40 protein-coding genes and 1 pseudogene (1 of these 41 running past the window's edge) are annotated in these 57,671 nt (G+C 43.6%); 35 read left to right on the top strand and 6 right to left on the bottom strand.

Features of this window, described 5'->3' with window-relative positions; genetic code table 11:
• From trpD to G596_RS0104640, 17 genes are all read left to right on the top strand, one after another.
• Positions 1 to 519, top strand: the 3' portion of a protein-coding gene (gene trpD / locus G596_RS0104720) for an anthranilate phosphoribosyltransferase (RefSeq protein ID WP_022760689.1). Its footprint begins 516 nt before the window's first position; 519 of the gene's 1,035 nt are visible here — the last part of the coding sequence; the start codon falls outside the window, past its left edge; it ends in the stop codon at positions 517 to 519.
• A 115-nt stretch (positions 520 to 634) separates the two neighbouring features.
• The gene (trpC, locus tag G596_RS0104715; RefSeq protein ID WP_022760688.1) at positions 635 to 1,411 is read left to right on the top strand and encodes an indole-3-glycerol phosphate synthase TrpC; all 777 of its coding nucleotides are present in this window, start codon (positions 635 to 637) and stop codon (positions 1,409 to 1,411) included.
• Positions 1,412 to 1,563: 152 nt separating this feature from the next.
• A complete protein-coding gene (locus tag G596_RS0104710; protein ID WP_026671198.1) occupies positions 1,564 to 2,187 on the top strand; it encodes a phosphoribosylanthranilate isomerase in 624 nt (207 codons plus the stop codon).
• A 70-nt stretch (positions 2,188 to 2,257) separates the two neighbouring features.
• Positions 2,258 to 3,448 (top strand): tryptophan synthase subunit beta, encoded by a 1,191-nt coding sequence (gene trpB, locus G596_RS0104705; RefSeq protein ID WP_026671197.1) that lies wholly within the window; start codon positions 2,258 to 2,260, stop codon positions 3,446 to 3,448.
• Positions 3,441 to 4,217: a tryptophan synthase subunit alpha gene (trpA, locus tag G596_RS0104700; protein ID WP_022760687.1), complete on the top strand. Its 777-nt coding sequence runs from the start codon at positions 3,441 to 3,443 to the stop codon at positions 4,215 to 4,217. The genes trpB and trpA overlap by 8 nt, the downstream gene beginning before the upstream one ends.
• Positions 4,218 to 4,276: 59 nt before the next feature.
• Entirely contained in the window at positions 4,277 to 5,749 is a 1,473-nt protein-coding gene (gene trpE / locus G596_RS0104695) for an anthranilate synthase component I (RefSeq protein WP_022760686.1), read from the top strand.
• A 2-nt stretch (positions 5,750 to 5,751) separates the two neighbouring features.
• Complete coding sequence (locus G596_RS0104690; RefSeq protein ID WP_022760685.1) at positions 5,752 to 6,315, top strand: anthranilate synthase component II; 564 nt, start codon at positions 5,752 to 5,754, stop codon at positions 6,313 to 6,315.
• 203 nt (positions 6,316 to 6,518) lie between these two features.
• The gene (locus G596_RS23510) at positions 6,519 to 11,276 is read left to right on the top strand and encodes a leucine-rich repeat protein (protein WP_022760684.1); all 4,758 of its coding nucleotides are present in this window, start codon (positions 6,519 to 6,521) and stop codon (positions 11,274 to 11,276) included.
• A gap of 113 nt (positions 11,277 to 11,389) precedes the next feature.
• A complete protein-coding gene (srtB, locus tag G596_RS23505; protein ID WP_022760683.1) occupies positions 11,390 to 12,454 on the top strand; it encodes a class B sortase in 1,065 nt (354 codons plus the stop codon).
• Between the two features lie 71 nt (positions 12,455 to 12,525).
• On the top strand, positions 12,526 to 13,707 hold the full coding sequence (locus G596_RS23500; RefSeq protein WP_022760682.1) for a flavodoxin family protein: 1,182 nt from the start codon (positions 12,526 to 12,528) through the stop codon (positions 13,705 to 13,707).
• 8 nt (positions 13,708 to 13,715) lie between these two features.
• Positions 13,716 to 14,708, top strand: coding sequence for an AEC family transporter (locus tag G596_RS0104670; protein WP_022760681.1), 993 nt, complete (start codon positions 13,716 to 13,718; stop codon positions 14,706 to 14,708).
• A 43-nt stretch (positions 14,709 to 14,751) separates the two neighbouring features.
• Positions 14,752 to 16,140: a TrkH family potassium uptake protein gene (locus G596_RS0104665; protein ID WP_022760680.1), complete on the top strand. Its 1,389-nt coding sequence runs from the start codon at positions 14,752 to 14,754 to the stop codon at positions 16,138 to 16,140.
• Between the two features lie 15 nt (positions 16,141 to 16,155).
• Positions 16,156 to 16,815 (top strand): potassium channel family protein, encoded by a 660-nt coding sequence (locus tag G596_RS0104660; protein ID WP_022760679.1) that lies wholly within the window; start codon positions 16,156 to 16,158, stop codon positions 16,813 to 16,815.
• Positions 16,816 to 16,825: 10 nt separating this feature from the next.
• A complete protein-coding gene (locus tag G596_RS0104655) occupies positions 16,826 to 17,584 on the top strand; it encodes an SDR family NAD(P)-dependent oxidoreductase (RefSeq protein ID WP_022760678.1) in 759 nt (252 codons plus the stop codon).
• A 5-nt stretch (positions 17,585 to 17,589) separates the two neighbouring features.
• Entirely contained in the window at positions 17,590 to 17,889 is a 300-nt protein-coding gene (locus G596_RS0104650) for an ATP-dependent Clp protease adaptor ClpS (protein WP_022760677.1), read from the top strand.
• Between the two features lies 1 nt (position 17,890).
• Positions 17,891 to 20,104 (top strand): AAA family ATPase, encoded by a 2,214-nt coding sequence (locus tag G596_RS0104645; RefSeq protein WP_022760676.1) that lies wholly within the window; start codon positions 17,891 to 17,893, stop codon positions 20,102 to 20,104.
• A gap of 72 nt (positions 20,105 to 20,176) precedes the next feature.
• Positions 20,177 to 20,914, top strand: a complete 738-nt coding sequence (locus G596_RS0104640; protein ID WP_022760675.1) for a nucleoside/nucleotide kinase family protein — start codon at positions 20,177 to 20,179, stop codon at positions 20,912 to 20,914.
• A gap of 11 nt (positions 20,915 to 20,925) precedes the next feature.
• Here the strand turns inward: G596_RS0104640 and G596_RS24690 are convergent, their stop codons facing one another.
• The gene (locus G596_RS24690; RefSeq protein WP_022760674.1) at positions 20,926 to 21,075 is read right to left on the bottom strand and encodes a hypothetical protein; all 150 of its coding nucleotides are present in this window, start codon (positions 21,073 to 21,075) and stop codon (positions 20,926 to 20,928) included.
• A 455-nt stretch (positions 21,076 to 21,530) separates the two neighbouring features.
• On the opposite strand from G596_RS24690, the gene G596_RS20935 reads away from it, so the two are divergent.
• The 5 genes and pseudogenes from G596_RS20935 to G596_RS0104610 all read left to right on the top strand — a co-directional run bounded on the left by G596_RS20935 (position 21,531) and on the right by G596_RS0104610 (position 25,049).
• A complete protein-coding gene (locus tag G596_RS20935; RefSeq protein ID WP_022760672.1) occupies positions 21,531 to 22,721 on the top strand; it encodes a Gfo/Idh/MocA family protein in 1,191 nt (396 codons plus the stop codon).
• A gap of 50 nt (positions 22,722 to 22,771) precedes the next feature.
• Complete coding sequence (locus G596_RS0104620; RefSeq protein WP_022760671.1) at positions 22,772 to 23,029, top strand: GIY-YIG nuclease family protein; 258 nt, start codon at positions 22,772 to 22,774, stop codon at positions 23,027 to 23,029.
• A 24-nt stretch (positions 23,030 to 23,053) separates the two neighbouring features.
• Positions 23,054 to 23,116 (top strand): annotated as a pseudogene (locus tag G596_RS26065) (zinc-ribbon domain-containing protein); the annotation flags it as partial.
• A gap of 126 nt (positions 23,117 to 23,242) precedes the next feature.
• Entirely contained in the window at positions 23,243 to 24,019 is a 777-nt protein-coding gene (locus tag G596_RS20930; protein WP_022760670.1) for a PrsW family intramembrane metalloprotease, read from the top strand.
• A 229-nt stretch (positions 24,020 to 24,248) separates the two neighbouring features.
• Positions 24,249 to 25,049: an Rpn family recombination-promoting nuclease/putative transposase gene (locus G596_RS0104610; protein WP_022760669.1), complete on the top strand. Its 801-nt coding sequence runs from the start codon at positions 24,249 to 24,251 to the stop codon at positions 25,047 to 25,049.
• A 106-nt stretch (positions 25,050 to 25,155) separates the two neighbouring features.
• On the opposite strand, the gene G596_RS0104605 is transcribed toward G596_RS0104610, so the two are convergent.
• Positions 25,156 to 25,701 carry a hypothetical protein gene (locus G596_RS0104605; protein ID WP_022760668.1) on the bottom strand — a complete coding sequence of 182 codons (546 nt, stop codon included), beginning with the start codon at positions 25,699 to 25,701 and terminating at the stop codon, positions 25,156 to 25,158.
• A 264-nt stretch (positions 25,702 to 25,965) separates the two neighbouring features.
• Between G596_RS0104605 and nagA the strand changes: the two genes are divergently transcribed.
• From nagA to G596_RS0104575, 6 genes are all read left to right on the top strand, one after another.
• A complete protein-coding gene (gene nagA / locus G596_RS0104600) occupies positions 25,966 to 27,162 on the top strand; it encodes an N-acetylglucosamine-6-phosphate deacetylase (protein ID WP_022760667.1) in 1,197 nt (398 codons plus the stop codon).
• 618 nt (positions 27,163 to 27,780) lie between these two features.
• Entirely contained in the window at positions 27,781 to 30,267 is a 2,487-nt protein-coding gene (locus G596_RS20925) for a response regulator (protein WP_155829136.1), read from the top strand.
• A gap of 20 nt (positions 30,268 to 30,287) precedes the next feature.
• The gene (locus G596_RS0104590; RefSeq protein ID WP_022760665.1) at positions 30,288 to 32,444 is read left to right on the top strand and encodes an HD domain-containing phosphohydrolase; all 2,157 of its coding nucleotides are present in this window, start codon (positions 30,288 to 30,290) and stop codon (positions 32,442 to 32,444) included.
• The gene (locus G596_RS20920) at positions 32,437 to 36,735 is read left to right on the top strand and encodes a hybrid sensor histidine kinase/response regulator (RefSeq protein WP_022760664.1); all 4,299 of its coding nucleotides are present in this window, start codon (positions 32,437 to 32,439) and stop codon (positions 36,733 to 36,735) included. The genes G596_RS0104590 and G596_RS20920 overlap by 8 nt, the downstream gene beginning before the upstream one ends.
• Before the next feature lie 15 nt (positions 36,736 to 36,750).
• Complete coding sequence (locus G596_RS20915) at positions 36,751 to 37,509, top strand: response regulator (protein WP_022760663.1); 759 nt, start codon at positions 36,751 to 36,753, stop codon at positions 37,507 to 37,509.
• A gap of 24 nt (positions 37,510 to 37,533) precedes the next feature.
• Complete coding sequence (locus tag G596_RS0104575) at positions 37,534 to 39,888, top strand: HD domain-containing phosphohydrolase (protein ID WP_022760662.1); 2,355 nt, start codon at positions 37,534 to 37,536, stop codon at positions 39,886 to 39,888.
• A 52-nt stretch (positions 39,889 to 39,940) separates the two neighbouring features.
• Here the strand turns inward: G596_RS0104575 and G596_RS0104570 are convergent, their stop codons facing one another.
• The 3 genes from G596_RS0104570 to G596_RS20910 are packed head-to-tail and all read right to left on the bottom strand — an operon-like array spanning position 39,941 to position 41,752.
• Positions 39,941 to 40,834, bottom strand: coding sequence for a DUF4097 family beta strand repeat-containing protein (locus tag G596_RS0104570; protein ID WP_022760661.1), 894 nt, complete (start codon positions 40,832 to 40,834; stop codon positions 39,941 to 39,943).
• Positions 40,827 to 41,405 carry a DUF1700 domain-containing protein gene (locus G596_RS0104565; RefSeq protein WP_022760660.1) on the bottom strand — a complete coding sequence of 193 codons (579 nt, stop codon included), beginning with the start codon at positions 41,403 to 41,405 and terminating at the stop codon, positions 40,827 to 40,829. Before G596_RS0104565 ends, G596_RS0104570 begins: the two co-directional genes overlap by 8 nt.
• Complete coding sequence (locus G596_RS20910; RefSeq protein ID WP_022760659.1) at positions 41,402 to 41,752, bottom strand: PadR family transcriptional regulator; 351 nt, start codon at positions 41,750 to 41,752, stop codon at positions 41,402 to 41,404. Before G596_RS20910 ends, G596_RS0104565 begins: the two co-directional genes overlap by 4 nt.
• Positions 41,753 to 41,983: 231 nt before the next feature.
• Between G596_RS20910 and G596_RS0104555 the strand changes: the two genes are divergently transcribed.
• From G596_RS0104555 to G596_RS24685, 4 genes are all read left to right on the top strand, one after another.
• The gene (locus G596_RS0104555; protein ID WP_022760658.1) at positions 41,984 to 44,551 is read left to right on the top strand and encodes a PEP/pyruvate-binding domain-containing protein; all 2,568 of its coding nucleotides are present in this window, start codon (positions 41,984 to 41,986) and stop codon (positions 44,549 to 44,551) included.
• Between the two features lie 87 nt (positions 44,552 to 44,638).
• Positions 44,639 to 46,000, top strand: a complete 1,362-nt coding sequence (locus G596_RS0104550) for a leucine-rich repeat protein (RefSeq protein WP_022760657.1) — start codon at positions 44,639 to 44,641, stop codon at positions 45,998 to 46,000.
• A gap of 5 nt (positions 46,001 to 46,005) precedes the next feature.
• Positions 46,006 to 47,175 (top strand): MFS transporter, encoded by a 1,170-nt coding sequence (locus G596_RS0104545; protein WP_022760656.1) that lies wholly within the window; start codon positions 46,006 to 46,008, stop codon positions 47,173 to 47,175.
• Between the two features lie 321 nt (positions 47,176 to 47,496).
• Positions 47,497 to 53,991 (top strand): leucine-rich repeat protein, encoded by a 6,495-nt coding sequence (locus G596_RS24685; RefSeq protein ID WP_155829133.1) that lies wholly within the window; start codon positions 47,497 to 47,499, stop codon positions 53,989 to 53,991.
• 106 nt (positions 53,992 to 54,097) lie between these two features.
• Here the strand turns inward: G596_RS24685 and G596_RS0104530 are convergent, their stop codons facing one another.
• The gene (locus G596_RS0104530; protein ID WP_022760653.1) at positions 54,098 to 54,373 is read right to left on the bottom strand and encodes a hypothetical protein; all 276 of its coding nucleotides are present in this window, start codon (positions 54,371 to 54,373) and stop codon (positions 54,098 to 54,100) included.
• Between the two features lie 177 nt (positions 54,374 to 54,550).
• Here G596_RS0104530 and G596_RS0104525 point away from each other — a divergent pair, with 177 nt between their 5' ends.
• The 3 genes from G596_RS0104525 to G596_RS0104515 are packed head-to-tail and all read left to right on the top strand — an operon-like array spanning position 54,551 to position 57,537.
• Entirely contained in the window at positions 54,551 to 55,021 is a 471-nt protein-coding gene (locus G596_RS0104525; RefSeq protein WP_022760652.1) for a methylglyoxal synthase, read from the top strand.
• A gap of 21 nt (positions 55,022 to 55,042) precedes the next feature.
• Complete coding sequence (locus G596_RS0104520) at positions 55,043 to 55,846, top strand: alpha/beta hydrolase (protein ID WP_022760651.1); 804 nt, start codon at positions 55,043 to 55,045, stop codon at positions 55,844 to 55,846.
• A gap of 26 nt (positions 55,847 to 55,872) precedes the next feature.
• Positions 55,873 to 57,537 (top strand): LytS/YhcK type 5TM receptor domain-containing protein, encoded by a 1,665-nt coding sequence (locus G596_RS0104515; RefSeq protein ID WP_022760650.1) that lies wholly within the window; start codon positions 55,873 to 55,875, stop codon positions 57,535 to 57,537.
• Positions 57,538 to 57,671: the final 134 nt, after the last annotated feature.

Genomic DNA, 57,671 nt, shown 5'->3' with positions numbered 1-57,671 from the left:
TTCAGAACTGTTTTCAACATCCTTGGGCCACTTACAAATCCCGGTTCACCTAAGATGCAGCTCCTTGGCGTATATGATGAATATCTTGTTGAGCCACTGGCACAGGTGCTTGTAAGCCTTGGTGTAAAGAGAGGCATGGTTGTATACGGAATGGATAAGCTTGATGAAATATCCTTAAGTGCACCCACCAAGGTTTGCGAAATCAAGGACGGATGGTTCAAGACTTACGTGATAAAACCTGAAGATTTCGGACTTACAAGCTGCACCAAAGAAGACCTTAAGGGCGGTACACCTGAAGAAAACGCCAAGATCACAAGAGATATTCTTGCAGGAGCCAAGGGCCCCAAGAGAGATGCGGTTCTCATGAACGCCGGCGCATCACTCTATATCGGTGGAAAAGCAGAAAGCTTTGCAGACGGAATTAAGCTTGCAGCAGAGATCATCGATTCCGGCAAGGCAACCGAGACACTTGAGAAACTAATTGAAGTAAGTAATAAATCGGTAGAAATGACTGCGTAAACCACCCTTCCCCTTGGGGGCGCTCGACGTCCGGTGGACGTCGGTTCAGCGCGGACCGAAGCGGAGCGAAGACAGGTGTCAGCGAAGCTGACGGATGAGGGTACAAGGAGCGAAAATGACAATACTCGACGAACTCGCAGAATACGCCCGCGTACGCTGCGATCAAAATAAAAAAACAATCTCTGCCTCTGATTTACGAAGAGAGGCAGAGAACCTCCCTAAAGGCGATTTCGCTTTTGAGAAGGCTCTGAAAAAAGAAGACATATCCTTTATATGCGAGTGTAAAAAAGCTTCCCCGTCTAAGGGACTTATAGCAGAGGATTTTCCTTATCTTGAGATTGCAAAGGATTATGAAAAAGCAGGAGCCGATTGTATTTCGGTCCTTACCGAACCCAAGTGGTTCCTGGGAGATGACAGATATCTTAAGGAGATAACACAGGCGGTCACTATCCCCTGCATAAGAAAAGATTTCACAGTGGATGAGTATATGATCTTCGAAGCAAAGATACTCGGAGCATCGGCAGTCCTTCTTATATGTTCAATCCTTGAGAAAGAGGAGATCAGAGAGTACATAAATATCTGCGATGAGCTTGGCTTATCCGCACTTGTTGAAACTCATGATGAAAAAGAGATTGAGAGTGCCATTGATGCCGGAGCAAGAATAATCGGGGTAAATAACAGAAATCTCAAGGACTTTTCGGTTGATACGACAAACAGCATGCGACTTAGAAAACTGATTCCGGAGGACGTGATCTATGTCTCAGAGAGCGGCATCAAAACCGCAGAGGATATAAAACGCCTTAGAGAAGCCGGAGTGGACGCGGTACTTGTCGGTGAAACACTTATGAGAGCGCCAGACAAAAAGGCAATGCTCGCCGAACTGAAATCCTAAAGAATAATGCCTTCCCCTAGGGGGCGCTCGACGTCCGGGGTTGCTACTCGTCCGGGGGACGAGTGCTTAGCAACGACCGGAGTGGAACGTAGACCGTCGGTTTAGCGCGGAGCGGAGCGAAGACAGGTGCCCGAAGGGCGGATGAGGGGCCTATGATAAAGACAAAATTTTGTGGTCTCACGAGACCCGAAGATATCCAAATTGTAAACAGGCTTAAACCGGATTACATCGGTTTCGTATTTTTCAAAAAGAGTAAGCGAAACGTGGAGCCGGAGGAAGCAAAAAAACTAAAGGAAAAGCTTGATTCTAACATAAAAGCGGTTGGCGTATTTGTTGATGAAAAACCGGAGTTCATTGCAGGACTTGCAAACGAAAACATCATCGACACAATACAGCTCCACGGAAATGAAGATGAGAAATATATTGGACAGCTAAAAGAACTGACAGCTGCAAAAATCATAAAAGCTTTTCAGATAAAAAATTATAACTGTACTAAAAACGGGACAGAAGATTTTTTGGAAGAAGTTCAAACATCCTCTGCTGACATGGTTCTTATTGACTCAGGACAGGGCACCGGCACAGCCTTCAACTGGGAAATACTAAAAAAGATCACAAGACCATACTTCCTCGCTGGTGGAATTAACACTGAAAACATCGAGGAAGCTGTAACAGACATAAAGCCTTACGCCATCGATGTCAGCTCAGGAATAGAGACTGACGGTGTCAAGGATGAGGAGAAGATGAGTTTTATTATATCAATTATAAGAAATGACTAACCTCTATCTTAAGCCTTCCCCCTGGGGGGAAGGTGCCCGAAGGGCAGATGAGGGGAATGGGAGAAGAACAATGACCAACACAAACGGAAGATTCGGAGTACATGGCGGACAGTACATCCCAGAGACACTCATGAATGCGGTAATAGAGCTTGAAAAAGCCTACAACCATTACAAAAACGATCCCGAGTTCAACAGGGAACTCACAGAACTTTTAAATGAATATGCGGGCAGACCTTCAAGGCTCTACTATGCTGAGAAGATGACAAAGGACCTTGGCGGAGCGAAGATCTATCTCAAGAGAGAGGACCTCAACCACACAGGTTCACACAAGATAAACAACGTTCTTGGTCAGGCGCTTCTTGCAAAGAAGATGGGAAAGACAAGACTTATCGCAGAGACAGGCGCAGGTCAGCATGGCGTAGCAACTGCAACAGCTGCGGCTCTCATGGGAATGGAATGCGTTGTATTTATGGGAGAAGAGGACACCAAGAGACAGGCCCTCAATGTATACAGAATGAGACTTCTCGGCGCAGAGGTAATCCCTGTAACTTCAGGTACAGCAACCCTTAAGGATGCGGTTTCAGAAGCAATGAGAGAGTGGACTTCCAGAATTGATGATACTCATTACTGTCTTGGATCTGTTATGGGACCGCATCCTTTCCCGACAATCGTAAGAGACTTCCAGGCAGTTATCTCAAAAGAGATAAAAGAACAGATTCTTGAAAAGGAAGGAAGACTTCCCGATGTGGTCATGGCCTGTGTAGGCGGCGGATCAAATGCCATCGGAACCTTCTACAATTTTATAGAAGATAAAGACGTTAAGCTGATTGGCTGCGAAGCAGCGGGAAGAGGCATTGATACCTTTGAGACAGCAGCTACCATCAATACCGGAAAACTCGGAATTTTCCATGGTATGAAGTCATATTTCTGCCAGGATGAGTACGGACAGATTGCTCCCGTTTACTCGATTTCCGCAGGACTTGATTATCCCGGAATCGGACCGGAGCACGCAAACCTTCACGACACAGGAAGAGCTCAGTATGTGCCTGTAACTGATGACGAAGCGGTTAACGCATTTGAGTATCTCTCCAAGACAGAGGGAATAATTCCTGCGATTGAGTCAGCGCATGCTGTGGCTCACGCAATAAAGATTGCTCCGACAATGAGCAAGGACGAGATAATAGTAATAACCATTTCAGGAAGAGGCGACAAGGACTGCGCCGCTATCGCAAGATACAGAGGGGAGGACATCCATGAGTAAAATAGCAGAGGCTTTCAATAATAAAAAAGCATTCATTCCATTTGTGACCTGCGGGGATCCCGACCTTGATACAACCAAGAACATCTTAAGAGAGCTTCAGAAAAACGGCGCTGACCTCATCGAACTTGGCATTCCATTTTCAGATCCCACAGCCGAGGGCCCGGTGATTCAGGGAGCCAACATAAGAGCACTGAAAAACGGCATAACCACCGATGACATCTTTGCCATGGTAGAAGAAATCCGCAGTGAGATAACGGTGCCTATGGTTTTCATGACCTACGCCAATGTGATCTTCTCCTATGGAATGGACAGATTTTTTGAAAAGTGCCAAAAGATCGGAATGGACGGAGTGATACTTCCCGATGTCCCTTTTGAGGAAAAGAGCGAGTTCGACAAATCGGCCGGCACCTATGGAGTCGATTTTATTTCAATGGTTGCTCCAACATCTGAGGACAGGATTGCGATGATTGCTAAGGAAGCCAAGGGCTTTATCTACATCGTATCAAGTCTTGGTGTTACAGGAACCAGAACCTCCATAACAACCAACGTTAAGGACCTCGTTGATCAGATAAGAAAGGTCACCGATGTTCCCTGCGCAGTCGGATTTGGAATCTCAACTCCCGAGCAGGCATCAAATATGGCAGAAATTTCAGACGGTGCAATCGTTGGATCCGCAATCGTCCGCATCATCGAACAGAACGGCAAGGATGCACCTGCCAAGGTCGGAGAATTTGTAAAGAACATGAAGAGCGCCTACAAGGCATCATAATAAATAATGCCTTCTCCTCAGGAGAAGGTGTCAGCGAAGCTGACGGATGAGGACATAAAATGAAAATTACACCTGACTTTACCGAAATTGAAAAGCTTGCCGCTACCGGAAAATACAACGTACTTCCTGTCAGCTGCGAAATCCTTTCAGATTTTATAACACCCATAGAGGCTATGAGAATCCTCAAGAAAGCATCAAAGCATGTCTATATGCTTGAGTCTGCGCAGGCTAATGAGACCTGGGGAAGATACTCATTTCTTGGCTATGATCCGACCATGAAGATAACCTGCATCGACGGGAAAATCGGCATCACGGATGAAAACGGAAATGAGACGACAGCAACAGGAGATCCTTCTGAGTGCCTTAGAAAAATCCTAAAGGACTACAATAGCCCCAGATTTTCAGATCTTCCGCCCTTTGCGGGAGGAATGGTGGGCTATTTTTCCTATGACTTCCTGGGCTATAGTGAGCCTACAGTCAGAATGAATGTAGAGGATTCCGAGGGATTCATGGACGTAGATCTCATGCTCTTCGACAAGGTTATTGCCTTCGATAATACTAAGCAGAAGATCGTACTTATAGCTAACATGAAACTTGATCCGTCCGCTTTACAGACGAATTATGATAAAGCAATAGCTGATCTTGAGAACATAATAAAGCTCCTTACCACAGGAGAAAAAGCGACTGAAGTTCGCGGCAGACTCCTAACTGAGATGACACCTCTTTTCAATAAAGAACAGTACTGTGAGATGGTGGAGAAGGCAAAGAGACACATATTTGAGGGCGATATTTTTCAGATAGTGCTCTCCAACAGATTTAGTGCACAGTATGAAGGAAGCCTTTTTGATACTTACAGACTCCTTCGAACAATCAACCCGTCACCTTACATGTTCTATTTTTCAGGAACCGATGTGGAGGTTGCCGGTGCTTCTCCCGAGACGCTGGTTAAATTGAAGGATGGCATTTTGCACACCTTCCCGCTTGCGGGAACCAGACCCAGAGGCGCTTCTGTGAAGGAGGACAAAGAGCTGGAAGAGGAACTTCTTGCTGATGAAAAAGAGCTTGCTGAGCACAACATGCTTGTGGATCTTGGAAGAAATGATCTAGGGAAAATCAGTAAATTCGGAACTGTAGAGGTTGAAAAGCTGCATTCGATAGAGCGCTATTCACATGTAATGCACATAGGATCTACAGTCCGCGGAGAAATAAGGGATGACAGGGATGCGCTTGATGCGATATCCTCCGTGCTTCCCGCAGGAACACTTTCCGGGGCACCCAAGATCAGAGCCTGCCAGATAATCGGTGAACTTGAAAATAACAAGAGAGGCATCTACGGCGGAGCTATCGGTTATATTGATTTCACCGGAAACATGGACACCTGCATTGCAATCCGAATTGCCTACAAGAAAAACGGAAAAGTCTTCGTAAGAAGCGGCGCCGGAATAGTAGCCGATTCCGTTCCGGAGAAGGAATTCGAGGAGTGCATGAACAAGGCGAAGGCTGTGATGAAGGCACTTGAGACGGAGGAATAATAATGATTTTATTAATAGATAACTACGACAGCTTTTCCTATAACCTTTACCAGCTTATCGGTGAGATAGAACCGGACATAAAAGTCATAAGAAACGACGAGATGACGATATCCGAAATTGAGGCTCTTAGTCCCGACAGGATAATCCTCTCCCCTGGCCCCGGAAGGCCTGAGGATGCCGGTATTTGCATGGAGGTGGCAAAAACAATTGCAAAGAAAATCCCGACCCTGGGTGTATGCCTGGGGCATCAGGCTATCTGCGCCACATATGGAGCTACGGTAACCTATGCCAAAAGGCTGATGCACGGAAAACAGTCCGATGTCAAATTTGACCTTGATTGTCCGATTTTCAAAGGACTTCCGGAAGAAGCACCTGTAGCAAGATACCATTCTCTGGCAGCGGATGATTCTACAATACCTCAGGAACTAATAGTTACCGCACGCACCACGGATGGTGAGGTTATGGCGGTAAAGCACAGGGATTATCCGATCTACGGAGTTCAGTTCCATCCCGAATCCATAATGACACCGGATGGAAAAGCGATGCTGAAGAATTTTGTTCTGTAAATATTTGCCGGACGGCTCTTACATTGACAAATTGTAAGCGGCCGGACGGCTTTTTGTTTATCTTCATAAACTAATTCTGAAACCTTTATTAAAAGAGTGAGATATAGGCCCTAATTCGTTGAAAACGCTCATTATAAAGAATATATTTGAAATAGGAGCCTAAAATCGTGATTTCGCAATGCTTTATAAAGGAGAGATGAACGATGTTAAAGAAGGTTTATAGGATAATTACAATTGCGCTCTCTGTCATGATGATATTGGGAGTGTTAGGTACGAACACTCTAAATTCAAAAGCAGCGTCACTTGTCATTTTTTTTAATATAAGATGGACGATTGGCAATATTTCCGGTGAAGGAAAAATCGAGAAAAACAATATAGATGTTTTTAATAAGTGGGATAGAAATGAGATAAAAAGTGCCAGGAATCTCACCATCTCCGAACAATACGGTGAGTATGTTTATGATTTTAATGAACAGATTAATACCGGAGAAATCGAGAATATTACAGTAAAGCTAAGTAATCAGAGTAAAGCGATTGCAATAAAACTATATAATTCCTGGTCTCAGGTATCTAATACTGATGCCAACGAGCATAGTCAGGTTGTGTGGAATCAATTCCGTGACGGAAACGGGGATATAGTTATAACACCGTCCTATAGCGGGAATTTCCGTTGCATAGGTTTTATGTCAGTCATGTCCGGTTCTACATCCCTGTCTATAGAATCAATTACGATTAATAAAAAGGCTGCATCAGGCGGGACTTCAGGCGGATCATCCGGTGCTTCTTCAGGTTCATCAGCTTCAACTGCTACGGATAATCAGAAACTTACGACGATTACTTATGATTGTACAAATAAAAATCTCAAAAGTAGTGGAAATAATGGAAATAAAGTAAAGTTTATAAACAGATGGTCTCAGGATGATGTTGGAAAAAATATAATTGAAGATGGAAAACTAACTTTTGTAAGAAACTGGCAGGAGACAGCTTTTGCACTGGGCAGAGAAATAGATGTAAGTAAGCTAAAGGCTTTGAATGTATATGTTGAAAATCAGGATCCGAATCTTAAGCTTGCATTTATGCTATACGATTCATCGGGTGATCATTCGTTTGTTCAGTACGATATGGATGAAAGCAGTGTCTATAGCATGGAACCAACTGGTGGAGCGGCATATTACTTCGGCGTAATGTCCAATACAGGTACCAGAACTGACGATTATTATTCACCCTACAGGAAGGTGAATATCACTAAGGTAGAGTTTGTGCTTGCGGATACGGTTAATCCGAACCTTGATTCGAGTGTTATTATACAGGTTGTTAAGGACGCAACCGCTGAGGCAAAAATAGAAGAAAAGAATGCTAAAAATGCAAAAAAAACAGTAAAGAATAATCCTTCGGCTGAAACTATAGCAGCGGCAAAGGAAGCAGCTCAGAAGGCTACAGATGCTGCAACTGTAGCAAGGAATGCGGCGCAGACAGCCACAGATCTTGCAGCAGGAACAAGCGACAGTACGGTTAAATCCAAGGCAACAGATGCTGCCACCGCAGCAACAGAGCAGGCAGCTAAAACGGAAAAGGCTGCTAATGATGCTTTGGATGCAGCCAATGCCGCACAGGAAAAGCTTGATAAGGCTGTAAAGGATGCAACAAAAAAAGCGGAGTCCGCAGCGACTTCAGCAAAAAAAGCAACAACAGCAGCCGGTAATGCAAAGACAGCTGTCTCAGGTACAGCCTCAACCACTACAATAGCAGCGGCCCAGAAGGCTGCAGATGCAGCGGAGTCCGCAGCAAAGACTGCTGAGGATGCGGCAAGTGCGGCAGAAAAGGCAAAGGCCGGGGTAAGTGATGAACTTGCAACAGCAGCTCAGAAGGCAGCGGATGCAGCGCGAGATGCGGCAGAAAAAGCTAAGGCTGCGGCTAAGGAAGCTGATGAAGCAGCCAAGACTGCTCAGGAAGAGCTTGATGCTGCGGCTGAGACAGCGATTCAAAATGCTAATACAGCAATAGATGCGGCAAATGCAGCAAAAGAAGCGGTTAATAGTGCAAAGGAAGCACTTGGAGAAAATGGAGAAAAAGCTACGGCAGGTTTAGTAGCAGATGCCAAGGCAAAGGCGGAAGTTGCTAAGACTGCGGCAGAGAATTCTATAGCAGCTGCTGAGGCTGCGGAAGCAGCGGCAAAATCCGCAAGTAGTAATGAAGCTGCAAATGCAAATAAAGCTGCGCAGGATGCGAAGGATGCCGCCAGTGAAGCAAGCAAAGCAGCACAGGAGGCAGAAACTTTAGCGAATACTGCACAGGAGAAACTGGACGAAGCAGCGGCAAAGGCAGCTGAAAATGCTACGGCAGCCGAGACGGCAGCAGCTAATGCAAACAGTGCGGCAGAGGTTGCGGAGGTTGCAGCTAATGCAGCAACTGCGGCAGCAAAAGCAGTAAGAACTAACCAGTCGGATGCGACAATAAAAGCAGCTGAAAATGCTGCTCAGACAGCAAGAGATGCAGCAAAAGCAGCGGCCGAAGCACAGAAGGCTGCGGAAGAGGCAGCCAAAAGTGCGGAAGGTCAGGCTAAGACAGATGCAGAGGCTGCGGCAGCTGCAGCGAAGGATACTGTAGAAAAAGCGGAAGCTGCAGCAGGAGATGCAGAACAAGCAGTAAGTGATGTAAGGAGTAAGCTTGCTGATGACGCAAAAGAGGCAGCTATTAGTGCGGCAGAGGTTGCAAAGGGAGCAGCAAATACAGCAAAAGAGGCGGCAGAAGCAGCAAAAAAGGCGGCAGAAGCAGCAGAGGATTCGGGAACAACCGGTGCTATAGAAGCAGCAGAAGCTGCAGCAGCGGCAGCCAGATCAGCAGCTGAAGTCGCTACAGAAGCTGCAGAATTAGCAGAAAAGGCAGCAGAGGCTACCAGTGATAGCACGGCAAAATCAGAAGCAAGCAGCGCAGCTTCGCTGGCAGCACAGGAAGCAGATAATGCTAAAACAGAAGCAGACAAAGCAGAACAAGCTGCAAGTAATGCCAGAGCTGATCTCGATGAAGCAGCAGGCACTGAGGCAGGAAATGCCAGAAATGCGGCAGGTGCTGCAATAAAAGCAGCAGAGGCTGCAATAGCAGCAGCTGAGAGTGCAGAAAGTGCAGCAGATGAAGCAGGAGCAGATCCATCTATAGCAAAACTTGCAAATGCTGAAAATGCTGCAAAGACAGCATCCGGTGCAGCATCTGATGCAAACTATTCAGCAGATGATGCAAAAGCAGCTGCAGAGAGTGCAGAAAAAGCAGCGACATCGGCAAATACCGCTACCGTAAAAGAAGATACAACAGCTGCAGCTAAGGATGCGCGGGCAGCAGCAAGCGCAGCAAAAGCAGCAGCAAAAGCTGCAGATGCAGCAGCGGCAGCGGCAAGGGCAATAGCTGCTACTGCAAGAGCAAAGGAAGCAGTTTGGGAAGTAAATAATAATAATAATCCGTCAGCATCAGCAATTAGTGCTGCAAAAGCAGCAGCAAAATCTGCTAAGACTGCAGGAGAAACAGCTTATGCAGCAGCTACTGCAGCAAAAGAAGCTGCAACTGCAGCAGAAAATGCTAAAGCCGGAGTAAGCTCTGATATTGCAAGCAGCATTCAGGATGCTGCAGATGCGGCAAGAAAAGCAGCAGAAGCAGCAGAAGCAGCAGCAGAGAAAGCAAAAAATACGGCATCATCAGTTGAAAGTGACGCAGATACAGCTGAAAAGGGTCTTTCTGACAAAGCAGCACAGGCAGCAAGGGATGCGGCGGAAGCAGCTAATAACGCGGCAGGCTTGGTGGATGCAGCGATTAAGGCTGCTGAGGAAGCAGCAAAAGCAGTTTCGGATAATCCTAATGAGGATACTATAGCAGCAGCTGAGGAGGCAGCGAGGGTTGCAGAAAGTGCAGCAAAAACTGCTTCAGATAAGTCGAAGGCAGCTACTATTGCTGCAGGTGCTACCGAAGATAGTACAGCTAAGGGCGATGCTCTTGATGCAGCCAAGACAGCTAAGGATGCGGCTAGTAAGGCCAATACAGCAGCTCAGAAGGCCAGGGATGCAGCACAGGCAGCCAGAGATAAACTGGACAAAGAAGCAAAAACTGCTGAAGAGGCTGCTGAGAAAGCCGAGGAAGAGGCTCGGATAGCTGCAGAAGAGGAAGCAAAGAGACTAGAAGAGGAGAAGAAGGCCGAAGAGAAAGCTAAAGAGGCTGAGGTAACTCCCAAGAGTAATTCGGAAGGTGATGGTAATGGTGCCGGAGGTGAAAATCCTCAGGGTGAGAATCCTGGCAGCACAGGAAATGAAGGCGGTGCCGGAGCCGACACAATTCAAGGCGAAAATGGTGAAGGAAATGAGCCCGGTATCGGTGAGAATGGAGAAAACGACGAATTCGGTGAGGATATCGATGACGACAGTAACGTCCTGAATACAGGTGGTAACGGAGGTGGAAGCGGCAATGGAAATGGAGCCGGAAACGGCAACGGATCCGGAACCGGACAGGGCACAGTAGCTGAGAGCACCGGTAATGGAGCAGAAGGCGGAGCCGCCGGCGGTAACTCAGCTCTTCCGATGATTGTAGACATAAGAGGTGTCACATATTATATCGGAACCGACGGTAATGCTATAGCTAAGAGGATTGGCAAGGTGAAGAGTGTTTCAATCAACAAGATCACTGTTAAAGGTGTTTCCTATCCTGTAACCGAAATCTCCGCAAAAGCCGGTAAGGGTAATAAACAACTAAAGCGTGTATCTATCGGCTCAAATGTGAAGAAAATCGGTACCATGGCATTCTTCAAGTGTAATAAGCTTAAGAAGGTTAAAATAGCTCCAAATAAGTCTCTGAAGGTAGGAAAAAATGCCTTCAAGAAGATAAGCGACGGAGCGGTTATCACAGTAAAAGGCAAAAAAGGAAAAGGCAAGGATAAGATTATAAAGAAGATTAAGAAACAGACAAATGCAACGGTAAAATAACCACTTTGGAAGGAACGCTGTCACACTCGTACAGGTGTGGCAGCCTTCTTCTTTATATGGTACTATTATTGCTGTACGTTTAGTTTTATTAAGAAGTTGGGAAAGATTTTACAGTGAGCAGTTTTAAGAAAAAATTATTTACAAAACTGGTACAGAATGCCGGCGAATATAATAAAAAGCATAAAAGCAGTGCAAAGCGCGTGACATATTTTACGCTGGGACTCATCGTTTTTTTGAGCATCCTGTTTTTTATACCTGAGAAGATTTGTGAGCTTCTAGGTCTTGTTTTCAAGAAAAAAGGCGTATTAATTTCAATAGCAATAATTGCAGCGTTGGCGCTTCTTTACGTATGGCATGCATCAGCGCCTCAGAAGAGCACAACCACTGTTCAGGAAAATGCAGAAGAAGTTGTGACATCGGAGGAAACACAGGAAGAAGGTACAACAGCTTCAGATGTAGCTCAGGAAGATAAGATTGAAGAATCATTAGAAGAAAGTAACGAGAGTGAGACTTCGGAAGTGCAGCCTGTAGCAGATACTCCCGAGACTGATGAGCCGAAATCCTATGTTACAGAGTCCGACCAACCTGCATCAGAAAATTCCGATTTTCCTCAGATTGACCTCACTGCCTACATAAAAGAAAATCCTGATGTTGTAGGATGGCTTGTCGTAGACGGAACCCAGATCAGTTACCCTATAATGCAGGCTGAGGATAATGAAAAATATCTGACCAGTAATTCCGACGGAGAGACTTCGGATACAGGTGCGATTTTCTTAGACAGCAGATCCAAATCCGATTTTACCGATTCAAATTCGATTATCTACGGACATAACATGAAGGATCGTTCCATGTTCGGAAGCCTTCGCGACTACAGATTTGAAAAAGGCTTCTATGATGATCACAAGTACATCTATGTTATTACTGCGGAGAAGATACTTAAATATCTGATATTCTGCTACATGGATGTGCCTAAGGATTATGTGATCTACGATTATGTTGGGGCTGCTTCGGATGAGTTTGTTGCGGACGCAGAACCTGTAAGACTTAAGTCCTACATGGATTCGGAGATTCCGGTTAAGAGTACAAGTAAAGTCATTACATTATCCACATGCACGGACAGTAAGGACACTCACAGATTTGTGGTATGCGGTGTTTTGGAAGAGGAGATTTCGGACTGACAGAATTTTAGGAATTAATGGTCTGATTGGAAACGTGTGAAAAAGAGTTTTTTGAAAATGGGGAGATTTCTATGAGGCTCTTAATACATGATCTTAATGACGAGGAATGGAATAGAATCGAAGACGATTACAAGGACTGGGAGATAATATCGGATAACGGTAGTATTAAGCCCTGTGTGGGCTGTTTTGGATGCTGGACCAAGACTCCCGGCGTATGCATGATTAAGGACGGCTATGACCGCATGGGAGTATTGTTCCACAAGGCAGATGAAGTCGTTGTTATGAGCAGATATACCTACGGCGGCTTTAGCAGCTTTGTGAAAAATGTATTCGACCGCAGCATAGGCCTGGTGCTTCCATATATGAAAGTGTTTAACGGGGAGATGCACCATGAAAAAAGATATCCCGAAAAGCAGGAAATCACTTTTATTTTCAGAGGGAAAGCTTTTACTGACACACAAAAAGAGCATGCAAAAAAGTATGTGGAAGCGGTGTGCAGAAATTTTCACGGAGATATCAAGGCACTTAAGTTTGAAAACATCGAAGAATCTGATAAAACATTCTCGGATAACGTAGCTGAAAGCAAAGAGAATACCAGCTCTTTAGAGACGGTATCAGAATCTCAAAATATTCTACTGATCAACTGCAGCTCAAGGGGCGATGATGCAAATTCTCTGAAATTCCTGAAATACTTAAGCGGCAGCATAGAATGCGAGACAGAAAGCATCAATCTTTTGACCTACTTAAATAAGTACGATGAACTTGCAGAGCTTGTTACTTCATATAAAAGGATTGTCTTCGGAATGCCACTCTATGTCGACGGGATTCCCTCTACTGTTTTGAGACTCTTGGAAAAACTGGAGGCGAACGTAAACAGAGACAAAAAGAAGATATATGTCGTAGCTAACATGGGATTCTACGAAAGCAGACAGATATGCAAACTCCTTGGCATGATGGAAGAGTGGGCTGAAACATGCGGATATGAATATTGCGGAGGAGTTGCAATAGGTGCAGGAGAGATGATGGGACAGATGATGCGCATGCCTGATCCCACAAAGGGACCGGCCAGAAATGTCGCGCTTTCACTTAAAAGGCTTGGACAGGCTGTAAATGAAGGCACTTCTATAGAGAATATCTATGCGGATGCATATAAGTTTCCGCGCGTGCTGTATCAGATTGCAGGGAACTCAGGCTGGCCAAGATCAGCCAAAAGAAACGGACTTAAGAAGAAAGACCTGCTTAAGAGGTGGTAGTGTAAGATATGCAAAATTTGGTTTTTAGTTTAAATGCAACACTTCCGATTTCCTTCCTTATGACACTCGGAAATGTGTTCAGGAGACTTGGAATAATAGATGATAACGCTGCGGCGTTTATGAACAAATTTGTATTTAAAGTTGCACTGCCGGTTCTGCTCTTTTCGGATCTGGCAAAGCAGGACTTTATAGGGACCTGGAATCCGGGCTTTGTACTCTTTTGTTTTGTCACCACAATAGTCAGCATACTTTTTATAAGTTTGTTGTCACGAATATTTGTAAAAACGCCCTCCAGACGAGGCGAGTTTTTACAGGGCGCTTATCGAAGCAGCGCAGCGCTTCTTGGTATCGCTTTTATTCACAGTATCTACGGCGAATCCAGCAGTGGAATGGCACCTCTGATGATCCTTGGAAGTGTGCCATTATATAACATCTTTGCAGTTATTATACTGACAGTGACAGCTCCGGAGGACGAGAATGTATCGACTGACGGTAAAAACGTGGGACGCTCGTCAACTGATAGCACCACATTGGTAAAGAAAACCATACTTGGGATTATCAAAAATCCCATCATCCTTGGAATATTGACGGGACTTATCTGGTCTGTTTGTAAGCTGCCCGTTCCCAAAATCATGGACACCGTAGTAAGTGACGTCGGCGCACTTGCGACACCGCTGGGGCTCATGTCGATGGGTGCGACCTTCGATTACAGAAAAGCTTTGCAGAATGTAAAACCCGCACTGGTGGCAAGCTTCATCAAGCTGTTTTTACTGGTTATGATATTCATGCCTGTCGCAATTCGTCTTGGTTTTGCGGGAGAGCAGCTGGTGGCGATTCTTGTGATGCTAGGTTCAGCCACTACAGTCAGCTGTTATATCATGGCGAAGAACATGGGACATGAAGGGACGCTCAGCAGTAGTATAATAATGATAACTACCTTTGGCTGTTCTTTTTCCCTTACGTTTTGGCTCTTCGTATTAAAAACGCTTGGGGTTATTTAAACCTTAGGTTACAAGTAAACTATCGCTTACAGAGGTACACCGATTGCGAGTTTTTAATGAAACAAAGATAGAAAAAAGCAGATTAACATCAACACAGATAATTGTGCTTGGCTTTTTGCTGGCAATAGTGGTTGGTTCATTTCTTCTGATGATTCCGGCAGCAACGGCAAGAGGCGAGCACACTGACTTTATCACCGCTCTGTTTACGGCAACCACTTCAATATGCGTTACCGGTCTTGTGGTGGTCGACACCTTTTCTCACTGGTCATTTCTTGGACAACTGATAATCCTGATATTAATTCAAATAGGCGGATTTGGCGTAATTACGTTGTACTCCGCGATAATGATGCTTATGAAAAAGAAGTTTTCCTTAAGCACCAGACTTCTGATACAGGACTATTACAATCTTGATTCTATTCACGGACTGATCAAATTTCTCATAAGAGTAATAAAGGACACCTTTATTGTTGAGGGCATCGGAGCTGTTCTTTATTCATTTGTCTTTATCCCAAAATTCGGTTTTTTCAAAGGAATATGGGTGTCGGTCTTTAACGCAGTTTCGGCTTTTTGTAATGCCGGAATGGATGTAATGGGGGCCAATTCGCTGATAGATTATCAGACCAATATCCCGGTGAATGTGATCACTATTACACTGATCGTCCTTGGTGGTCTGGGTTATGTTGTATGGTTTGATTTTATTGAAAACCTGAAAAGATCGGTAAAACACAGATACAATATCAGAACCTTCTGGAAAAGGCTTGGCGAGCATTCCAAGCTTGTAATCAACCTGACGTTGTTTTTACTGATATCCGGAACCATTCTGGTTATGCTTTTTGAGTGGGATAACCCTGATACAATAGGAAAAATGACAGTGGGGAATAAAGTCCTTGCAAGCTTTTTCCAATCGGTGACCTTCAGAACAGCCGGCTTTGCCACTGTTCCCCAGGAGTCGCTTACACCTTCGACCTGTATCGTGGGATGCATGTACATGTTTATCGGAGGATCCCCTGTGGGCACAGCTGGAGGAATAAAGACGGTTACAATCTTTGTGGTTCTCCTCAATGTCTTTTCATTTATCAGGAACAGGACAGAGCCTGTTGTGTTCAGCAGAGCTGTCTCGGAAAAGCTGATCAACAAGGCAAGTGCCATCGTAATGTCAAACCTTATGCTGACAATGGCACTGATGATCGCACTTATGCAGGTATGTGATGCGCCGGCGCTTTCCGCAGCGTATGAGATATTCAGTGCAACAGGAACCGTAGGTCTTTCCAGGTCGCTCACGGCGAGTCTTAATGTGCCGGGAATGATAGTGGTAATGATCGGAATGTATGCAGGAAGAATAGGACCGATTTCCATGGCGCTGTTCTTCAGTACAAGGCGCTCGGATAAAAATGATATCAGATTTTCAAACGGACACTTTATAGTAGGATAAAAGGAGAGAGGACTGATGAAGTATAATTCTTTTGTGGTATTTGGTCTTGGAAAATTCGGCCAGGCAGTGGCCGATAAGCTTATAGAGAGCGGTGCGGATGTTATGGTAGTAGATAACGACGAGGACATCATCGATTCCTATTCCGCCAAGGCGACAACAGCTATTGAGGCTGATCTTACGGATCCCGCTGCCATAAAGGCGCTTGGCATATCCAACATCGACTGCGCTGTGGTTGCCATGGGTATGAGCCTTGAAGCGAGCATAATGTGCACGATGATATCCAAGGAGTGCGGAGTTAAGTGGGTTGTTGCCAAATCAAGTAACGAGAGAATGGGATCTGTTTTATCCAAAATCGGAGCAGATGAGGTTATCTATCCCGAAGAGGAGAGCGGTATAAGAACGGCAAGAGGGCTTATTTCCAGCAACTTCCTTGAGTATTTCGAAGTAAGTGATGATATATGTCTGATAGAGATGCTGCCCAAGGAAAAGTGGGTGGGTAAGTCATTAAAAGAGCTTAACCTCAGAAAAAAATATGGTATAAACGTGGTTGCAATAAAAGACGGTGTTGTCAATGAGTATGTGGATCCTGATGCTCCGCTAAAGGCGAAGGAGGCACTGCTCATGCTGATTCATAAAAAGAACCTTTCAAAGCTTGATAAAGATATTGTCTTATGAGGAGAGTAAAGTGAAAACAGTTTTTATTACAGGAGCGACATCCGGAATAGGGCAGGAATTTGCCAGAGTGTATGCGAAAATAGGATATAGGCTAATCCTCACGGGAAGGCGCACGGATCGCCTTGAAGCCATGCGTACAAAAATCGGTGAAAACTGCAAAGTTATAACAACGGATCTATCTGATGAGAGTCAGTGTAAAAAACTCTTGGAGAGTATTTCCGAAGAACATATCGATGTTTTCATAAATAATGCGGGTTTCGGGACAGCGGGATCTTTTCTTGAAACTGATCTTAAAAAGGAAATATCAATGATAAAGGTCAACGATATTGCCATGCATATTCTTTTCAAGGGTGTGCTTCGCAAAATGAAAGCGCAGGGAACGGGGACAATCCTGAACGTAGCTTCATCGGCAGGCCTTCTTCCGGCAGGCCCTTACATGGCGACCTACTACGCATCCAAAGCGTATGTTGTTTCGCTTACCAAAGCTGTTGCGAGAGAGCTTAAAGAACAGGGAAGCGGCGTTTATGTTTGCTGCCTCTGCCCGGGACCGGTGGATACTGAGTTTAACAGTAAGTCGGATGTGATGTTTGCTCTTAAAGGTATATCCGCTAAACAATGCGTAAAAGAATGCCTTACGGGTATGAAGAAGAGGCAGACAGTAATAATTCCGACTCTTGGGATGAAGCTTGCTATTGCTTTTCAGCATTTCATTCCGGAGAGTCTATTGATAATGATCACAGGAAGACAGCAAAAAAAGAAAAGGCGGTGATTATTATGGCAGTTCAGGGACAGACAAAGGAGCGTACAAAGGATAAAGTTAAGGAGCCGCGTCAGTTCAACGTGGTCATGTACAACGACGACTTCACCACTATGGAATTCGTGGTGGAGATTCTAATGGATATATTTCATAAGGACGAGGTCACAGCTCAGTCCATTATGCTTGGTGTCCATAAAAAGGGACAGGCAGTTGTTGGAAAATATCCTTACGACATCGCATCAACCAAGGTGAACGCAGCCCTGATGCGGGCGAAACAGGAGGGCTTTCCGTTTCGCATGAGCGTGGAGGAGGCATAATATGAATCTATCTGCAGAAGCTATGCTTGCACTTCAAAATGCGGTGGAGTATGCAAGTAGTAACCAATATGAATATGTGACACCGGAGCTGGTGCTCCTTATGATGCTTGATGATGAGGCATTTCGCGAGGCTTATGAGGAGTGCGGCGGTGATATTCAGGCTCTTTCGAAGAACCTTATGAATTATGCGGCAAAATACATTGAGAAGGTAAAAGGAAAAGAACCTGTGCTCTCTCTTTCCACGCAGCATATGATTAATTTTGCGGGACAGAGTGCCTATTCAAGCGGCTGCTCCGAGGTCCATATAAGGCATCTTATCCATGCAATCTGGAATCTTGATAACAGCTATGCAGTATATTACATGGAGCAGGATGGGCTTACGGAAGCTGAACTGCTTGAGGAACTTTCATATATTGAAGATGAGAACGTAGACTATGGCGGCAGTGCCTCTACAGGCGGTCCCGAGCGCGAGGAGGATACGGGCAATCTCAAAATATTTGCACCCTGCCTTAATGATACTTTGGAGGATGTGAATCCCCTTATCGGTAGGAAGGAAGAACTTGAGAGAACCATCCAGATTCTGTGCCGCAAGGACAAGAACAACCCGCTTCACATCGGGGAACCCGGAGTCGGTAAGACAGCAATAACCTATGGACTTGTGGAGCTCCTTAGGAAAAACGAAGTGCCGGATGCAATAAAAGGTGCCAGAGTTTTTGCATTGGATCTCGGAGGTATGCTCGCCGGAACACAGTACAGAGGTGATTTTGAGAAGCGCTTCAAGAAGGTATTGTCAGAGATAGGAAAAGAAGAAAAGCCAATTATTTATATCGATGAGATACATAATCTTTCAGGTGCCGGCGCAGTTGGAGAAGGCTCTTTTGATGCATCGAACATGCTTAAGCCCTATCTTGCAGATGGACATATCAGATTCATCGGGGCGACAACCTTTGAAGAATACAAGAAGTATTTCGAGAAGAACAAGAGCCTGGTCCGCCGTTTTCAAAATGTGGAGATAAAGGAACCCTCAGAGGAGGAGAGCATCCGAATACTTGAGGGACTAAAGGATAAGTATGAGAACTATCACGGCGTAATATATGAGGATGAAGTTCTTCCTTATGCTGTGAAAATGAGTGCAAAATACATAAATGAAAGATATCTTCCGGACAAAGCGATTGACATTATCGATGAGGCAGGATCCTTCAGAAAGCTTCATCCGTTAAAGGCTAAGAAGCAGATTGTTGATAAGGAAGTAATTAACGAGATTCTCACCAAAATATGCAGGGTGCCTATTGAGACTGTTGAGACAGATGATGTTACAGGGCTTGCAACTCTTGAGAATAGACTTAAGGGCAAGATTTTCGGTCAGGATGAGGCTGTATCACAGGTTGTAAATGCCGTAAAATTCTCTAAGGCGGGTCTATCGGAGGAGAACAAACCGCTTGCAAGCCTTTTATTTGTGGGACCTACCGGAGTCGGAAAAACAGAGATTGCAAAAAGGCTTGCGGATGAGCTTGGTGTCAAACTCATTCGTTTCGATATGAGTGAATACGGCGAGAAGCATGCGGTTGCAAAACTAATCGGATCACCGGCAGGCTATGTTGGCTACGAAGAGGGCGGAATACTCACAGAGGCCATAAGGAAGAGTCCTTCTGCCGTTCTTTTGCTCGATGAAATTGAAAAGGCTCATCCCGATATCTATAACGTCCTGCTTCAGGTCATGGACTATGCGACGCTTACCGATAACCAGGGACGAAAAGCCGACTTCAGGAATGTCGTCGTTATTATGACCTCAAATGCAGGGGCTAACAAGCTTGGCAAAAGCGGCATAGGCTTTGTCAGCGAGGGTCATGACAACAGCGTCCTCATGGAGGAGGTTAAACGCGTCTTCCAGCCCGAGTTCAGGAACCGTCTGAGTAAAGTTGTCGTATTTAACAGCATGGATGAGGATATGGCAAGTCTCGTGGTAGACAAGAAATTATCCGAATTAAAGGATCAGCTTTCCGTGAAAAAGATAGTATTTTCTGCAGATAAAAAGGCCAAGGATCTGGTGATAAAGCGCGGAATCAGCCAGGAATTCGGAGCAAGGGAAGTTGACCGCGTAATACGAAACGATATCAAGCCACTTTTCGTAGATGAGATTCTTTTCGGCAAATTAAAGAACGGCGGCAAGCTAACACTCACCGTAAAGAGTGGGGAGTTTACAGTCCGCACATAAAGCCTTTGATTTCAAATAAAGCCTTCCCCCTACGGGGGAAGGTGGCACGAAGTGCCGGATGAGGGAAATTTTATGAATTACAACGTAAACATAAACGGAATAGACGTGCACGCAAGCTACAGTGAAGAATCCTTGCGAAAAATATTCATTCCTTTATTGTCAGAACTGACTATATTGCAAAAAGAAAAGGACAGGAGAATCCTTGTCCTTCTGGCAGCGCCTCCCGGAGCCGGTAAGAGCACTTTATGCAGCTTTTTGCAGAGCCTGTCTGAGAAGTATGAGGAATATACCGATATTCAGGCAATCGGAATGGATGGTTTTCACAGATACCAGGATTATCTCCTTACACATAACACAATTCGTGACGGTAAGGAAATTCGCATGGTCGATATCAAAGGAGCACCGATAACCTTTGATTTGGACCTACTTACAGCGCGTATAAAGGATGTCGTCAGCAAGGAAAAAGTAGGCTGGCCCACTTATGACAGGCACCTTCACAATCCGACTGATAATGCGATTACAGTAGAGAAAAACATCGTACTTCTCGAGGGGAACTATCTTCTGCTTGATGAGGATGGCTGGCGCGAGATTAAGACTTATGCCGATTACACTATCTCTATCGCCGCAGATGAAAATATGCTACGTGACAGACTTGTGGACAGAAAGGTTAAGAGCGGCAATACACTTGAAGTAGCAGAAAAATTTGTGGACTTTAGCGACATGGCTAATGTCCGTCTGTGCCTTTTAAAGACCATGAAGGCCGATCTGGAGCTTATAGTAGACGAAAATGGGGATTATCAGTGCAGCTGATTCCCCATTTTTTATGCTATTGCTATGCTATCAGCAAAACTGATAAGTTCCGATTCAATCTTTTGATAGTCAGATTCCTGCATATATCCAAAGCTGTCAGTAGTAACGGTTTTTGCAATACATCCGATTTTTGATTCGATCATCTCAATAATATAATCCATGGTAAATTCTCCTTTATAATTTAAATGTTCTATTATCTTCCGCAAGGGCAGGTGATGTATCTCTTAATGTGAATTCCGAATAAGTTAAGAATGTTAATAATCATTGTCATGGTGATTACCTCCTTCTATGTGAAACTCATTAGCTGTTTTCCTTTTGTTGAGTTAATCATATCAGTGTGAACATCACAGAATTATCACACTGAGGAAAACTTACATTTTCTTTTTGATGCCGGAAGTTTGCGATATAATATTCTTATGCTGAAACGATTCTCGCAATAAGAGAGGAGTCCGTATATGAATAAGCAGCCGGCGTCAAATTTTGAAAAAGAATTCTTTTGGAAAGAACTCCTTTTCAGGCACGAAAAAGGGGGTGCTTGTCAGGAACCCTAAATTAAAACAGCAAAGAAATATATTCGTTATAATACAATGCCATCATGTGAGAAGGAGAGAACGGAATGGGTTTAGGACAAAAATATAAAAAAGTAAAAACCGCAATTATCGGTTGCGGAATGATCAGCGATATTTATATCCGAAATCTGAAGGAGATGTTTGATATCATCGATCTCGTTGCAATAGCCAATCGCTCGATGAATGGTGCCAAGGCTAAGGCTGAGAAATTCGGTATAGCCAGGGTTATGACAATAGATGAAGTTGCTGCTTCTGACGATATTGAACTTGTTGTGAATCTGACACCTGCTGATGTTCACTATGAGATAGTAAAGCAGATGCTTGAAGCAGGGAAGCATGTCTACACTGAGAAGATGTTTACCACAAGCCTCGAGGAAGCTGAGGAACTTATAAAAATATCAGAAGAAAAAAATCTGATGATAGCGGTAGCGCCTGATACGGTTTTAGGTGCCGGAATTCAGACCGCCAGAAACTATCTTGACTCCGGGATCATAGGAGAGATAACAAGCGGATTTGTCAGTGTCAACCGTGACCAATGCCTGATGTCTGAGCTTTTCAGATTTTTGCAGCAGGAAGGCGGTGCTATTCCTTATGATGCAGGAATATACTATGTTGGTGCGCTTATTGCACTCCTTGGAAGTGTGAAAAGAGTTACAGGCTTCGGAGCACCGGCCCTGATGCATGATAAGCAGCTCTTATATGTCAAAGGTAATCCGGATTCCTGGCAGATCCCCGGAACAAATGTACTTTGCGGAGCGCTGGAATTTGAGAACGGCGTGCTTGTATCACTTCATTTTAACGGAAATAATGTTGGCGGAGAGAAGACCAGATTCGAATTATTCGGAACGAGGGGCAACATGGAAATAGGTGATCCCAATAAGTTTGACGGTGAGGTTATCATATCACTCCCTGAAAACGAGCCGATAAAAATGCCCTTCACTCATGGCTTTGATGGTAAAAATATGGTTGGAGAGCCTATGCCTTTTGACGGCTACGGTCACCGCGGAGTGGGCGTTGCTGAGCTTGCTTATGCCATCAGACAGGGAAGAAAGAACAGACTTAGCAAGGAATATGGTTATCACTGTATGGAGGTTTTGCTTGGACTTGATGAATCCATCAGAACGGGCAAAATCTATGAACTGAAATCAAGAGCGGAGGTTACGCCATTAAAGCCGGGGTACTATTCCTCTATGTTTGGAGGGCAGGTGAGAGCTGATGCGGAACTGTCGCTTATATAAAAGGCAGCATATATCTGGAAAAATACTATGGAGCGGGCAGGGATAATCTGATGAACTACACTTACTTGGTCGAATGCGCTGATGGGTCTTTATACTGCGGCTGGACTAATGATCTGGAAAAGCGAATCGCCGATCATAATGCCGGAAAAGGCGCAAAATATACAAAACCCAGACTTCCGGTGAAGCTCGTGTATTATGAGACTTTTGACACAAAAGAAGAAGCCATGAGCAGAGAGTGGCATATTAAACATTTGCGCAGAAATGAGAAACTGAAGCTGATAAACTGCACCATGACCGATAAAAAATAGTTCTTTAGGGGAGAGGAGTCAGACGTGTACTGTACTAATTGTGGAAGTGAGATACAACCCGGACAAAAGTTTTGCGGCAACTGCGGAGCTGCTACGCAAAATTCGAACTTGTCGGTGCAAAACCCGAGTCTACATGTGCAAAATTCAAGTCCGTCAGTGCAAAATCCGAGCATAACGGAACAGAAGGACACATTCTATGTTCGAAAGCTCCCTATGGTTATGATAGTCGTCCTGACTTTAAGTCTGATTTTTACTTCCCTTGTCATGGGAGCCGGCAGCATGACGCTGGCAATGCTTCTATCATGTGCGCAGGGGATTATATTGATATTTCTTATATACAAACTGGACAGCATCGAACCTGAACCGATACCGCTTCTTATCAAGCTGTTTCTATTCGGAGCTATTCCGCTTCCGATTGTTGTAACTATAATTGAGTCGGGAATTCAATATGTTGTGGATATATTAACTCCTCAGGGATCTCTGATTAACAGCGTCCTGGTAGCATTTCTGGTTGCGGCTTTTTCGGAAGAAATTTGTAAATATGCTGTATTGAAGAAGCTGACCTGGAAACATCCTGCATTTAACTACCGCTTTGACGGAGTGGTTTATTCGACCACCGTAGCTATAGGCTTCGAGGTTGTTGAGAATCTTTTATATCTCTTTACTTCCGATGCCGGAACAGCGTATCTGAGGGCAGCTTTTCCCGGCCACTGTATCTTCGGAATTTACATGGGTTATTACTACGGACAGGCCAAGAGCCTCGAACTTAGCGGCGACGAAAGCGCAGCAAAGCAGATGAGGACAAAAGGCGTCCTTATTGCAATGCTTATTCATGGTATCTACGATACCGTAGCTATTTCATGCAGCGCATCAGAAGATGGATTGTTTATCTTGTCCGGTATGCTTGTGCTTGTTGTGATAATGTGCGTTTTAAACGTTAATGCCTATAAAAACATCAAGAAGTATGCGCATGAAGACAGACCGGTGTGATGTAAAAATGAGTAATAATATGCAAAACTATAAAAAGGGTGCAATGGAAGGAATGAACCTTCCATTGCACCCTTTAATGTTGACTCGAATAAATTATTGTGATATCGTATCAAAGTCTTAATTCATTGGTGGGGTCGCCAAACTATTCAAAAAATAAAACAAATATATAAACGTTCGAAACATGGTGGTTTTTTGCCCTTTTTCCGAATAAAATATAAGGAGAAGATATTTGATTAAAGATTTAGAAGAGTATGAACATTTAACAATTACAAATAACTTTATTTTCTGCAAAATTATGCAGTATTATCCTGATTTATGTAAGGAATTGGTTGAACTTATTTTAAACAGGAAAATTGGAAGCATAGTTAAGAATGACAGCGAGCATACTATAGAAACGAGCCCGGATGGCAAGGGTGTTCGCTTGGATGTGTATTTTGAAGATGATCTTTCTTGCATGTATGATATTGAAATGCAAGTGATCGATAATAAGGATTTGCCACGCAGATCAAGATTTTATCAAAGCATTATCGATAACAGAGATCTGGAAAAGGGGTATGATTACACACAGCTTAGAGATAGTTATGTGATATTTATATGTCCCTTTAACATCTTTGATGAGTATGGCTACCATATTTACACATTTCAGGCACGTGCAAAGGAAAACACAAACATTATTTTGGAAGATGGGACATCAAAAGTATTTGTTTGTGCAAAAGGATGCAGTGATGATGTTTCCGAGAATATGAAATTATTTTTGGATTATCTTTCCGGTGAACTTAGCGACAATAACTTAGTTAGAAAACTGGATGATGCTGTCAAGTTTGCCAGGAAAAGCAAAGAATGGAGGGCAGAATATATGCTTACACAGCAAGACAAATTGATAATGCAGCACGAATATGAAGCTCTTCTATCTGAGAAGGACGAAGCCTTGGCAGAGAAGAACGAAGCTTTAGCAGAGAAAGACAAAGCCATAGCAGAGAAGAATGCTGAGATTGCCAGGCTTAAAGCACTCTTGGATAAAAAAGAGTAAACTTAGTATAGTCCAAAAACTATAAAAATCAGGGTGTAACGGAAGGAATGAACCCTTCGCTACACCCTGCATTATTATATAAATACTTAGAGAGAAAACAGTTTATTTACCTTTCAGGATGCAAGAAATCATAGGTCACTTTTCCGTTTTTGCAAGCTATAAGATGTTCTTCGGGATCGGTCTCATCGAGAAGAATTACATATACATGCCTATCATATTTTTTATAAGCAGCATACAATGTTTCACTTATATCTCTCATTGCTTCAACCATGTAATCCCAGGTGGGCTGGTACGTTTCGTCTATTGCAGCCAGTTTTACAAGGTCGTTCATTCCGGTATACCACATCTCAACAACTATACGGTCATCATAGGTTCTGAGATTGTAGCCGCTGCTTTCATCATCATCACAGCTTGATTTAAGCAATTCGTCGGTATAAGCAACAAGTTCATCTAGAGTCATAGCGTCCACTTCAGGACTGATTTCCACAGTGGTTTCTTCTGTTACTGTCCCTGCAGCTGGCTCAGATGCGGATGTTTTTACAGTACCTGTCATTTGATTAGCGGCTAAAACCCTGACTGACGGAGCCATTACTAGTGACATCATTATTGCCAAAGCCGTAAATGTAGCAAGCTTCTTATTGATCTTAACCATAAAAAATCCTCCTAACGCCTAGTCTTTTTCCACGTTACTTATAAATCAATTATATTTTGCAAAGTCTTTTTTTAGCCATAAAAATCCTATTAAATACGCCTGAAAAAGATTTTATATATCAGTAAAAACACCAATAACTGAAACTAAATTTTTTACTTTTGCTCTTTTTCCGAATAAAATAGGAGGAGAGGATTTTTTAGAAAACCAATAAAACACAAAAACTCAACTATGGATGTTGTATTTGGGAGCGATTAAGGAGTCGTTATGAGAGTAACCGGCGGACTTGTTTTTGATAATAATTTCAGATTTGTGGAAAAAGATATATTTACCGATGGCGAATTCTTTGTCGATGGGGCGGCTGCTGTGAAGGAATCAGAAGCAACTTATGATGATAAGGCTGTTGATGCATCCGGATGCTATGTTATTCCCGGTCTTGTGGATATTCATGTCCATGGATGTATGGGAAGTGATTTCTGTGATGGAAGTTTGCAGGCTATAGAAAAGCTTCTGACCTACGAGGCATCCTGCGGGGTTACAGCGATTTGCCCGACAACCATGACTGTTTCAAAGGAGAAGCTCCTGAAGGTGGCTGATGCTACCCGGGAGTTCTTTTTGCATGCTGATTCAAAAGATAATACCGAAGAGTTTGCTAGGAAAAAATCACTACAAAATAAGGCACATTTCATTGGAATTAATATGGAGGGCCCCTTCATCTCGCCTAAAAAGAAGGGATCTCAGGAACTGTCGGATATTATCGCTCCTGATGTGGATTTTGCCAGAGAAATGATAAAAAGAAGCGGCGGAAAAATAACACTGATTGATATCGCTCCCGAAACCGAGGGAGCCATGGATTTCATAAGAGAACTCGCTGGGGAGGTGACAATCTCCATAGCTCATACGGACTGCGATTACAATACGGCTATGAAGGCAATGAACCTTGGGGCTCATCATGTCACTCATCTCTATAATGCTATGAGTCCATTTCTCCATAGGGCACCCGGAGTTGTAGGAGCTGCAGCAGATGATCCTGAGTGTATGGTAGAACTCATAACAGATGGAGTTCATCATCATCACAGCGTGGATCGAAACACCTTCAGACTTATTGATAAGGACAGAATTGTTCTTATAAGCGACAGCATGCGTGCCACCGGACTTCCGGACGGAAGCTACGAGCTAGGCGGTCATGAGGTGCATGTAGAGGGCAAGCGTGCCCTCCTTTCAGACGGAACCATCGCTGCCAGCGTAACTAATCTCTATGACTGTATGATTACTCTTGTTAAGGAGATAGGAATTCCGCTTGAGACAGCAGTGCAGTGCGCTACCATCAATCCCGCAAAATCAGTTCATGCTGATGACAAGCTTGGCAGCATAACTCCCGGAAAATATGCGGATTTTCTTCTTGTTGATAAGGACACACTTGAGCTTAAGGCTGCTTTCTGTAAGGGAAAATGTGTTATCTGATGTATTTTAATATATGGATATAGGCACTAATTATGAGATAATTGCCAAGATGCAGCCTGCTTTTGCTATATATTGGTAGTATTCTACAGACAATAAACCAAGATAAAGCTGATTTCAGTTATATATTGGTATTATTTTTGCAAATCTGAACCAAGATATAACCGGTTTTAGAAATATCTTGGTATTATTCTGAATACTATGGACCAAGATAAAGGCGATTTTAATAATATCTTGGTGATATCGAAGTAATCCCATACCAAGAAAAGCTACAAATAGCCCATATATTGGTACTGGTTCCCCTCACCCCCAAAAATCACAAGACACTTTCAACAATAATGTGCACATTTTTAGTATCACAAGCGTAAAAGGATATCTAAAACAGCTTTCGGTACTTGCAGGTCTTATTGCGGGCTATAATGGAGATAAAATAATTTTTTTATAGTATTTATACATAAATTCTTTATCGTTATTTAATATAATCACCAATTGATTTGATGTACCATATATTTATAGATATTTTGCCCTCAGTGTCGGAACGACTCCTTTACAAGGAAGGTGAACGTCTTGAAAAATATACGGAGATCAAGTCAAATCTTCATAGTTTTGCTATGCACCTTTATGGTGTTTATTAGCACTACTATGTCTTCAAACAGCGTAGCGGCAGCTTCAAAGAAACCACTTATCGTGGGTGTTCCGGCTGACCGCTGCCCTATGTATTATGTTGATCATCGGACAAACGAAATTGTCGGTATAGGGGCTGATCTTCTGCGTAAAGCAGGAGATGCAGCCGGCTATGAAGTACAGTTTAGGGCAATGCAGGAAGGAAATATTAAGGCGGCCCTCGATAATGATAAGTATGACCTTGTCATGCCGCTTGGAAGTGCTATTTCAAGCGAGGGTGGTCTGCAAAGTGTCATAACGGATGCCTTGGTAGAGACGCCGATGACACTTGTTACTGTGAGTAATCCGGAACTTCCTGCATTTAACAAGTTAAGAGTAGGTATGCTTAAATCTCAGGCAGGTATTGCGGAGACACTCAAACAGACTGTACCGGGAATGGATATAACTTTATACGAAGATGTTTCTGAATGTGTGAGCGTGCTTAAGGCGGGAAAAGTTGATGCACTTTTGAATAATGCATATGTATGGAGCTACCTGCTTCAAAAGCCATTCTATTCGAATCTGAGGGTTCATCCGACGGAAGTCATTTCCATGGGAGTTTATGCAGGCGCGCCTGATACTTCAAATAGCCGTAAGATTATTGAGAAGCTGAACAAGGAAATAGCAACGATTTCAGATAGTGAAAAGCAGGCTATTATTCTTGATTACACGACAAGAAGGCTATACAAATATAATCTTTTGGATTATCTGTACGCGTACAGAGTTATTCTGGGATTATTCTTTATAGTTGTCGTGGTTGGAGCCATTATGTACTTCAGACTCAGAAAAGCCTACAAGATCGCAGAGGAAGCTTCCAGGGCTAAAACTCTGTTTCTTGCAAATATGTCCCATGAGATCAGAACCCCCATAAATTCAATTATGGGTATGGGGGAACTTGTGCAGAGAGAGACGAACGACAAAAAAATCAAGCAGTACGCATTCAATATAAACAGTTCTGCCAATGCGCTTCTGTTCCTTGTGAATGATATTCTTGATTTTTCCAGGATGGAAGAGGGCAAGTTAAAGATAAAAAAAGAGTCCTATCATTTATCGAGCATGATTCACGATGTCAATATGATGATTACAGAACGTGCAGAGAGCAAGGGACTTTTCTATAATCCAATAGTTAATCCGAATATTCCCGATGGGCTTATCGGCGATGAATCAAGGCTGAAGCAGGTCCTGATAAACCTTCTTACAAACGGTGTGAAGTACACCATGGCAGGCTTTGTGGAGCTGAATATAGACTTTACAAAGGTTGAAAATGATTGCATCGATTTGAAAATTCACGTCAAGGACTCAGGCATTGGAATGAAACCTGAGGAGCTTGATAAACTGTTTAGTACCTTGGAGAAAATTGAAGAAGGCAATAGAAGATCCCTTGAGGGGATAGGGTTGGGCTTGAGTATTGTCAAACAGATTCTTGATGGAATGGACAGCAAGCTTGAAATTAAGAGTTCGTATGGCGTAGGTAGTGAGTTTTCCTTTGTAGTAAGACAGAAGGTAGCCAACTGGGAGAAGATAGGGGCATATGACAAAATTGATGAGGAAGTTGCTACCGGACAGGGCAATTACAGTCCAAGCTTTATTGCTCCCAATGTAAAAATCCTGGCAGTTGATGATAATGAACTGAATCTTAAGGTTGTTACAGGGCTTCTGGAACGTACAAGGATGACAGTGGATACTGCCCTTAGTGGAAAGACGGCTCTGGATCTCCTTAGCAAAACGAAATATGACATTTTGCTGATAGACCACCGTATGCCCAAGATGGATGGTGTAGAGCTCCTGAAGCATATCAAATACGATGCTGATGGAATAAATTATTACAGCGTTTGCATAGTCCTTACAGCTAATGTTGTCAGCGGAGTAAGAGACATGTTTATTAAGGCCGGTTTTGATGATTATCTGGAAAAACCGGTTAACGGAAAACGTCTCGAGGATATGCTGAAGAAGTATATTCCGGCTGAGAAAATAATTACTCCGGGAAACGTCGAGGCTAATGCTATTGAACAAAATATTGGTAATGGCTCGGAAGAAACTGAAGGCAGTGACGATAATAACGAAGAACCTCCGGTAGTCAGATCCGACACTAAAAAAGTGCTTAACAGTCTGGAGAAAGAGGGCTATATCGATATCGAAGCAGGAGTGGACTACGCCGGAACGGAGGAATTGTTTGTCGATACACTTCGTTTCTTCAGGGACAGCGTGGATAAGAAATCGGATGAAATAGAAGAGCTTTACTTTAAAGAAGAAATTGAGGATTACACAACAAAGGTTCATGCACTAAAGAGCTCCGCCAGAATAATCGGAGCGAGGGACCTGTCCGAAAAAGCAAGACTTCTTGAGGAAGCCGGAAATCGCGGAGACCTTGATTACATTAAAGATAATAATGGCGAATTGCTTGAAGATTATCGAAAGTACAAGGAGGTACTGAAGCAGTTGTAGTGTCTGTGAGAGGATAAGCAGTGAAGGCAAATACTTATCGGAACAAGAAATACAACCTGCTCGGAGTGGGAACCATTTCATTCGGTATTGCAGTCAATGTGATTATTTCCTATGTGTCCTATAAATTGGACTTGCCGATTTTTCTCGATACAATAGGAACCATAATTGTTGCTGCAATGGGTGGACTGTTTCCCGGGATAGTGACAGCTGTAGTGACCAATTTGATCTGCACTGCATTTAATGACATTGCGGTTTATTTTGGATTCGTAAACACTCTGGTTGCTATCTATGTAGCATGGTTTGTAAGAAAAAGATCGTTTCGTAAAATTCAAAATATAATCCTGTTCATACTGGTTTCGGGAAATATAAGCGGCGGAATCAGCGTGCTTATTCAGTGGGGCCTTTTTGGAGGCCCTCAGCAGGACTACACTCTGAGAATCCTTTCTGCGATCGGTGCAGAAGATGAATTTTACAGGTTCTTTATGTCTCTTGTAATAAACATCTGCATGGATATTATTGACAAGAGCATTTCTATAGCAGCAGCGCTTGCGGTTATTCATTTTATTCCATCTAAAGCGCGGGATATCATGCAGGAGATGGGATGGAGACAGCGGCCACTGTCGCCTGAAGAAATCCGGGAGATGGATGAGCATGCAGGTAAAACTCATCATTCCGTGAAAAGGCGAATGACGCTTATGCTGCTGGCGATTTCTGTTGCGCTTGTTGCAATAATCAGTGAGCTTGGAATAAGACTCTATTTTGATAATACAAAACAAGAAAGAATGCGGGTTGCAACTACTGCAGCCGATTTTGCTGCGTCCGTTGTTAATCCTGATATGATCGACTCCTATATTGAATACGGGAAAAACATGTCCGGTTATAAAGAGACCGAAGAAATGCTCAGAAAGATTAGGGAAAATGCAAACGGAGTAGATTATCTTTTCGTTCTTCAGTACAGAGAAGACGGCTGCTACACCGTTTTTGACCTTGGGGATGAGAACGGCAACACAAACCCTCCGGGATCTGTTCTTCAGGTTGAAGCTTCAATGGCACCATACCTGTCACAGCTTCTTGCGGGCGAGGAAATAGAACCGATAGAAACTGATACCATCAATAAATGGGCGCTTGTTACTTACAGTCCTGTCAGGGACAGATTCGGGAAAACAGTTGCCTATGCGGGTGCTGTGGTTTCTCTGTCATATATGGCAGATTATATGGGTAATTTTATCCTGCGTGTACTTCTTAGTATGTCAGGATTATTCGTGCTGATTCTCGCCTATGGAATGTGGTATACAGGCGCATTTACAACCTATCCGATAAATAGCATGGCTCTTTCAGTAGAGGATTTTATAGGTGCTGGTACCGACCAGAAAAGACTCGATGCAGCCGTGAGAAAATTGCGAGCTCTTGATATTCATACAGGCGATGAAACAGAAAAACTCTATAAGGCTATCTGTGACATGGCACTTAATCAGACAGAGCAGTTCAGAAGTCTTCGCAGATTTTCCGAAAATACCGTGAAAATGCAGGATGGTCTGATCATAACGATGGCTGACCTCGTCGAGAACAGAGATTCCGATACCGGAGCACACGTCCAGAAAACAGCAGCCTATGTGAAGATAATAGTTGAGGGACTTAAGAAAAAGGGATATTACGCTGAAAAAATTACACCGAAATTCATATCAGACGTTGTTCGAAGTGCGCCTCTTCATGATATCGGAAAAATAAATATCCCCGACAATGTGCTTAATAAACCGGGAAAGCTTACGCCTGAAGAATATGAGATTATAAAAACGCATACCACCGCGGGCAAAGAGATTATGGAGAAAGCCATAAGTACGGTGGAAGGCGCGAACTATCTTAAGGAAGCAAGAAATATGGCAGCATATCACCATGAGAGGTGGGATGGAACAGGTTATCCCGAAGGCTTACACGGTGAGGTGATTCCGCTCTCTGCAAGAATTATGGCAGTTGCGGATGTTTTTGATGCGCTTACTTCTCCCCGGGTTTATAAACCGCCGTTCACCCTGCAGGAATCCCTTGCGATGCTGCAGGATGGTGCCGGAACACAGTTTGACCCCAAGTGTGTGGAAGTGTTTATGGATGCCCTGCCTGAAGTTAAGGTAGTGCTTAGAAAGTACAATGAAAATGTGAATATGGAGGTTGCCGATGAGTAAGAATTCTTTAAAAACAAGGCTAGCGGCAGCCTTTACAGCATTTGCATTATTCCTTACCATAGCGGCGAAAGCTTCTGTGGCAGTAAGTGCTGCAGGAGATACCGGCGATGGGGAAAGCTATGATTTTATTTCGGATGCCGCAGTAACTGCACAGAATTCTCTGGATGAATACTCGCTGTATGGTGGCGGATACTCTGCTACGGGACAGATTCCCGGGGTATCTTATACTGCGAAACTGTATACTGCTGAAAAAGGCCTTCCGACCTCAGATGCCATGTTTTTACTTGGAGCAAGTGACGGTCACGTGTGGATTGGCGGCTACAGCGGAATAATAAAATATGATGGAACAGAGTTTACGAGACTGGACACTTCTGACGGACTGACCAGTGCGAGAGCGTTTTTCGAGGACAGCCTTGGCAGAATATGGGTTGGGACAAACGATAACGGAGTTGTAATACTCGATGGAGAGAAAAGGACCTGGCTTACATACGATGACGGTCTCCCTTCATCTTCCACAAGGGAGTTTGCAGAGGATAATGCCGGTAATATTTTTGTCGGAACCACAGCCGGTGTCTGCTATATAGATAAAAATATGCAGATACATACTTCTGTAGATGAGAGATTAGCGGATGAACGTGTGCTGAAGATGGATTCTGATAGTACGGGAAGAATCTATGGACAAACATCAAGCGGTATTGTTTTTGCGATAGATGACTGCGCGGTCAGTGAGCTCTATACCAGTGAAGAACTTGGACTCGGGAAAATAACAAGCCTTGCAGCAGACCCTTACAATAATGGTAAGCTATATTTCGGAACAGAAGGAAGTAACCTGTTTTACGGGGACTTTGGCCTCAATGCCAAAGCACTAAAACGTATATCGGTATCACCACTTGAGGGTGTTCATTGGCTTAGCTATGACTGCGGACGTGTATGGGTAGCTTCAAGAAGCATAGTGGGCTATATTGGTGATGAAGGTCATTTCCATGCTCTTCGAAATATTCCTATGGACAACAACATCGAGATGATGACTTCGGATTATCAGGGGAATATGTGGGTTGCATCTTCTACCCAGGGTGTGATGAAAATTGTGACAAACAATTTCATGGATCTCACCTATGAGGCAGGAATGGAAGAGGCGGCAGTAAATGTCACCTGTCTTATAAAAGGTAATATTTATACCGGTACGGATGAAGGTCTGAAAATTATTGGTAAAAATATAGGACAGGTAAAAAATTCGATTACATCTTTTGTCGGAGAAACAAGAGTCCGTGATATCGAAAGAGATCTGCTCGGAAATACCTGGATATGCACATATTCAAACGAGAAGGGACTTATCTGTGTCCTTCCGGATAATACTATTACTTCGTACACCGTAGAGAATGGCTTGCCTCATAACCAGGTGAGATGTATTGCCTTTAGTCCCGATGGCACAGCTGTTGCGGGTACAAATGACGGAATTGCCCTAATTAAAGACGGTGAAGTGGTAAAAACATTTACCGCGAAGGACGGAATAAAGAATTCTTTAATACAAACGATTTTTGTCGATGATTCCGGGATAATATTTGCAGGTTCGGACGGCGGAGGAATATATGTTATAGAGGGTGATAAGGTTTCGCATCTTGGAAGAGATGACGGGCTTACAAGCGATGTCATAGTTCGAATTATGAGAGATGACAGGCGCGGTGTTTGCTGGATTCTTACCTCCAATTCAATAGAATATATGAAGGACGGAGAAATAATTCCAATAACGACTTTCCCTTATAACAACAACTATGACATTGCATTTGACGATAAAGATAACGCATGGGTTTTATCCTCCTATGGAGTATATGTTGTAAACGCAAATCTTATGCTCAGGAATGAAATCAGTGATTACAGATTATACACTGTTGAGAACGGACTTCCTTACGGAATTATGGCCTATTCCTTTGCTACTAAGGACTATACGGGCAACCTTTATATTCCCGGAAGGAACGGTGTTATCAAGGTCAATATCAATGACTATTATGAAGAAAACGAAAAAGTTAAAACCGGTATAAGTTCTGTAGTTTGTGATGACAAGGAAGTTCCAAGGAGTGAGGACGGATCATACAGGATACCGGCTTCAGATGGAAGAATTCAGATTTCTGCCTCTGTTATGGATTACACAATGCTTAATCCTCTGGTAAGGGTATTCCTCGAAGGCGGGCAGGATGGTGGCATTACTGTGCTTAGGAGTAAGCTTTCACCACTTGAATTTACAAATCTCAAATATGGCAATTACACCTTGCACATTCAGATATTGGACACCAGAACCGGCGACATTTTACAGGATGATACCTACACAATTATAAAAGAGGCAAAATTTACCGAGCTTTTCCTGTTCAGAATGATAATGGCTTTGATTGTCATCGGTATTTTAGGGCTTTTAATCTGGAGAATATCGACACATTCAGTAGTGCAAAAACAGTATGCGGAGATCCTGAAGGCAAGGGACGAGGCAGAGCAGGCAAACAAAGCAAAATCCAGATTCCTTGCAAACATTTCCCATGAGATCAGAACACCTATAAACACAATTATGGGAATGAATGAGATGGTTCTGAGAGAGGATTCAACAGGAGTTCCCAAGGGATATTTTATGTCCATGATGAACTATGCTTTTGATATTAGAAATGCATCGGAATCCTTGCTGGGACTCATTAATAACCTGCTTGATATTTCAAAGATCGAATCCGGAAAAATGCACCTGGTGGAGCAGGAATACGATACTCAGGAGATGCTGCGTTCAATCGTATCCATGATACGTGTGAGAAGTACGCAGAAAGAACTGACCTTTGATGTCATCGTAGATGAAATCCTGCCGAAGCGCCTGTACGGTGATTCCGGGAAAATAAAGCAGATAGTTTTAAACCTTCTTACAAATGCGGTCAAATATACAGATTCAGGAGGCTTTGCTCTGATTGTGTCCATGGATGAACGTGAGGATGATATAGCTGGTCTTCGCTTTTCGGTAAAGGATACAGGAATCGGTGTCAAGGCCGAGGATATGGAAAAGCTGTTCACAGCATACGAAAGACTTGAAGAGGAGAAAAACGCAAACATTCAGGGAACAGGACTGGGACTTGATATTTCCAGACGTTTCGCCGAGCTTATGGAAGGAAAGCTATGGTGCGAAAGTATTTACGGTGAGGGCAGTGAATTTATTCTTACCGTGAAGCAGCGCATAGTTGACAATACTCCTCTTGGAGCATTCATGGAGCATGACGAAAATTCGCCTAAGGGACCTTATATTCCTAAGTTTATAGCACCTGATGCAGATATTCTGGTGGTTGATGATAATCCCATGAATCTCAGTGTTATGAAGGGACTCCTTAAAGCCACAAAGGTATATGTGACGACTGCTTCGAGTGGAGAGGATGCTCTGGATAAGATAAAGGATTCCTCCTTTGATGTGGTACTTCTCGATCACATGATGCCCGGGATGGACGGAATAGAGACGCTACAGAAGATCCGTGAGCTAGAACCCGATCTTCCGGTATACGCACTTACCGCAAACTCCATTGCAGGAGAGGAATTCTATCTGTCGAAGGGCTTTAATGGATATCTTGAGAAACCGGTGGATACTGAAATCCTGGAAAAAACCATCATGCGTCATCTGCCTGAAGAGAAGATGGAAAAGCCGACAAATGACTATGTGGTGGAAGAGATTACTGAGATGCCTGAAACCATGCAGTGGATATACAGCACAGAGGGCATAGATGTAGAAGAAGGTATTAAGAACTCCGGCGGTATTGCATCATATATTTTTGCTCTTGAGCTTTTCCTTGAAACAATTGACGGTAACTCAAAGGCATTAAATGATGCGCTTGAAAACGGAAACATAAGGCTTTACACGATAAAGATACATGCACTGAAAAGTTCTGCGCGTATTATTGGAGCAAAGGCACTTTCCGAGCTTGCATTTAAGCTTGAGGAAGCGGGAAATAAGTCGGATACTGATTTTATAGATGAAAATAATGATAAGTTCATGGTGGAATACCTGGCATATAAAGAAAAGCTTGCAAAGCTAAAGCAGGGAGATACCAAAGAGGAAGAGGAAAAGGAAGAAATATCACCTGAAGAACTTGCAGATGCTTATGCCGCTCTTTCTGATGTCGTTCCGCAGATGGATTACGATGCGGTTGAGATGATTCTTGAGCAGCTTTCACATTATAAGCTTCCGGAAGAAGACGAGAAAAAGATGAAAGAACTGGAAACCATGATGAAGAACTTTGATTGGGACAATATGGAAGAATTGGTAAAATCATTGTAGTAAAGGGGAAAAACAATGACGACAAAACGGATGCTTTTCATAGGAGATAAGGAATCATTCATTATTCGTGTCCTTATTGGCAAGGTCAGGGATGCGGGGGTGGACTGCGTGTTTGTTCCGTGTACTGTGAACAGTATAAATGAGAATTGGCAGGATACGCAGCTTCTGGCATTTTACATCGATGATGCTCCTAAGTCTAAGGAAGAAGTCATCCATTTCCTGACAGACAGTATGGAAGAAAGGGGTGCTGAGCTTATCCTTATCGGAGAACAGCTTGATCTTGAGTATGTTTCAGATCATATTCCTGAAGAACTGGTATACAGAACATTTTCACGACCGGTTGATAATCAGGAATTTGTTGATGCCGTAAGTGATTACTTTACGAAGGTCGATGCGGGAGAGTTCAGGAAAAGCATACTCATAGTAGATGATGATCCCCAGTATTTATCTCTTGTGAGGCAGTGGCTTAAGGAAGATTACAAGGTTGCTATGGCTAACTCCGGACTGCAGGCCATAAAGTACCTTGGGAAAAACAAGGTGGATCTCATACTGCTTGACCATGAAATGCCGATCACAACCGGTCCCCAGGTGCTTGAAATGCTCAGAAATGATGAGGAGACAAAGGATATTCCTGTGATTTTCCTCACCGGCAAGGGAGATAAGGAAAGCGTAATGGCAGTTGTTGCGCTAAGACCCGAAGGATATTTTTTGAAGGATATTAAAAAGGGAGAACTCCTTGAAAAACTGGATGAATTTTTTATCCTCCACAGGTAGTTATGTTAATAGGAGTAGTAGGATATGTTTGAATTTATAAGGGCATATCAGCTGGATATCATGCAGTGGCTCTGCGCTGCATGTACGACAATTGCATTCCTTTTGTTTATTACAAGATTCCTCGACAGGCGGAGAAAGTGGATCCTCATAGCAATGGAGTTCACAGCAACTTTTCTCCTCTTTTTCGATCGTCTTTCCTACGTATACCGTGGCGATCTTTCGCCTAAGGGTGTTTTTTTGGTGCGCATCAGTAATCTTTTGGTGTTCTTTTTGACTTCACAGGTGGTTTTTGTATTCAATATTTATCTTTATGATATTTTGAGAAACGTGGAGGGCGAAATACGGATTCCGAGAAGACTGCAGTTTTCAGGAGCGGCAGCAGCCTTCGGGATGATCTTTTCCGTGATAGCACATTTTACAGGTTTCTATTACTACTTTGATGAGAACAATGTCTATCATAGAGGTCCGGGATTTCTTGTGTGTTACATTGTTCCCGTAATATGCCCAATCATCCAGTATACAGCTGTCAGAATGTATAGAAAGAGAATAGCCAGGCTTATTTATATAGCACTTACGGCATACATTTTTGTTCCGATAGTAGTCGGGATTATTCAGATATTTGCCTATGGTGTTTCCATCGTAAACATGGCAATGGTTGTGGTATCAATCCTTATGTATGTGTTCTCTTACCTTGACATTAACGATACGGTTGAGAAGGCGCAGCGTGTTCAGATGCACGAACTGCGTGAGGAGAGGCGGAGTATGAAGCGCCTCTTTGATCAGACAGCGACAGCTTTTGTGACAGCAGTTGAAAAGAAGGATTCTTTTTCAGTGGGAACTTCCGAGCGTGTTGCGGATTGCGCCAAAAGGATAGCGGAGATTTACGGGAAAAGTGCTGAGGAGTGCGATGAGATATATTACGCAGCGCTTCTGCATGATGTCGGTAGAATAGGAATCGCTGATAATCTTATTGATAAGAATGAAAATTTAACGGATGAGGAGCTTCAAATTGTAAAGCAACAGCCGGTCATCAGCAGTGAAATATTATCCAGTATCAGGGAGTATCCTTCTCTAAAGACCGGAGCTCTTTACTGTCATGAAAGGTATGATGGCACAGGATATCCTGATGGCTTAAAGGGAAAAGAAATTCCTGAGATAGCAAGGATAATAGCGATTGCTGATGCTTACGGCGCCATGATGGCTCCGAAAAGCTACCGCGATGCTTTACCTTATCTCACCGTGCGTGAGGAACTTATCAAGGGATCAGGCACGCAGTTTGATCCGGATTTTACCGACATTATGGTTAAAATTCTGGATGAAGATAGCAGAAGTGAAAGTCAGGAGGAAATTAAGCTTCAGAAGACGCTTAAGTGCAGGAAGTACAGAGACAGTATCTCCGTGGGAATTCCGGTTAATACAAAGGAGAGGGAGATCATTTTTTCCTCCAAGAGGGCAGGTGGAGATAGTAAGAGCTTTTCAGCCCCTTCAATTATTCTGTTCGACTCCTATGACAGAATTGTGCATGACAATCAGAAAGCCATAGAGGCATATCATTATCTGGAATTCGGTGAAATATGGTTTGACGGGCATTATATCTCCACAAGTGCGAGAGAGGTGGAGATAACCGAGGCAGAGAAAACAGCATTAGATGGAAAACGTAAATACAGCATTCAGGCGGCAAAATTTGAGGATCATTTGTCACTGCAGATGATTAGCCCCGAGCACATTTTTAATGTTATTGTTGCACTGCCTGATAAATCAAAGGCTGTTTATATCGGTATCACCGGTGAAAACTGTGATATAAATGATATCGAAGTTCAGCTCACAGGAAGAGAGATTAAGGAAGGTGATATAAGGAAAATCGTTGGTGATGTAAGCTTCATCGAGAGGATGGAATCCGATGTCCCGAATGTCCAGGTAAACGGCTTCCGCAGCGCATCTACTCAGGGGATAAAGGTTGAAGACGGTCTTAATATCAAATTCCATAGCATGACACTTCCCGATGCGGATCTTGTGTGGCATTGTCCTTACATAGTTCTTTTCTCCTCCGAGGATGGAAACATAGGAGGAAGCGGGTATAAGGAATATGCGCTTATTAAGATAAACGGCGAGGAAGAGGAAGTAGAGACCAACGCCCGCAACAAATTTATTATGAAAAAGAAGGACACCTTCCCAGGGTGGGATGTCTGGAAAACTGAAAATAAGGCAGGAATTGAGAGTGAGATAAACTTTATTAAGCGAGGAAACAAGATTACAACGATTACTGAGAATCTTGGTATCTACATAGAAAATATCACTGAGGTATCGGGAATTGGAGAGATTGTTTACGCGGCTCTGACCGGCGATGAAGTCGCCCTGACTGACATCAGAATAAGATAAAAAATGGCACAGACGCCTCTAAGAGGAACTGTGCCATTTCTGCGTTTAAACATCAGTCTTCAAATGATACATCAAAAAGACCACTTGTGATATCTGCTTTTATGTACTTTTCTTTATTATTGTCTGTTCTGAATTTGCGCTCTGTTATAGTGCCGCCAACCTTGATGGTTCCGGAGGTTGCATCTATATTAAAGTCGTAATCGTCCTTTTTTCCGGCAATACCAAGCTTCATATCACCTGAAGTGGATTGAAGATCAGCTTTGTTCACCTTGAATTTCTCAAAGACCATAAGACCGCTTGTCATATCGGCACTGAGTTCATCTGTTTCGCAATCTGTAAGGTGCATATCTCCCGAAGTGAGTTCGAGGCTCAGTTTGTCAGTGATGACTTTATCGAGATTGATGTCACCTGAAGATGCGGATACCCTAAGATCCTCGGACTTTATGTTATCAAGCTTTACAACTCCTGAAGATACGTCGACTTTTCCCTTGATATCAACACTGTCGACAGCTATTGTGCCGGAAGAAGCCTCGAGCTTGGTATCGATTATTCCGGCATTATCGGGAACGGTGATCTTGTAATACTGCTCGCCATTTCTGTCTAAATTGAAGCTGAGAAGAATTCCGTTGTGTGACGGCTGATTTATCTTAAGCTTCTTGCCTTTTTGATCTACCTTGGGGATGTTGTCCTCATAGGCGCAGTACTCAAGCTTATAGGAATCGCCCCTTACAAGATATGTGTTGATTGATGCTGTATCCACGTCCAGCTCGTCAAATTCGGAAAGCTTTATAGTATCTTTTACCAGTTCTTTATTTGCTCTTGCGCTAGCGCCGTTTGAGCCAATTGCGATAATGGGGCTGGCACCGAGAAGTATTCCTGCGCCGAGGATTATCGCACCGAAAGCTACCATCACACCTGCTACCATAAATACAATTCTATTATTCATATCGCGTCTCCCTCACTTTCTTATTTCTAAAAATCGAACGGAAAAATGCTTTAACAAATATAATAAGTGCATAGGTAAGTGCTATTCCAAGACCTGCCATGATCAATCCTGCACCTATTGTGAAGAACTTCTGGCCTATTCCGGGAACCATCACGCCCCAGAATATGGAAGCAAAACCTGCTGCTGCAATTGCAACTGCTGTAATTACCAGTGATAAGAGTATGGCCAGTAATGCTATGCCAAGTGCAAACACAACCGCAACTGCTGCAATTCCAAGGGGCAGTGAGAGAGGGAGAGATATTATGCCAAGTATTGTGAGCCATAAAACTGTGGCCTTTCCCTTTACTGTCTTTTGCTCCTCGGTGTTCTCTATGTGCTTTTGCGTGCACTGTTCGATAATACTTTTGGCAACTTCCTTGGGAGTTCCGAGCTTTGCTACAACATCCTCGTCTCCGGTAAGTTCCATGTCGGAAATATATCCATCGTAATACTCGATAGCATCCAGCCTGTCGTCGACAGGGATGAGTCTTAATCTGTTATCGAGTTCATTTAAAAATTGTTCCTTGTTCATTCTGTCATCCCCTCCTCAGAACTCTTGGCGATGTCTGATCCTGTCCCCTTTATCAGACCGTCGATTTTGTCTTTGTACTCGTTCCACTCGCCTTCATAGAATCCAAGCATCTGTCTGCCCTCATCCGTGATTGCGTAATATCGTCTGTTTCGCCCCTGAAATGGAGCATCATAGGTTCTTAGGCACCCTGACTTCTGAAGCCTTCTGAGAACCGGATAGAGGGTTGATTCCGAAATATCCACCACCTGACGCACCTTTTGTGTCAAAGTGTAACCATATGAATCTTCACTTCTAACTATTCCCAGAACGCAGGCATCAAGTAGTGGTGCTGTTAATTGATACGTCATGCTTGTCGCTCCTTTCTACTGTTTTTTTTGATCATACAATATTATATAACGTATAGTATTATAAATGTCAACACATTATATAAAAAATAATAATATAACAGGAATAAGGATGAACTGTTTTGGGAATGAACATAATATGTTATTATATTGGTAAGAGGCAAAGACGCTTACATCAGTGGCGTTCTTTGCCTTTTTGTTTTACATAGTGTTTTCTCGCATGGAGGGCTTCGTATGGCAGCATTTGACAGAATATTGTCCGGGATTCCGGAGATGGATAAGGCACTTGATAACATAAGACTTGGAGACAACGTGGTTTTCAGAGTTTCAGAACTCTCGGAGTTTAAGCTTTTCGTGGATCCATATATTGAGCAGGCAAAAAAGGATAATCGTAACATTATCTATTTCAGGTTCGCATCTCATGAGCCTTTAGTGGAGGACTGCCCGGAGGTCAAGACTATCCATATTCCGCTGTCGCATCGCTTTGAGACCTTTACCGTTGAGATACATAACATTATAGATAAAGAAGGTAAGGACGCCTTCTATGTGTTTGATTGTCTCTCGGAGCTTCAGATTGCCTGGGCGACCGACCTTATGATGGGTAATTTTTTTAGAGTTACCTGCCCGTTTCTATTCATTCTTGATACAGTGGCCTTTTTCCCGATTATAAGAGGTAAACATTCATATCATGCTGTTAATAAGATTCTCAATACAACTCAGCTTTTCCTTGATGTTTATTCGGATACCAGAAATGTCTATGTGAGGGCGGAGAAGGTCTGGAACCGCGACTCGGAGACTATGTTTCTTCCTCATATCTATAAGAAGGAGGAAGGAACCTTCAGACCTATTCTGGATGGTGTCCAGTCAAGCCGGTTTTACCAGGTGCTTGATAATTTCCAGAGGCCCGGTGAGGATCAGTACATCGACTTCTGGGACAGATTTTTCAACATGGCGAAAATGCAGTACGACAATCACATGGACATCGAGGAGTCCTGCAATATGATGTGCAATATCATGATGACCCGCGATGAGAAGATGAGGCAGATGGTGAAAAAGCACTTTAGGCCGGAGGATTATTTCAACGTTCGAAGTCACATGATAGGTACCGGACTTATCGGAGGAAAAGCCTGTGGAATGCTGCTTTCAAGAGCAATCATAAGGAATATGGCTCCCGAAATTAACGAGGTATTGGAGCCCCATGATTCATTTTTTATAGGTTCTGATATCTATTACACCTACATCGTCGACAATGAATTTTGGGATATCCGTGTCAGACAGAGAACGGAAGAGGAGTACTTCTCCCTTGCGGAGGAATTTGCAGATAAGCTGAAGACGGGAGTTTTCTCGGAGGACCTCAGAACTCAGTTCGGACATATTCTGGAGTACTACGGGCAGGATCCGTTTATCGTAAGATCCAGCAGTATCCTTGAGGACGGTTTTGGTAATGCTTTTGCGGGAAAATATGAATCGGTATTCTGTGCCAACAGGGGTACTCTTGAGGAGCGCCTATCGGAGTTTGAGAATGCCATAAGGACTGTATATGCGAGCACCATGAGTCTGTCAGCTCTTGATTACAGAAAAAGAAGAAGGCTTGATAAGAGAGATGAGCAGATGGCATTGCTTGTTCAGAGAGTTTCAGGCTCCTATTACGGGCAGTACTATATGCCCTGTGCGGCAGGAGTCGGCTATTCCTACAGCCCCTACAAGTTCCTCTCGGGCATTGATCCCAAGGCAGGAATGCTGAGACTTGTCATGGGACTTGGTACCTCAGCTGTCGACAGAACCATGGGTTCCTATCCTCGTCTCGTTAGCCTTGATATGCCTGAAGCGACTTCAGCCGTGACGATAGCGGAGAAACACCAGTTTTCACAAAGGGCGGTCGAAGCCGTGGATGTGGGCGAACACACGCTTAAGAGACTTGAGCTTCGCGACATCGAGAGCAAACTTCCAATGTATCTTATAAATACGCTCCTGGAGCATGACTTCGAGGTGGAGGATTCACTCAGGGAGCGTGGAATCTACCGCGATGTGAGATTCATTTCCTGCAGAGGACTTGTGAAAAAAGAGCAGCTGATGACTCAGATGCAGCAGCTTATGCAGGTTATCCAGAAGGAATATGAGCACGCAGTGGATATCGAATTTACAATGAACCTCTCAGAGAATGGGGAATATTCGATAAACCTTTTGCAGTGCAGACCGCTGCAGATATTCAAGGATACTGCGGCAGTTGAGATTCCTGAGAATATTCCGAAGCAGAACATTATTCTCGAGAGCATAGGAGCATCGATGGGACTCTCCAGAAGCGTTCCAATTGACCTTATCGTCTACGTGGACCCTAAGGCTTATTACAACATGCCCTACGCAGAGAAGTCCGGCATCGCCAACCTCATCGGGAAAGTCAACTGGACCTACAGAGAACAGGGTAGACACATGATGCTCATCGTGCCCGGCAGAATCGGAACTTCATCACCTGAACTCGGAGTACCCACAACTTTCGCTGATATCAGTGAGTTTGAGGCTGTTTGTGAAGTTGAGGAAAAGGAAGTGGGCTACAATCCCGAGCTCTCCTACGGAAGCCACATCTTCCAGGATCTCGTCGAGGCTGACATCCTCTACACCGCTGTTTTTGCGAATGAAAAGACTCTTGCTTTCGCTCCGGATAAGTTCTCCGCATATAAAGATATCTCCTCTGATTTTATAAGTGATGAGAAAAATAAAGACATAGCAAGGGTCTACGACCTCAAAGGCAGCGAACTTACTTTGTACTACGACCTCGAGAACAACAGATTGCTATTGGTATAGATCGTAAATAAAAATTTCTTCCCCCGGTAAATAATTTGAACTTTTATTACGATATATAAGTATAGAACAAATTATGAGGGGGATCACATGTACAAACACAGAATTACTTCACACATTTTATCAGTATGCTTTTCCTGCATGCTTTTTATTACTGCACTTTTCTCATCAAATATCACCGTTAGGGCCGACGCTGCGCCTACATCCTACAACCTCTGGATCGGCAGTACCCAGATCACAAGCGCCAACATGGCTTATATAAAATGCGGAACAGGAAGTGCTTCATTTGATCCTTCCACCAATACTCTTACCTTTAATAATGCAACGGCAATAAGCGGCACCTACAATGGGAAAATCGCTTCAAACTGCATGGTCTACACAGAAATCCCTCTTAAAATTCGCGGCAACGCAAAACTACTGGCTCCCAATATCACAACTATGATAATCGGATCCTACATGGCTGCGCTCGACATACAAGGTAATTTTGATTTTAGCGGAGGAAAGAACGGCTTCTTCTCCACAGACAAAATAACAATTAGCGGTGGTAATACTTCTATTACAATAAAAAACGCTGACAAAGCGATATCAGGAAGAGGAGGAGTTCTGGTAGATGGCGGCACATTGGAATTCACCTCTGTCAATCAGGGAATTTATACGGACACAGGAGCGCTTGAACTCCTTAGCGGGAAAATAAGCATCAGTGCGAAAGAATCTGTAGTACTGGCCTATGATAACAATGACATAAATATAGCAAGTGACCTCATATTTGAAACACCCAAAAACTTCACAATTAAGAATATAAAAGTCGGCGATAGCAGCTATAACGTGATTGCGGACGATGCAGGAAATATTGCCAAAGAACTACGCGCAGCATCAGCACAGCCTACAACCTACGGAGAAGATCCGATTCCTGAGCCTGAAACAAAACCGGAAGATAATACGAGCAAAACAGGACTGCAGCCCGTAGAGGAAGTAAAGAAAGTTGAAGAACCTGCACCGGGAGGAAAAGCGGAAGGAACAGCCTTTACTGTGGAGGAAAAAGCGGCTGAGTTTGTAGTGACTTCCTCTGTACAGGAAAATCCCACGGTAGATTATAAATGTACTATTAATAAGAAAGCAAAGAAGATAACCATTCCCGAGACGGTTACTGTAGACGGAATTACATATAGCGTTACGGGTATTGCAACCAAGGCATTTAGCGGATGCAAGAACCTTAAGACTGTAACTATAGGTAACAACGTAATAAACATCAGAGCGAATGCATTTAAAGGTGCAAAGAACCTTAAGACCATAAATATCAAATCTACAAAATTGACCAAAGACACTGTTGCTTCAAAAGCTTTTAAGGGCACACCTAAAAACGTGACAGTAAAGGTTCCGAAGAAACTGAAGAAGACCTATCAAAAGCTTTTCATAAAGAAGGGCTTGGCAAAAAACGCTAAGATCAGGTGATCTCTATGGATGATTCAAAAAGAAGCCATGACTTTTTATGGATAGTGTTATTTCTTATTGTATTCATCAACGGCTTTGAAGCAGGCGGATATCAGGCAAGTCTGTGGAACATCGGGAAAAACTACGACTTGTCGGTTACAACCATGGGCCTGTTTGCTTCTGTTGAGCTTTTTGCGACAATGCTTGCACCGTTGATTCTCGGAGGATGGGCAGACCGAACCGGAAAAGCGAAGTGCATTACAATTCTCTTAGCTCTTCAGATCACGGCAGCAACTTTGATATTCTTTACGGATGCGGAGAAATTCTTCATCGGTGGAGTGTTCTTCCTGGGACTTACCACCAGCGCTCTTCAATTTATTTCCATCGCAGCCCTGATTGACGCATATCCCATAAGCGGAAGTAAGAAGATAGGCTACATCACATCCATGTATGCCTTCGGTGCACTTACGTCGCCGCTTATCGTTAATTATTATCTTGGAAAAGGCCTAAGCTGGCGTACACTTTTCGCGCTTCTTGCAATAGGAAGCACAGTATCTCTGATAGGCCTGTTTAAAACTAAGAACACCGCGAATGAAACAGCAGTAGCGGGAGATTCCGCGCAGAGCAAGAACTCTGCCGGAGAATTTATCATTGGCGGAATTTTACTTTTGTGCACAATCATGTGTATCTATGTCGGTTTTGAAAACGGCTTTGCCTTCTTCGTCGATACACTGTTTACCGATGTATTAAAATCAGGAATCGGGAAGTATGCTCTGTCACTTTTCTGGGCTGTTATGATTCCTTCGAGAGTTATCGTCGGCCACTTCTCGAAGTATGCGCGGCAAATTCTCCTTACTGCCACTGCTGCAATTCCGATTATCACAATAATCCTAACCAATTCCGAAAACAGCATGCTTGTACTTTTACTTTGCATACCGCTTGGCTTTGCGAGTGGGGCAATCTATCCCTGCGTACTTAATATAATGAAAACTATGGCAGGGAAGAAGACAGCAACAGCAACCGGAATGATCACCACCGCAACAGGTATCGGCGGAGTGGTATTTACAGCCCTCACGGGAAAATTCGGGGATCTTTTTGGACTTCGCAAAGCAATTATGTGTCTTGCGGGCTTCTTTATAATATCTTTTTTGTCAGCATATTTCGCAGGGAAAATTCATAATAGGAATAATATGTAATTCTCAGAAGCATTTTTATATGTAAATTTTTTGTAAACAATTTTTTTCTTGTTCTTTAAAATGCCGGTTAAATCACATCGGTTTCCGCGCTATTTCTGCGCTAACAGAATTCATTTAACAAAAAAGCTCGATAATAAAAGAGGAAACTCATAAAATTCATGTATACTTGAATATATATGCAAAGAGCGCATGAATTTATTTTTGTATGCCTTAATAATTGTATAAAGTGATGAAATTACTAAAAAATGCTTGCTATAATCATAGAAACGTATTATATTGTAATCGTTTCATGTAATTATGATTATGTTATGGAGAAGAAAAATGTTGAAGAGGTCTAGCAAAGTAATTTCATTCATGCTCGCTATCGCGCTTATGGTAGGAGCGTTCAATGTAAATACCCTTAGTGCGGAAGCAGCAACAATTCAGGGCTATGCTAATGTGAATTTTATCTGGTCCGGAAATGGTGACACTCCTGGTGAGTCCATAAAATACGGAAATTATAACAGGGAAGTTCGGCCCAGATGGAAAAGCACAGGTGATCAGTCACAACCGGCAAATAATATATACTTTGCGAGCAAGCATAAAGAATATTATTTTGAATTGGATGATGAATATCAGGGCTATGATGTATACGAAATCAGGATAAAACTGAGCCGTCAGAATACTCCGATTTCCCTGGCATTGCATGATGAAATTACACTGCGCGATGGCAATAATGATACTCACAAAAATAAGGCAGATCTGTATAATCAAAGCATGAATTCAAACGGTGAGATTATTGTAAAGCCTGATTTCTCCGGTAAGTTCAAATATATAGGCTTTGTATCCCAGGTAGCAGGAACAGTAATCGGAATAAACTCAGTTACTGTTGTAAAAAAGAGTCATGGGGATCAGTCATCTACATATTCCGGAACAACAAATACTTTAAAGTATTCTGCAAAAAAGAATATGGCATTCTACAATAGGTATCCTAATGAGGATAATAAGTATTGGGGTAACAAGACTGTCATAACGGACGGAAGTATTTATTTCGGAAGAGATTATCAGGAATCTTATTTTGACCTCGGAGAAGATATTGATATAAGTAAGCTTGTCAGCATAAAAGCAAAAATATACGGTTGGGATACTTCTCTTAGAACTCTTACATATATTTTATATGATAAAAACTTCAATCAAATATGGTGCAGATATGATATAAACGGAACCGGAAACTTCGGAACTGAACCTGTGGCCGGAAAAGCCAGATACTTTGGCGTAATGTCAAATAATGATGATTACGAAGGGAATATATACTGGTCAACAAAAAAGGTATCCATCAGTGATGTGGAATTTGTTATGGCAGATAAGCCCAACCCGATCATTGATCCCAGCGCAGAAATTTCTGAAGCTCAGAGTGCATACACGGAAGCATACTATGCATACCTGGAAGCTTTAAATGCTACAACAAATGTTAAGAATAATCCTACTGCAGATACTATTTCAAAAGCGCTTGAAGCAGCAGATTCAGCTAATAAAGCAGCAAGCAGAGCTAATGCAGCTGCAATGGCATTATATGATATTGCCTCTAAATTAACGGATTCAGATGCAAAAACCAGAGCAAATAATAATGTATATTATGCCTGTTACTATGCTGATCTTGCTGAAAGCGGAGCTATACAGGCTAAATCAGCAGCAACTTCAGCAAAGAAAAAGTTTGATGATGCAGCAACAGCAGCAGCACAGGCAGCTAATGATGCAGCAACAGTTGCAAATAATGCGGCAAGCGCGGCCCAGAGAGCAGCAGATTCAGCAAATGCGGCACCAAGTGCAGACACAATCAAAACAGCAGAAACAGCAGCACAGGCAGCAACAGATGCAGCAAAGGCAGCTGACACAGCTGCGAAAAATGCTAAAAATGCAAAAAGTGCAGCATATAGCAAAGATGCTCAGACAGCAGCTGGAAATGCATATACAGCAGCGAAGAATGCCAAGGATGCAGCTAATACAGCAGCGAAGAATGCAAAGGATGCTGTAAAATCAGCTAAGCAAAAACTTATTGATAAAGCAGAATCAGCAGAGGCAGCAGCAACAACTGCTGCAGATGAGGCAAACATAGCAGCACAGGCAGCAAGAGATGCAGCTGCAGCAGCAAATGCAGAGTCCGAGAAGGAAAAACCTTCCATAGAAAAACTGGAGACAGTAGCAAAGAATGCTGAAGATGCAGCAGAGGCAGCAATAAACAAAGCAAAAGCAGCAGCAGAGGCAGCAACAGCAGCAACAAAAGCAGCAAATACAACAGATTCTACAGTAAATAAGAATGCGGAAGATGCGGCAACAAAGGCAATAAATGCAGCAAATGCAGCTACAGTATCTGCAGATGCAGCAAAGGCAGCAGCAGATGCAGCAAGAGTAGTAAAGATTGCTAAGGAAGTAAGTGATGCAGCAAAGGCAGCAAAGGATAAGCCTTCAGCAGATACAGTAGCGGAAGCAAGTGCAGCAGCTAAGAAAGCAGAAGATGCAATAACTGAGGCACAGGCAGCTGAAAAGGCTGCAGAGGAAGCCATAACTAATGCAACTGATGCTGATACAAAGAAAGCAGCAGAAGATGCTAAGAAAGCAGCAGAAAATGCTGTAACAAAGGCTACAGAAGCTAAAAAGGCAGCAGAAAAAGCAGCAGAAGAGGGACAGGGAAAACTTGAAGCTGCAGAAAAGGAAGCAGCGGAAAAGGCAACTGCAGCAGCTAAGGCAGCAGACGAAGCAGAAAAGGCTGCAGTTAATGCTGAGAAGGCAGCAGAGGAAGCTAAGAAGAAAGCTTCTGAAGCAAAAGCAACTCCTACAGTAGATACGATAAAAGCAGCTGAGGAGGCTTCAGAAAAGGCAAAAACAGCTAAGACTGCAGCAGAGACAGCAATGGCAACAGCAGATGCAGCAGCTAAGGCAATAACTGATAAGAATAATTCTTCAAAGAAAGATGCTGAGACAGCAGTAGGCCTGGCAGATACAGCAATAAAAACCGTAGAAGAAGCTCTGAAAGTAGCAGCTGATGATATTGCAGCAGCTAAGAATGCTCTTGATGAAGCTGAAAAAAAGCAGGCAGAAAGTGCAAAGGCAGCAGCAGAGGCAGTTAAAGGTCAGGCGGATTCAGCAAAAACTGAAGCAATCAATGCAAGAGAGGCAGTTGATGCTGTTGATCCCACAGAAGGTCAGATTAATGCAGCTAAATCAGCAGCAGATGCAGCAGTTTCAACTGCAGACATGACAAAAAAGACTGCTTCATCCTTAACAGATATAATTAACAGCATTTTGAATAATCCTTATATATCGGATGCTACAAAGGATGCCGCAAATACAGCAAAGACAGCGATAGGGGATGCAACCACAGCTGCCAACCAGGCAATAGAAGAAGCTTCAGAGACAAGACGTGTTGCAGAAGAAGCTCAGAGTAAACTTAATCAGAAGGCAACAGAAGCACTCCAGAAAGCACAAACAGAAGCTGCGGCAGCAAAAACAGAAGCAACTAATGCAGTTGACGGAGCAAAGGATGCTGCAGAAGCAGCAAAGGAAGCTGCTGAAAAAGCAGAAGCGGCTGCAAAAGCTGCGCAGGAGAATCCGTCAGATTCAACATTTGAAGAAGCAAAAGCAGCAGCAAATGATGCTAAAGATAAAGCCAATAAGGCCAAGGATGCAGCTAATGATGCAGTAAATAAAGCTGAAAAGGCAAAGGAAGCAGCAGAGGCAGCAAAGACTGCAGCTCAGTCATCCGGTGATGCAGCAACGATAACTTCAGCAGGCAAGGCTGTAGATGACGCCACAAATGCGGTTTCAGCAGCAACTGCAGCTAAGAAGGCAGCAGAAGCAGCAGAGGCAGCAGCAAAGGCAGCAGAAGCAGCTATAGCAGCAAATGAGGCAAAGGCAGCTGTGGAGAAGACTCCTTCTCAGGCAACAATTGACGAGGCAAATACTGCAGCAATAAATGCAGAAGAAGCAGCAAAGGCAGCAGAAACAGCAGCAACTGCAGCCAGCGAGGCAGCCGGCAATACAGATGATGAAATTGCCAAAGGAGCAGCAAATACAGCAGCTGGAGCTGCTAATACAGCGGCAGGAGCAGCAAATACAGCAGCACAGGCAGCAAGAGAGGCGGCACAGGCAGCACAGAACAATCTTGAAAAGGATGCAGTAGATAAGGCAATAAGTGAAGCACAGGCAGCAGCTGAGGCAGCAAACGAAGCAGCTAAAACAGCAAATGAGTTGGTTAATAACACAAATGATAGTTATTCTCCTGAGGCTGTAACAGCTGCGGAGACGGCAGCAAAGACAGCATATGAAAAAGCAAAAACAGCATATGAAAAAGCACAGGCAGCAACAGATGCAGCAGCTAAGACAAATAATGAAGATTATAAACAGACATTAGCAAAGGCAGCAGAAGAAGCCAGAAAAGCAGCAAATGCAGCATCCCAGGCATCAACTGCAGCATACCAGGAAGCAAAGAGAGCTTCTCAGGGTGCAGAGATCAGAAAAACTGTAGATGAGACAACAGCAGCAGCCGATGCAGCTGATGCAGCTAAGGTAGAGGCGCAGAATGCACAGAAAACAGCAGAAGATGTAGCAAAGAAGGATGATAATGACATTACTGAAGATGCAGTAAATGAAGCTTCTAAAGCAGCAGAGAAAGCAAAGACTGAGGCAAAGACAGCATCTGACAAGGCTAAAGCAGCTGAAAAATCAGGAAATAAAGCAGCTGAATTGATTGATACAGCTAAGAAAGCTATAGATCAGGCTGAAACAGAGGCAAAAGCATATCCTGATAGTGAAGATAAAACAGCATGGCTTAATAAGATTGCTAAGGCAAAGGAGGCAGCTGAAGCAGCTGCTACGGAAGCGTCCAATGCAGTAGCTAAAGCGAAGAAAGCAGCTAAGGATGCAGCAGATGCAGCAGAGAAAGCAGCTGAAGCAGCAAAGGATGTTCAGAAAAAGTATAACGATAAGCTGAGTGCAGAAAATGCTGCAGCAAGACAGGCAGCACAGGATGCAGCAGATGCAGCTAAAAAGGCAGCAGATGATGCCAAGGATGCAGCTGATAAGGCAAAGAATCTTGCAGATGATGCAACAAAGAAGGCAGAGATTGCTGATAAAGAGCGTACAGCAGAAAATATAAAGGCAGCAGAGGATGCAGCTGACGCGGCTAAAAAAGCAGCAGAGGCAGCAGCAAAGGCAGCTGAGAATGCAGCACAGGCAGCAGCAGATGCTAAGAAGACAGCAACTGATGCAGGAAATAAAGTTGCTGAGGGTACAGCTAATACTGCAGCAAATACAGCCGGAAATGCTGCAACAACTGCAAAAGAAGCATCAGAAGTAGTACAGGCAGCAGCAGATGCTGTAAAGAAAACAAAGGAAGAAGCGGAAGCAGCAAAGAAGGCAGCTGATGAAGCAAAGCAAGCAGCAGACGCAGCTAAGAAAGCTGAAGCTTTAGAGAAGGCACAGACAGCAGCAGATGAAGCAACAAAAGCAGCTGAAAAAGCAAAGACAGCAGCTGATGAAGCAGCAAATGCTGAGGCAGAAGCTAAAAAGGATCCTTCAAAAGATACAGCCCAGGCAGCAGCTGATGCGGCAGACAGAGCACAGCAGGCAGCAGAAGACGCTAAGGATGCAGCAGACGCAGCACAGAAAGCAGCTGATGAAGCAGCTAAGGCAGCTGAAGGATTAGACGACACAGAAGCTACAGATGCTGCAGCTAAGGCAGCAACAGATGCAGCTAAGGCAGCTGAAGCTGCGGCTCAGGCAGCTGAGGATGCTAAGAGAGCAGAAGATGCAGCAAATCAGGCCGTTGAAGCAATCATATCTGATGAAGACAAGAAGGCTATTGAAGAGGCAGCCGAGGAGGCGGCTAAGAAGGCAGCTGAAGAAGAGGCAGCAAAGAAGGCAGCTGAAGAAGCAGCTCAGATAGCCGAGGATGAAAAGAAGGCAGGCGAGAATGGTCAGAATACTGATCCTTCCTCCAAAAATGATCCTGCAAATGGTGATAACGGAACAGGCGAGAATGGCACAGGTAACACCGGCGCAGGTGAGAACGGCACAGGTAACACCGGCGCAGGCGAGAACGGCACTGGTAACACCGAAACAGGTGAAAACGGAAACGGCCAGGGTACTACTCCCGAAGGTTTGGAGAACGGTGGCAACAACGGATCAGGCAACGGCACAGGTGCCGGAACCGGTGAAGCAGCAATTCCTCAGGATGTTGCCGGGAACAACGGTAATTCCGAAACAGTTCCCGAAAAATCTGAGAACTCAGAAAATGCTAATGAAAGTAATAACGGTCAAGCTAAGTCTGGAAGCAAATGGAGTACTTCTGATTATGAAGAAGATGATAATGAATTTGATCCCGATTTTGCTGACTGGGATGAGGACGAGAACTTCGAATTCAATGGAGTCCTTCCGGCAACTGTTACAATAAGAGGCATCACATACTATGTTGGTGCTGACGGAAGAGCTACAGTTACAAAGATTGGAAAGATTAAAAAGGCTTACATTAACGCTATTACATTAAATGGTGTTAAGTATCCTGTAGTTCAGATCAAGGCAAATGCCTGCAAGGGTAACAAGACTCTTAAGATTCTTAAGATCGGCAAGAACGTAAAGAAGATTGGTAATAAAGCATTCTTTAAGAATACTAAACTTAAGAAAATAACAATTAAAGTTAACAAGTCCCTCAAGGTAGGAAAGGGAGCCTTTAAGAAGCTTGCCGGTGGTGCAACCATCAAGGTCAAGAGTGTTAAAGGAAAAGCTAAGGCTAAATTTATTAAGAAACTTAAGAAGCAGGCAGATGCTAAGATAAAGTAATCATCTAAATAGCATAAGAAAAGACGCAGATAGAGAAATCTATTCTGCGTCTTTTTGTAATACTAGCTAATGAGATATTGACACCTTCCGGGTGACGGAGGATACCTTATTTATCTTCATCCAAAGGGAACGGAAAATCCTGAATCTCTGCGAGCGCATCGGAGAAACGTTTTGTAAGGCTCGCCTCATTATCCAGAATGTATCCAAGCCTCTGGCACCAGATTTCGTAAAGGATATTCACCATTTTTTCCGGATCATAGCCCAGATCGTTTAAAATGGCGCGCTCCTGATCAAGTAAATCATGGTAGTGCTTAAACTGCGGATCATCCTGAAGATCGTCTTTTGCTATATTTATAAGAGAATTGATTTTTAAGATATCCATAAGGTAGTCTCCTTGTTTCTCTATATCTATATTTTAACCCTTTTCATGCTATAAAAATCTAAAAGTTATCTTAAATTAAACCAAGTAAGCTTTTGAAAAAAGGGCGTAAAAAGACTATAATTTGTATATTCGGTATAGAAAGAAAATACTATATGTAGTGGGAGGAAAAAACCAAAAATGTCAAAGACAATTACACTGACAATCAAAAAGCAGAAAAATATCGCGCTCATAGCTCACGATGGTAAAAAGGCTGAGCTTATCGAGTGGTGCAAGAATAATGCGGAACTGCTGAAGAAACACTTTTTATGCGGCACAGGAACCACAGCACGCATGATTACAGATGCGACGGATCTTCCGGTCAGAGGTTACAATTCAGGCCCTCTTGGCGGAGACCAGCAGATCGGAGCTAAAATCGTTGAGGGTAAGATCGACTTTGTAATATTCTTCTCTGATCCCCTGACAGCAGCGCCTCATGATCCCGATGTGAAGGCTCTCATGAGAATTGCCCAGGTGTATGACATACCTTTTGCAAACAACAAGGCAACAGCTGATTTCCTTATTCATTCAACACTTATGGATGAGGAGTATGATCACGACATTATAAATTTCAAGCAGAATATTGAGCATAGAGCAGAGACCTTGCTCTGATGCCCGGGAGGAGAAGGAAAAATGGCATCAGGTACACTTAGATATTATTCACTTGCCCAGGGGGGACAGGTTAACATCAATTATTCTATTCCGGCAGATACTCCGGACTTTATGGTGGCAGAGAATCCGAATTTCAAGCGCCCCATGAAGACCTTGTATCTTCTTCACGGCTATTCCGGAAATGAGAGCGACTGGATTTACAGCGGTGTCGCTGAGGATTTGGCTTCTACTTATAACCTTGCGGTTATCATGATTACAGCCGGCAACAATTTTTATCTGGACAGAAAGGCTACAGGCCACCAGTACTGCACCTTCGCAGGTAAGGAAGTGGTGGAATTTACAAGAAAACTGTTTGGCTTATCTGATAAAAAAGAGGACACTTTCATTGCAGGTCTTTCCATGGGAGGCTTCGGAGCCCTTCACACAGGTCTTGCTTTTCCTGAGACCTTTGGAGGAATTGTGGCACTGTCTTCCGCACTCATCATTCATGAGGTTGGAAACATGAAGCCGGGAGAGGGCAATGATGTAGCAAACTACGAATATTACAGCGAGGTATTCGGAGATACAACCAAGGTAGTGGAATCCGATGCCAATCCGGAGGTTTTGTACAAGCGCCTCAAGGATGAGGGTAAGAGTATCCCTCCGATTTACATGGCGGTCGGAACAGAGGATTTCCTCTACGAGAACAATCAGGTGATGAGGAAATTCCTTGAAGACAATGATGCAAACATGAAATACGAAGAAGGTCCCGGAATCCATGATTGGAAGTTCTGGAACAAGTATATTTATAACGGAGTTGAGTGGGTTCTTAACACAGTCGGATAATTGGGGAAAAGTCTGTTGGGGGTTGTATGGAACTGTACTATAACATGATCGTTAATATCGGCTTTCTGATTCTGATTGCCAATATTTTAGTCAGGATTCCGGTAGTAACACAGATAATCTGCGAAGAAAAAAAGCACACGCTTTTAGCCAAGCTGGTGCTTGGAGCAATCTTTGGCGGCTTTTGCATTTTTTCGACCTGTACAGGCGCCCAGGTTCAGGGCGCCATACCCAACACCCGTGTTCTGGGTGCCCTTGCGGGAGGTCTCTTATGCGGACCTACCGTGGGGATTCTTGCAGGGCTCATCGGCTCTGTTCATCGTATCCTTTTTGATATTCATGGTGTGACCACCTTCGCCTGCGCACTTTCCACTTTTATGGAGGGCGTTCTTGGCGCTTTAATCTACACCTTTTTCCAGAAAAGAAATATTGATTTTGAGTGGTACTTCCTTGTGATGATAACCGCTGCCTGCGAGTGTCTTCACATGGTTAACCTTCTCATTTTCGTAAAGCCCTTTAGCCTTGCGGAGAGCATTGTTAAGGTTATCGCCATACCCATGGTGGCATTTAATTCAGCCGGAATGGTGTGGTTTTTCTCCGTGTTCGAGGATGTCTATACGAAGCAGAATCTTATAGCGGCGGATAAGATGAGGCTTGCTCTGAATATTGCGGACGCCTGCGTATTGAATATCAGGAAAAGTCGTATCACCGATGATGATTATAAGGAGATGGAGAAGACTATCAGCGGCTTTTCCAGGTGCAGAGACGTATTCTTCTTGCCTTACAGTCAGAAGAACAGGCTCTTTGAAAGTGAGTATGAGTTCAGTGAAGACTTTGTGGAGGGCATGGAAAAAGAGTGCACCACGCAGCTGATTTACAGGAAGGAAAAACGTCCCTTCGGTTTCAGGCAGGCACTGGTTGCTTCCGGCTGCCGAGTAACAATGGGAAATGAAACCTGGGGATACCTTGTTCTGGTATTTGAAAGACGATATTCATCTCCGGAGGCTGCGGAATGTCTGGTATCTGCGCTGGCAAAATTCTTTTCAACCAATTATGAAGCCTATCAGGTTGAGTACCAAAAGAAGATGCGAGAGCGCGCAGAGTTTAGGGTACTTCAGTCGCAGATAAATCCTCATTTTTTGTTTAACAGTTTAAATACTATCTCCTGTTTTTGTAGAGAAAAGCCCGACTATGCCAGAGAGCTTTTGCTGGCGCTAAGCGTGTACTTCAGGCATAACCTTAATTCGAGTAATGACTACATGATAGATATCGCTGCTGAATTTGAGCAGGTGGATGCATATCTGATGCTTGAGAAGGCCCGATTCGAGGATAGGCTCAGAATAGAGAAGAATATCGAGGAAGATATTCATATGCAGGTTCCGACGCTGATCCTCCAGCCCATTGTTGAGAATGCGATTAAGCACGGAGCGATGAAAAGAGAGATCGGAGAAGTCAGGATAGATGCCGGAATGGACGGCGAGGAGCTTTTGATAAAAATATCCGATAACGGCCACGGCATTCCCGATCAGGTACTCCGTGCTTTCAATGATAAAACGACCAAAGGTAAATACGGACTCCTTAATGTTGACGGAAGACTTCGCAGCATCTACGGAGAAAAGTACGGTCTCGCAATCGATTCATCACCTGAGGGCACAACCGTTACAATCCGTATCCCACCCAGGACACTAATTTGATTATATGCCTTCCCCCTCTGGGGGCGCTCGACGTCCGGGGTTGCTACTCGTCCGGGGGACGAGTGCTTAGCAACGACCGGAGTGGAACGTAGACCGTCGGTTCAGCGCGGACCGAAGCGGAGCGAAGACAGGTG

Source organism: Butyrivibrio sp. AD3002 (assembly GCF_000420905.1).
Lineage (GTDB): Bacteria > Bacillota > Clostridia > Lachnospirales > Lachnospiraceae > Butyrivibrio.
This window is presented reverse-complemented; position numbering and strand designations above follow the sequence as displayed.

Coding starts and splice junctions, on each gene's coding strand:
- trpC (WP_022760688.1), top strand. CDS start 635: ATGACAATACTCGACGAACTCGCAGAATACGCCCGCGTACGCTGCGAT.
- G596_RS0104710 (WP_026671198.1), top strand. CDS start 1,564: ATGATAAAGACAAAATTTTGTGGTCTCACGAGACCCGAAGATATCCAA.
- trpB (WP_026671197.1), top strand. CDS start 2,258: ATGACCAACACAAACGGAAGATTCGGAGTACATGGCGGACAGTACATC.
- trpA (WP_022760687.1), top strand. CDS start 3,441: ATGAGTAAAATAGCAGAGGCTTTCAATAATAAAAAAGCATTCATTCCA.
- trpE (WP_022760686.1), top strand. CDS start 4,277: ATGAAAATTACACCTGACTTTACCGAAATTGAAAAGCTTGCCGCTACC.
- G596_RS0104690 (WP_022760685.1), top strand. CDS start 5,752: ATGATTTTATTAATAGATAACTACGACAGCTTTTCCTATAACCTTTAC.
- G596_RS23510 (WP_022760684.1), top strand. CDS start 6,519: ATGTTAAAGAAGGTTTATAGGATAATTACAATTGCGCTCTCTGTCATG.
- G596_RS23500 (WP_022760682.1), top strand. CDS start 12,526: ATGAGGCTCTTAATACATGATCTTAATGACGAGGAATGGAATAGAATC.
- G596_RS0104670 (WP_022760681.1), top strand. CDS start 13,716: ATGCAAAATTTGGTTTTTAGTTTAAATGCAACACTTCCGATTTCCTTC.
- G596_RS0104660 (WP_022760679.1), top strand. CDS start 16,156: ATGAAGTATAATTCTTTTGTGGTATTTGGTCTTGGAAAATTCGGCCAG.
- G596_RS0104650 (WP_022760677.1), top strand. CDS start 17,590: ATGGCAGTTCAGGGACAGACAAAGGAGCGTACAAAGGATAAAGTTAAG.
- G596_RS0104645 (WP_022760676.1), top strand. CDS start 17,891: ATGAATCTATCTGCAGAAGCTATGCTTGCACTTCAAAATGCGGTGGAG.
- G596_RS0104640 (WP_022760675.1), top strand. CDS start 20,177: ATGAATTACAACGTAAACATAAACGGAATAGACGTGCACGCAAGCTAC.
- G596_RS24690 (WP_022760674.1), bottom strand. CDS start 21,075: ATGGATTATATTATTGAGATGATCGAATCAAAAATCGGATGTATTGCA.
- G596_RS20935 (WP_022760672.1), top strand. CDS start 21,531: ATGGGTTTAGGACAAAAATATAAAAAAGTAAAAACCGCAATTATCGGT.
- G596_RS0104620 (WP_022760671.1), top strand. CDS start 22,772: ATGAACTACACTTACTTGGTCGAATGCGCTGATGGGTCTTTATACTGC.
- G596_RS20930 (WP_022760670.1), top strand. CDS start 23,243: ATGGTTATGATAGTCGTCCTGACTTTAAGTCTGATTTTTACTTCCCTT.
- G596_RS0104605 (WP_022760668.1), bottom strand. CDS start 25,701: ATGGTTAAGATCAATAAGAAGCTTGCTACATTTACGGCTTTGGCAATA.
- nagA (WP_022760667.1), top strand. CDS start 25,966: ATGAGAGTAACCGGCGGACTTGTTTTTGATAATAATTTCAGATTTGTG.
- G596_RS20925 (WP_155829136.1), top strand. CDS start 27,781: ATGGTGTTTATTAGCACTACTATGTCTTCAAACAGCGTAGCGGCAGCT.
- G596_RS20920 (WP_022760664.1), top strand. CDS start 32,437: ATGAGTAAGAATTCTTTAAAAACAAGGCTAGCGGCAGCCTTTACAGCA.
- G596_RS20915 (WP_022760663.1), top strand. CDS start 36,751: ATGACGACAAAACGGATGCTTTTCATAGGAGATAAGGAATCATTCATT.
- G596_RS0104575 (WP_022760662.1), top strand. CDS start 37,534: ATGTTTGAATTTATAAGGGCATATCAGCTGGATATCATGCAGTGGCTC.
- G596_RS0104570 (WP_022760661.1), bottom strand. CDS start 40,834: ATGAATAATAGAATTGTATTTATGGTAGCAGGTGTGATGGTAGCTTTC.
- G596_RS0104565 (WP_022760660.1), bottom strand. CDS start 41,405: ATGAACAAGGAACAATTTTTAAATGAACTCGATAACAGATTAAGACTC.
- G596_RS20910 (WP_022760659.1), bottom strand. CDS start 41,752: ATGACGTATCAATTAACAGCACCACTACTTGATGCCTGCGTTCTGGGA.
- G596_RS0104555 (WP_022760658.1), top strand. CDS start 41,984: ATGGCAGCATTTGACAGAATATTGTCCGGGATTCCGGAGATGGATAAG.
- G596_RS0104550 (WP_022760657.1), top strand. CDS start 44,639: ATGTACAAACACAGAATTACTTCACACATTTTATCAGTATGCTTTTCC.
- G596_RS0104545 (WP_022760656.1), top strand. CDS start 46,006: ATGGATGATTCAAAAAGAAGCCATGACTTTTTATGGATAGTGTTATTT.
- G596_RS24685 (WP_155829133.1), top strand. CDS start 47,497: ATGTTGAAGAGGTCTAGCAAAGTAATTTCATTCATGCTCGCTATCGCG.
- G596_RS0104530 (WP_022760653.1), bottom strand. CDS start 54,373: ATGGATATCTTAAAAATCAATTCTCTTATAAATATAGCAAAAGACGAT.
- G596_RS0104525 (WP_022760652.1), top strand. CDS start 54,551: ATGTCAAAGACAATTACACTGACAATCAAAAAGCAGAAAAATATCGCG.
- G596_RS0104520 (WP_022760651.1), top strand. CDS start 55,043: ATGGCATCAGGTACACTTAGATATTATTCACTTGCCCAGGGGGGACAG.
- G596_RS0104515 (WP_022760650.1), top strand. CDS start 55,873: ATGGAACTGTACTATAACATGATCGTTAATATCGGCTTTCTGATTCTG.